This is a genomic window from Microbispora sp. NPDC049633 (genome assembly GCF_040675265.1).
GTDB classification, from domain to species: Bacteria; Actinomycetota; Actinomycetes; order Streptosporangiales; family Streptosporangiaceae; genus Microbispora; species Microbispora maris.
The window spans coordinates 1-54,896 of sequence record NZ_JBFAOO010000028.1 but is presented as its reverse complement, the minus strand read 5'-3'; the positions used below and the strand labels follow the sequence as shown (position 1 = coordinate 54,896).

The 54,896-nt window shown below is 72.6% G+C and carries 48 protein-coding genes and 3 pseudogenes; 24 read left to right on the top strand and 27 right to left on the bottom strand.

Annotation, left to right across the window (positions count from 1 at the left end; all coding sequences use genetic code 11):
• Positions 1-145: 145 nt before the first annotated feature.
• The 4 genes from AB0J39_RS10455 to AB0J39_RS10440 all read right to left on the bottom strand — a co-directional run bounded on the left by AB0J39_RS10455 (position 146) and on the right by AB0J39_RS10440 (position 5,126).
• Positions 146-1,642 carry a M28 family peptidase gene (locus AB0J39_RS10455; RefSeq protein ID WP_363463123.1) on the bottom strand — a complete coding sequence of 499 codons (1,497 nt, stop codon included), beginning with the start codon at positions 1,640-1,642 and terminating at the stop codon, positions 146-148.
• A gap of 339 nt (positions 1,643-1,981) precedes the next feature.
• Entirely contained in the window at positions 1,982-3,493 is a 1,512-nt protein-coding gene (locus AB0J39_RS10450) for a hypothetical protein (protein WP_363463122.1), read from the bottom strand.
• 347 nt (positions 3,494-3,840) lie between these two features.
• On the bottom strand, positions 3,841-4,713 hold the full coding sequence (locus AB0J39_RS10445) for a hypothetical protein (RefSeq protein WP_363463121.1): 873 nt from the start codon (positions 4,711-4,713) through the stop codon (positions 3,841-3,843).
• A complete protein-coding gene (locus tag AB0J39_RS10440) occupies positions 4,713-5,126 on the bottom strand; it encodes an RNA polymerase sigma factor (RefSeq protein WP_363463125.1) in 414 nt (137 codons plus the stop codon). The genes AB0J39_RS10445 and AB0J39_RS10440 overlap by 1 nt, the downstream gene beginning before the upstream one ends.
• 271 nt (positions 5,127-5,397) lie before the next feature.
• Here AB0J39_RS10440 and AB0J39_RS10435 point away from each other — a divergent pair, with 271 nt between their 5' ends.
• The gene (locus tag AB0J39_RS10435; protein ID WP_363463120.1) at positions 5,398-6,018 is read left to right on the top strand and encodes a methyltransferase; all 621 of its coding nucleotides are present in this window, start codon (positions 5,398-5,400) and stop codon (positions 6,016-6,018) included.
• A gap of 33 nt (positions 6,019-6,051) precedes the next feature.
• Entirely contained in the window at positions 6,052-6,603 is a 552-nt protein-coding gene (locus tag AB0J39_RS10430) for a TrmH family RNA methyltransferase (RefSeq protein ID WP_363463119.1), read from the top strand.
• A gap of 13 nt (positions 6,604-6,616) precedes the next feature.
• Here the strand turns inward: AB0J39_RS10430 and AB0J39_RS10425 are convergent, their stop codons facing one another.
• Positions 6,617-7,180, bottom strand: coding sequence for an EF-hand domain-containing protein (locus AB0J39_RS10425; RefSeq protein WP_363463118.1), 564 nt, complete (start codon positions 7,178-7,180; stop codon positions 6,617-6,619).
• A 74-nt stretch (positions 7,181-7,254) separates the two neighbouring features.
• Here AB0J39_RS10425 and AB0J39_RS10420 point away from each other — a divergent pair, with 74 nt between their 5' ends.
• From AB0J39_RS10420 to AB0J39_RS10395, 6 genes are all read left to right on the top strand, one after another.
• Complete coding sequence (locus AB0J39_RS10420; RefSeq protein WP_363463117.1) at positions 7,255-8,316, top strand: SDR family oxidoreductase; 1,062 nt, start codon at positions 7,255-7,257, stop codon at positions 8,314-8,316.
• Positions 8,313-9,986 carry a fatty acyl-AMP ligase gene (locus AB0J39_RS10415; RefSeq protein ID WP_363463116.1) on the top strand — a complete coding sequence of 558 codons (1,674 nt, stop codon included), beginning with the start codon at positions 8,313-8,315 and terminating at the stop codon, positions 9,984-9,986. Before AB0J39_RS10420 ends, AB0J39_RS10415 begins: the two co-directional genes overlap by 4 nt.
• The gene (locus AB0J39_RS10410) at positions 9,983-10,279 is read left to right on the top strand and encodes an acyl carrier protein (protein ID WP_363463115.1); all 297 of its coding nucleotides are present in this window, start codon (positions 9,983-9,985) and stop codon (positions 10,277-10,279) included. Before AB0J39_RS10415 ends, AB0J39_RS10410 begins: the two co-directional genes overlap by 4 nt.
• Before the next feature lie 114 nt (positions 10,280-10,393).
• The gene (locus AB0J39_RS10405) at positions 10,394-11,191 is read left to right on the top strand and encodes a glycerophosphodiester phosphodiesterase (RefSeq protein WP_363463114.1); all 798 of its coding nucleotides are present in this window, start codon (positions 10,394-10,396) and stop codon (positions 11,189-11,191) included.
• 137 nt (positions 11,192-11,328) lie between these two features.
• Positions 11,329-12,678: an MFS transporter gene (locus AB0J39_RS10400; RefSeq protein WP_363463113.1), complete on the top strand. Its 1,350-nt coding sequence runs from the start codon at positions 11,329-11,331 to the stop codon at positions 12,676-12,678.
• Positions 12,679-12,803: 125 nt separating this feature from the next.
• A complete protein-coding gene (locus AB0J39_RS10395; protein WP_030509898.1) occupies positions 12,804-13,148 on the top strand; it encodes an RNA polymerase-binding protein RbpA in 345 nt (114 codons plus the stop codon).
• Between the two features lie 73 nt (positions 13,149-13,221).
• Here AB0J39_RS10395 and AB0J39_RS10390 read toward each other — a convergent pair whose 3' ends face one another.
• The 3 genes from AB0J39_RS10390 to AB0J39_RS10380 all read right to left on the bottom strand — a co-directional run bounded on the left by AB0J39_RS10390 (position 13,222) and on the right by AB0J39_RS10380 (position 16,907).
• Positions 13,222-14,076: a universal stress protein gene (locus AB0J39_RS10390; protein WP_363463112.1), complete on the bottom strand. Its 855-nt coding sequence runs from the start codon at positions 14,074-14,076 to the stop codon at positions 13,222-13,224.
• 96 nt (positions 14,077-14,172) lie between these two features.
• Positions 14,173-16,335, bottom strand: a complete 2,163-nt coding sequence (locus AB0J39_RS10385; RefSeq protein ID WP_363463111.1) for an MMPL family transporter — start codon at positions 16,333-16,335, stop codon at positions 14,173-14,175.
• A gap of 23 nt (positions 16,336-16,358) precedes the next feature.
• Entirely contained in the window at positions 16,359-16,907 is a 549-nt protein-coding gene (locus AB0J39_RS10380) for a helix-turn-helix domain-containing protein (RefSeq protein WP_363463110.1), read from the bottom strand.
• Between the two features lie 169 nt (positions 16,908-17,076).
• Here AB0J39_RS10380 and AB0J39_RS10375 point away from each other — a divergent pair.
• From AB0J39_RS10375 to AB0J39_RS10320, 12 genes and pseudogenes are all read left to right on the top strand, one after another.
• Positions 17,077-17,399 (top strand): annotated as a pseudogene (locus AB0J39_RS10375) (hypothetical protein); the annotation flags it as partial.
• Between the two features lie 195 nt (positions 17,400-17,594).
• On the top strand, positions 17,595-18,848 hold the full coding sequence (locus AB0J39_RS10370; protein WP_363463109.1) for an ATP-grasp domain-containing protein: 1,254 nt from the start codon (positions 17,595-17,597) through the stop codon (positions 18,846-18,848).
• Positions 18,845-19,630 (top strand): DUF364 domain-containing protein, encoded by a 786-nt coding sequence (locus AB0J39_RS10365; protein ID WP_363463108.1) that lies wholly within the window; start codon positions 18,845-18,847, stop codon positions 19,628-19,630. The genes AB0J39_RS10370 and AB0J39_RS10365 overlap by 4 nt, the downstream gene beginning before the upstream one ends.
• Complete coding sequence (locus AB0J39_RS10360) at positions 19,627-20,670, top strand: PLP-dependent cysteine synthase family protein (RefSeq protein WP_363463107.1); 1,044 nt, start codon at positions 19,627-19,629, stop codon at positions 20,668-20,670. Before AB0J39_RS10365 ends, AB0J39_RS10360 begins: the two co-directional genes overlap by 4 nt.
• Positions 20,667-21,662, top strand: a complete 996-nt coding sequence (locus tag AB0J39_RS10355) for a dipeptide epimerase (RefSeq protein WP_363463106.1) — start codon at positions 20,667-20,669, stop codon at positions 21,660-21,662. Before AB0J39_RS10360 ends, AB0J39_RS10355 begins: the two co-directional genes overlap by 4 nt.
• Complete coding sequence (locus AB0J39_RS10350; RefSeq protein WP_363463105.1) at positions 21,659-22,801, top strand: MFS transporter; 1,143 nt, start codon at positions 21,659-21,661, stop codon at positions 22,799-22,801. Before AB0J39_RS10355 ends, AB0J39_RS10350 begins: the two co-directional genes overlap by 4 nt.
• Entirely contained in the window at positions 22,798-23,559 is a 762-nt protein-coding gene (locus AB0J39_RS10345) for a class I SAM-dependent methyltransferase (protein ID WP_363463104.1), read from the top strand. The genes AB0J39_RS10350 and AB0J39_RS10345 overlap by 4 nt, the downstream gene beginning before the upstream one ends.
• Positions 23,552-25,081 (top strand): ABC transporter substrate-binding protein, encoded by a 1,530-nt coding sequence (locus tag AB0J39_RS10340; RefSeq protein WP_363463103.1) that lies wholly within the window; start codon positions 23,552-23,554, stop codon positions 25,079-25,081. The genes AB0J39_RS10345 and AB0J39_RS10340 overlap by 8 nt, the downstream gene beginning before the upstream one ends.
• On the top strand, positions 25,078-25,989 hold the full coding sequence (locus tag AB0J39_RS10335; protein WP_363463102.1) for an ABC transporter permease: 912 nt from the start codon (positions 25,078-25,080) through the stop codon (positions 25,987-25,989). Before AB0J39_RS10340 ends, AB0J39_RS10335 begins: the two co-directional genes overlap by 4 nt.
• A complete protein-coding gene (locus tag AB0J39_RS10330; protein WP_363463101.1) occupies positions 25,986-26,732 on the top strand; it encodes an ABC transporter permease subunit in 747 nt (248 codons plus the stop codon). The genes AB0J39_RS10335 and AB0J39_RS10330 overlap by 4 nt, the downstream gene beginning before the upstream one ends.
• Complete coding sequence (locus tag AB0J39_RS10325) at positions 26,729-28,186, top strand: ATP-binding cassette domain-containing protein (RefSeq protein ID WP_363463100.1); 1,458 nt, start codon at positions 26,729-26,731, stop codon at positions 28,184-28,186. The genes AB0J39_RS10330 and AB0J39_RS10325 overlap by 4 nt, the downstream gene beginning before the upstream one ends.
• A 224-nt stretch (positions 28,187-28,410) precedes the next feature.
• A complete protein-coding gene (locus tag AB0J39_RS10320; RefSeq protein ID WP_363463124.1) occupies positions 28,411-28,593 on the top strand; it encodes a hypothetical protein in 183 nt (60 codons plus the stop codon).
• A gap of 22 nt (positions 28,594-28,615) precedes the next feature.
• On the opposite strand, the gene AB0J39_RS10315 is transcribed toward AB0J39_RS10320, so the two are convergent.
• The 3 genes from AB0J39_RS10315 to murQ form a co-directional block, all read right to left on the bottom strand.
• Positions 28,616-29,428, bottom strand: coding sequence for a DUF1206 domain-containing protein (locus AB0J39_RS10315; protein ID WP_363463099.1), 813 nt, complete (start codon positions 29,426-29,428; stop codon positions 28,616-28,618).
• Positions 29,429-29,506: 78 nt separating this feature from the next.
• Entirely contained in the window at positions 29,507-30,526 is a 1,020-nt protein-coding gene (locus AB0J39_RS10310; RefSeq protein WP_363463098.1) for a serine hydrolase domain-containing protein, read from the bottom strand.
• Positions 30,527-30,555: 29 nt separating this feature from the next.
• Positions 30,556-31,458: an N-acetylmuramic acid 6-phosphate etherase gene (gene murQ, locus AB0J39_RS10305; RefSeq protein ID WP_363463097.1), complete on the bottom strand. Its 903-nt coding sequence runs from the start codon at positions 31,456-31,458 to the stop codon at positions 30,556-30,558.
• 29 nt (positions 31,459-31,487) lie between these two features.
• On the opposite strand from murQ, the gene AB0J39_RS10300 reads away from it, so the two are divergent.
• Positions 31,488-32,594, top strand: coding sequence for a DUF1343 domain-containing protein (locus AB0J39_RS10300; protein ID WP_363463096.1), 1,107 nt, complete (start codon positions 31,488-31,490; stop codon positions 32,592-32,594).
• Positions 32,595-32,596: 2 nt separating this feature from the next.
• On the opposite strand, the gene AB0J39_RS10295 is transcribed toward AB0J39_RS10300, so the two are convergent.
• The 14 genes and pseudogenes from AB0J39_RS10295 to AB0J39_RS10230 form a co-directional block, all read right to left on the bottom strand.
• Positions 32,597-33,484 carry a GNAT family N-acetyltransferase gene (locus AB0J39_RS10295; RefSeq protein WP_363463095.1) on the bottom strand — a complete coding sequence of 296 codons (888 nt, stop codon included), beginning with the start codon at positions 33,482-33,484 and terminating at the stop codon, positions 32,597-32,599.
• Positions 33,481-34,500 carry an ABC transporter ATP-binding protein gene (locus AB0J39_RS10290; protein ID WP_363463094.1) on the bottom strand — a complete coding sequence of 340 codons (1,020 nt, stop codon included), beginning with the start codon at positions 34,498-34,500 and terminating at the stop codon, positions 33,481-33,483. Before AB0J39_RS10290 ends, AB0J39_RS10295 begins: the two co-directional genes overlap by 4 nt.
• A complete protein-coding gene (locus AB0J39_RS10285) occupies positions 34,497-35,525 on the bottom strand; it encodes an ABC transporter ATP-binding protein (RefSeq protein WP_363463093.1) in 1,029 nt (342 codons plus the stop codon). The genes AB0J39_RS10290 and AB0J39_RS10285 overlap by 4 nt, the downstream gene beginning before the upstream one ends.
• A 5-nt stretch (positions 35,526-35,530) precedes the next feature.
• Positions 35,531-36,463 (bottom strand): ABC transporter permease, encoded by a 933-nt coding sequence (locus AB0J39_RS10280; protein ID WP_363463092.1) that lies wholly within the window; start codon positions 36,461-36,463, stop codon positions 35,531-35,533.
• Positions 36,460-37,494: an ABC transporter permease gene (locus AB0J39_RS10275; RefSeq protein WP_169988355.1), complete on the bottom strand. Its 1,035-nt coding sequence runs from the start codon at positions 37,492-37,494 to the stop codon at positions 36,460-36,462. Before AB0J39_RS10275 ends, AB0J39_RS10280 begins: the two co-directional genes overlap by 4 nt.
• Complete coding sequence (locus AB0J39_RS10270) at positions 37,491-39,311, bottom strand: ABC transporter substrate-binding protein (protein ID WP_363463091.1); 1,821 nt, start codon at positions 39,309-39,311, stop codon at positions 37,491-37,493. Before AB0J39_RS10270 ends, AB0J39_RS10275 begins: the two co-directional genes overlap by 4 nt.
• Before the next feature lie 161 nt (positions 39,312-39,472).
• Positions 39,473-40,942 (bottom strand): glycoside hydrolase family 3 protein, encoded by a 1,470-nt coding sequence (locus AB0J39_RS10265; protein WP_363463090.1) that lies wholly within the window; start codon positions 40,940-40,942, stop codon positions 39,473-39,475.
• A 166-nt stretch (positions 40,943-41,108) separates the two neighbouring features.
• On the bottom strand, positions 41,109-42,113 hold the full coding sequence (locus AB0J39_RS10260) for a BadF/BadG/BcrA/BcrD ATPase family protein (protein ID WP_363463089.1): 1,005 nt from the start codon (positions 42,111-42,113) through the stop codon (positions 41,109-41,111).
• 85 nt (positions 42,114-42,198) lie between these two features.
• Positions 42,199-42,423, bottom strand: a complete 225-nt coding sequence (locus AB0J39_RS10255) for a hypothetical protein (RefSeq protein ID WP_363463088.1) — start codon at positions 42,421-42,423, stop codon at positions 42,199-42,201.
• Positions 42,424-42,644: 221 nt separating this feature from the next.
• Positions 42,645-42,917: a hypothetical protein gene (locus AB0J39_RS10250; RefSeq protein ID WP_363463126.1), complete on the bottom strand. Its 273-nt coding sequence runs from the start codon at positions 42,915-42,917 to the stop codon at positions 42,645-42,647.
• 202 nt (positions 42,918-43,119) lie between these two features.
• Positions 43,120-43,341 (bottom strand): annotated as a pseudogene (locus tag AB0J39_RS10245) (SDR family NAD(P)-dependent oxidoreductase); the annotation flags it as partial.
• Positions 43,342-43,571: 230 nt separating this feature from the next.
• Entirely contained in the window at positions 43,572-44,303 is a 732-nt protein-coding gene (locus AB0J39_RS10240; RefSeq protein WP_363463087.1) for a YcnI family protein, read from the bottom strand.
• 101 nt (positions 44,304-44,404) lie between these two features.
• Entirely contained in the window at positions 44,405-44,998 is a 594-nt protein-coding gene (locus AB0J39_RS10235; RefSeq protein WP_363463086.1) for an MFS transporter, read from the bottom strand.
• Between the two features lie 207 nt (positions 44,999-45,205).
• On the bottom strand, positions 45,206-46,969 hold the full coding sequence (locus AB0J39_RS10230; protein WP_363463085.1) for a lectin: 1,764 nt from the start codon (positions 46,967-46,969) through the stop codon (positions 45,206-45,208).
• Between the two features lie 1,000 nt (positions 46,970-47,969).
• On the opposite strand from AB0J39_RS10230, the gene AB0J39_RS10225 reads away from it, so the two are divergent.
• Positions 47,970-49,868 carry a cytochrome c oxidase assembly protein gene (locus AB0J39_RS10225; protein ID WP_363463084.1) on the top strand — a complete coding sequence of 633 codons (1,899 nt, stop codon included), beginning with the start codon at positions 47,970-47,972 and terminating at the stop codon, positions 49,866-49,868.
• Here the strand turns inward: AB0J39_RS10225 and AB0J39_RS10220 are convergent.
• On the bottom strand, positions 49,828-50,838 hold the full coding sequence (locus tag AB0J39_RS10220; protein WP_363463083.1) for a LacI family DNA-binding transcriptional regulator: 1,011 nt from the start codon (positions 50,836-50,838) through the stop codon (positions 49,828-49,830). The genes AB0J39_RS10225 and AB0J39_RS10220 overlap by 41 nt on opposite strands.
• A 212-nt stretch (positions 50,839-51,050) precedes the next feature.
• Between AB0J39_RS10220 and AB0J39_RS10215 the strand changes: the two genes are divergently transcribed.
• Entirely contained in the window at positions 51,051-52,694 is a 1,644-nt protein-coding gene (locus AB0J39_RS10215) for a beta-xylosidase (protein WP_363463082.1), read from the top strand.
• A 42-nt stretch (positions 52,695-52,736) separates the two neighbouring features.
• Here AB0J39_RS10215 and AB0J39_RS10210 read toward each other — a convergent pair whose 3' ends face one another.
• On the bottom strand, positions 52,737-54,452 hold the full coding sequence (locus tag AB0J39_RS10210) for a DEAD/DEAH box helicase (RefSeq protein WP_363463081.1): 1,716 nt from the start codon (positions 54,450-54,452) through the stop codon (positions 52,737-52,739).
• 245 nt (positions 54,453-54,697) lie between these two features.
• Between AB0J39_RS10210 and AB0J39_RS10205 the strand changes: the two are divergent.
• Positions 54,698-54,896: pseudogene (locus AB0J39_RS10205) on the top strand (hypothetical protein); the annotation flags it as partial.

Here is a 54,896-nt window from a genome sequence, read left to right as displayed (position 1 = left end):
ACCGCCTGGCCTCCGTTCTGCAGTGTATTACTGACGGGTCTAGTCCCTATGGCCCGCCAACCCCCGGCCCCCCCCCACCCCCCCCCCCGGCGGCGGGGGGCCCCGCCCCCCCGGCACGGGCCACGACCCCGGATGCGCCCGGTCGCTAACGAGTGATCCGTACGTCGTCCACACCGGCCTCGACCAGGCTGGCGGTCGACTCGTCCCCGGCTTCGATCACCACGCGCACGGTCTGCCCGGCGAAGGCGGAGATGTCGGCGGTGGCCGTGCTCCACGCGCCGTCGCGGTCGGACGCGGCGCCGAGCTGCTGGACCACGGTGGCGGTGGTGCCGCCGACGATCCGCACGCGGAAGAAGTCGGCGCTGCCGGCGTTGCTGCCGTGGGCGAGGTACCACGACAGCGACAGGGTCAGCGAGCCGGTCGGCAGGGTGATCGGCGGCGACTGGATGGAGGTGGTCCCGCCGTCGACGTCGTAGTCGCCGGCCGAGGAGCCGGCGAGTCTGCCCGTGACCAGGTCGTTGGTGCCGCTGACCGTGGTGCCGAGCTGCTTGGCGCCGCTGGACGACGTGGCCTCGGGGTCGCCGCGCTCCCAGGTGCCGACGGTCGCGGTGCCGGGGACGACGGTCCAGCCCTTGTCGGTCTCGAAGTCGTCTGACCAGACCGCGACGGGCGGGGTCGCGGTGGCGAGGGTCCACACGGCGTAGGCGATGGCGTCGGCGTTGCGGTCGAGCGCGGTGTCGTTGACATTGCTCGTCGTGTCGCAGGACCGGTGGTAGCAGGAGTCGAACGCCTGGCCCGCCGTGCCTCCCCACAGGGACGCCTGGGCGCTGGTCTTGACGCCCTCGGCGCCGGTGAAGGTGCCGCCGGCCGGGATGCCGCGCGAGATGAACGGCCCGTAGTCGGAGCGTCCGTCGAAGTCGGTGCCGCGGGTCTGCACGCCGATCGAGGTGAAGTAGTCCTGGAGGACCCGCTCCAGCTGGGCCGAGCCCGCGGGGCCGGGGCCCGAGCCGACGCCGTCGGAGTTGTCGCCGTCGTAGACGAAGTAGCCGGGGTTCGGCGAGCCGACCATGTCGAAGTTCAGGTACCCCTTGATCTTCGACCGGTCGGTGGTGGACAGGTTGGTCACGTAGTACGACGAGCCGCGCAGGCCGAGCTCCTCCGCGCCCCACCAGGCGAACCGCAGGTGCTTGGCGGGGGCCAGCCCCTGCCGGGACACCTCCAGGGCCGTCTCCAGGATGGCGGCGCTGCCGGAGCCGTTGTCGTTGATGCCGGGCCCGGCGGTCACGCTGTCGAGGTGGGCGCCGACCATGAGGACGTCGTCGGGGTCGCCGCCCGGCCAGTCGGCGATCACGTTGTAGCCCGTCGCGCCGTTGTAGCTGAACGACTGGAGGGTCGTGGTGAAGCCCGCCGCGTCGAGCCTGCCCTTGACGTAGTTGGCCGAGGCCAGGTAGCCGGGACGGCCGTGGGCCCGGTTGCCGCCGTTGGCGGTGGCGATGCTCTGCAGCTGAGACAGATGGGCCTTGACGTTCGCCAGCGAGATGTTCGGCGCGGCGAGCGCCGAGGGGCCGGAGGCGTGCGCCGGCGCGGCGGGCAGCAGGGCGGCCACCAGGATGGCGGCCAGCGTGAGCAGACGTGGTCTCATGCCGGTCCTCGGGGGGTGAGAGGGGGGTGGGCGGGCCGGGTCCGCCGGGGTGTGGCGTCGCCGGCCGGGGACGGGGGCGTCCACGGGGGGTGCGGCAAGGTGGGTGCGGCAGGGATGCGACAGGGGATGCGGCAGTGGGGGCCGCGGGGTAGGCCAGTGCCGGGTGGCGCCTCCGTCGGAAGTGGGGAGCAATTCTTGAATCGCTACCTTTGCGGAAGTTAACCCGTTCTGACTCGTTCGCCTAGACCCGATCTGACGGATTTTCGCGCGGAGGCCGCGATGGTGTCAGACAGGCCGCCCCACTTCCCATGATCACGTCTCCGGGCTCATGTCTCCGGGTCACGCGTCCGCGGTCGCCTCGCGGCGGGACGCCTCGCGCCAGCTACCCGGGTGCCCGCCGCGCGAGTGCCCGCCGTCACGGCCGATGCCCGCCGCGCCGCGCGGGGGCCGGGCGAACGCCAGCCCTGCCGCCAGGCACGCCACGGGCACGACGGGAAGCACGTAGCGGTGATCGAAGTCGAGCACCGCCACCGGCGCGACCAGCAGCGTCACGGCGACCGCCCACGGCAGCGCGGCCGTCCGCGGCCGCCGCACAGTGCCCGCCCTGCCCCTGCCCGCCCTGCCCCTGCCCGCCCTGCCTACCCTGCCCACAGCGCCGGCGGTGCCCAGCAGCAGGATGACGGCCAGCGACGGCCCGCGCAGGTAGGCCGGGTGCTGGTAGGCGATGAGCAGGTCGGCGTACGGCCGGACGGACCGCATGCCGGTGAGATCGGGGTCGTACTCCCGTCTGGCCTGCTCGACGAGCGGCTGACCGGCGGGGAGCGGCCAGGTTCCGTGCGCGAAGCCGAACGCGGGGACGGTGCGGGCCGGATGGGCGACGGGGGTCCAGGCGAACGCGAGCGCGGTGTCCGCCACCACGTCGCGCAGGTAGTCCAGGGGCTGGGCGGCGACGGCGCGCAGCGCGAAGGCGCGCGCCCGGTCGTTCAGCGCGATGTGTCCGCCGGGGAGCCGGTTGAGGGAGGACCCCTCGGCCCACACGTACTCCCCCGCTGCGTCGAGGACGGTCCCGTTCGGGCACAGCGGCGCGAAGTCCGGCGGAGGCTGGATGACCGTGCAGTCCGCGAAGGTCATCGAACGGGCCCACAACGCCACTCCGTCCGTGCCGCTGACGCCCAACCTGCCGTGGAGCCCGCCGTACCACGTCGCGTACGCGGCGACCGGCAGCAGACCGGCCAGGGCGAGCGCGGCCGTCCGGCGCCAGGGCACGCGGCGGACGGCGAGCATCACCAGGATCAGCAGGATCAGCGGCAGCGCGACCGTGCGGGTGAGGGTGGCGCCCGCGAGCAGCAGACCGGCGGTCGCGGCGGCGCGCACGGACGGCGCCGGCCGGCGGACCAGCACCGCCGTGGTGGCGACGACCAGCAGGATGAACAGCGAGTCGGACAGCACCGCGTGCTCGAGCCGGAGGAACGACGCGTCGAACAGCACCGGGACCGAGGCGGCCACGGCGCCCCAGGCGGGCAGTCCCCTGCCGCGCAGCGCGGCGTAGACGATGACGCCCGTCGCCAGTCCCATCGCGTGCTGCGGCGCGACGACCAGCTCGACGCTGTGGAAGGGCAGCAGGACGCGCAGCAGCAGGGGGTATCCCATCGGGTGGAACCCCTGCTCCGGCCGCAGATCTACGGCGTTGTGCAGGTAGCTGAACGAGTCGTACCAGTAGAGCCGGGCGGGCGGGTAGCCGAGCATCGTGACCACCCTGAGCACGGCCGCGGCGGTGAGCGCGATCGCGAAGAACCGGTGGCGCCTCATCCCGGCGAGCACGCGGAGCAGGGCACGAGCGTGTGCGGGCATGACGAATCCATTCGTGAAGGGAGCCCGGCCGGGCGGCGCACGCCCGCGGCAGCCGGGCATGACCGTGGGCATGCCGGTGTCAGCGCTGAACGGCCGGTCGGCGAGGGCAGGGTGAGGATCCGGGCGCCGCGTCGCCACAGCGTGGCGCGGAGGGGCGCCTTACGCGCTCCACGCCGCGAGCAGGTCGCGATCCGCGCCGCGAGCAGCGTGCGGTCCGCACCGAGAGTGGAGCGCGGTCCGCACCGCGAGCGGAGTGCGATCCGCACCGAGAGTAGGGCGCGGACCGCCTGGCCGTGCTCAGTGTCGCGGGGGTCTAGGGACGCAGGGCTCTCAGGGACGCAGGGCTCTCAGGGACGCGCGCAGAAGGCGTCCTTGGGACGCGGCTGGGGATTCGGGGTGGAGCTGACCAGCATCAGCGCCTGTCCGTCGGCGACCATCACCCCTTCGTAGACGTACCAGGAGGCCGGGGCGGACGGCCTGGCGCCCTTGGTGGCGTAGGAGGTGAACTCCGCCCGCACGCCGCGTTCCCGCAGCAGGGGCAGGACCTCGGCGACGGTCTTGTTGACGTAGTCCACGCAGTGGAAAGGCTGGCCCTCCATGTCGATGGCCTCCAGGATGCCGTAGCGCTCCCCCGGCCGTGCGGCACGGCCGAGGACCACGGTCGCGCGTCCGTGGAACCCCACGGGGACGCGGAAGCCGATCGCGCAGCCGCCGAAGCGCGTGCACGCGCCGGGTGCCTTGATCGCCGTGATCGCGCTGTAGTCCCGGGTGCCGTCAAAGTACATCACTTGTCCTACCGAGGCGGACGAGACCGGAACGATCCGCACGTCCACATTAAGGCCACGCTGGCGCAGTTCCCGCTGGTACATGTCGGAAGCGGCGAACAGGTCGCGGACCATGACGACGTAGTGGTCGCCCTCCCTCCTGATGTCGAGCGCGGCGGAGGCGGGTGCGGGGCCGAGGCCCGCCCCGGGCACGAGCCAGCCCACGGCGAGCAGGACGGCGGTGAGCGAGACGATCGCCGGCACCAGCCGGGGGCTGCGCAGGACGGTCCGGGCGGCCCCGGTGACCGCCTCCGTCACCCATCGGCGGCGGGTCGCCGGAGCCGGGCCGGAGATGATCCCCTCCAGCAGGTCCAGGGCGGCCGGCGTCATTCCCGGGCCCGGGTCCGGGGCGATCCGGGCGATGAGCCGGTGCAGGTCATCACGGTCGTGCGTCATCACGCCTCCCCTCCCGCCAGCGCAGGCATCCGCGCGCCGAACCGGGCCACGTCCACTCCCGCGGAGCTCAACTCGTTGGCGATGCGCTTGCGCGCCCGGTGCAGCCGCAGGCGGGCGGCTCCGCGCGAGCAGCCCATCACCATGGCGATCTCCGCCGACGCCAGCCCTTCCCAGCTCGCCAGCGCCAGCACCTCGCGGTCATCGGGGCCGAGACGCCGGAACGCCGCGCGTACGGTGTCGAGGTCCTCGTGGTCCGGCAGCCGATCGTGCTCCTCCCGTTGGGCGAGCTCCGCGCCGAGTCTCTCGACGAGCGCGCTCCTGCGGGTCTCGGCCCTGCGGCCGTTGGCCAGCACCCGCCGGGCCACGCCGTACAGCCATGATCGGGCGGACGACCCGGCCGGCACGTCGCCGATGCGCCGCCACGCCGTGGCGAAGGTCTCGGCGAGGGCGTCTGCGGCGTCCTCGGGGGTGCGTGCGGCGCCGCAGGTATCCGAGGAGATCCGCGTAGTGCGCCATGTAGATCTCCTCGAAGCGACGCCTCATGTCCGAGCCGGCCACGGATACTCCCCCTTCACCGTTTTATCCGCCATCTCGTACGTGTCCGGAACGCCGGAAGTGTTTCAGCCCTCCCGCTCCTCGCGGGCGCGGAGATCAGGGGTCCGCGACGTTGGTACGTTTGGGCACGTGGCCCATTACTTCGAGGAGAGCCCCCAGGCGGCGAGCCGGCCGGGCTCGGTCACCCTGGTCCTCCCCGACCTGCATCTGCGACTGGAGACCGACCGGGGGGTGTTCTCCCCCGAACGCGTCGACGCGGGGACCCGGGTGCTGCTGGAGACCGTCCCGCCGCCCCCGGCCGAGGGCGACCTGCTCGACCTGGGCTGCGGCTACGGGCCCATCGCGCTGACGATGGCGTCGCGGGCGCCCGGCGCGACGGTCTGGGCCGTCGACGTGAACCGGCGCTCGGTGGAGTTGTGCGAGCGGAACGCCAAGAGCGCCGGCCTTGACAAAGTAAGGTCGGTGCATGTCGACGAGGTGCCGGACGACGTCCGGTTCCGGGCCATCTGGTCGAACCCCGCCATCCGGATCGGCAAGGCCGCGCTCCACGAGATGCTCACCCGATGGCTCGACCGGCTCACCCCCGACGGCAGCGCCTATCTGGTCGTGCAGAAGCACCTCGGCTCCGACTCCCTGCAGCGCTGGCTGGGCGACCGGGGCTGGCCCACCTCACGGCTGGCCTCGCGGTCGGCCTACCGCGTCCTGCGGGTCGACGCCCGTCCCGCCGGCATCGAGACCCAGAAACGATGAGCAGGAACGATGAGCAGGAGCGATGAGCGCCCGATGAGCACTCCCAACCCGCGCAGGCAGCTCAAGCCGACCGACGTCAAGCGACTCAACCGCACCTGGCGCCGCAACACCGAGGGCCGTCTCGCGCTGATCCTCGAATCGGTGACCGGCCCCTTCAACATCGGATCGATCTTCCGCACGGCCGCCGCCTTCGGTGTGCAGACGATCTGGCTGGCCGGCAACGCCACCCCGCCCACCAACCCCAAGGCGCAGAAGACCGCGCTCGGCACCGACCGGCTGGTCGAGTGGCACGAGCCGGTCCCGGTGGCCGAAGCCGTGCGCGCCGCGAGGGAGGAGGGCTACCGGGTGATCGCGGTCGAGCTGACCGGCGACGCCGTGCCGCTGCACGAGGCCAAGCTCGACGGCGACGTCTGCCTGGTGCTCGGCAGCGAGGACCACGGCTGCTCCCCCGCCGGCCTGGAGGCGGCCGACTCGGTGGCCTACATCCCCCAGGTCGGCAGGGTCGGGTCGGTCAACGTGGCGGTCGCCGCGGCCATCGCGATGGCGGAGACCCGGCGGCAGGAATGGGCGCCGGCCGCCGGGTAGGCCGTACGGCGGTTCAGCCCCGCGCGGGAAGCGGGCCGAACAGCCAGTTGCCGTGGCACTCCGCGTCCGGGCTGCGGAAGAACTGCTCGTTGGCCACGTGCAACTCCTGCCGGCTCAGTGAGCCGTTGCCGTCGAGGTCGAGACGCTCGAACGCGGCGACGGCGTTCGCCTCCGACATACGGAAGGCGCTCGCGGCCATCCGCAGGTACTCGGTCCGGGTGATCCTGCCGTCTCCGTCGGTGTCCATCAGGTCGTAGAAGGCGTCGGCGACCGGCGCGATGTGGGTGTGGTAGCCCGCCTCGGGCTCGGTGACGAACCGATGGAACCCGGCCGTGAACTCCTTCAGCTCGACGCGCTCGTCCCCGTCGGCGTCCATGGGCAGGGTCACCTCGTCCCACAGTCTCGCGTACCGGTCCCGGACCCGCCGCGACTCCGGGGAGCCCGGCGCGAACCCGAACGCGTTCACCAGCCGGTCGGCCGAGGCGGTGTAGTCCATCTTGTCGACGGTCCCGTCGTCGTCCACGTCCAGGAGCGTGAACAGATGGGCCAGCTTGCGCTGCTGCAGGTCGTTGAGCATGCACCCTCCCGAGTTCGGTCACCGTGAGCGATCGCGACTTTACCTTCCGCTACCGATTGTGGGAAGGTGCGTTGGTGCGCGTCCACGTGATCGACGGGGCCAACGGCTTCGTGGCCTCTCATCTCATCGGCGCCCTGCTGGCCCGGGGCGAGGAGGTGATCGCCCTCGCCCGCGCGTCCGCGGAGGTGGTGCGCCGCCGGGTCGCGGACGCGCTGTGCTGCCTCGGCTTCGACGAGTCCCCGGCGAACCGCCTCCGGGTGCGCGGGCTGGCGCTGGACGAGCCGGACCTCGGCCTTCCGGTCGCCGAGGTCTTCACCGAGCCCTGCGTCTACTGGCACGTCGCCGCGCTCGTCACCTTCTTCCCACGCCGGGAGGAGGAGCTGCTGAACGTGAACGTGACGGGATCGGCCAACGTGCTGGCCGCCTACGAGCGGCACGCCCGGCCCGGCTCGCGTTACATCCTCGTCGGGACGGCCTACCAGTGCGGACTCGACACCGAGGGCCCCGTTCCCGAGGACTGGCCGTCGCACGCCCCGCCGGACCGGTTCCGGAACTTCTACGAATACTCCAAACGCCAAGCGGAGATCGCACTGGAACGGTCGCGGTCCGCCCGTGAGGGCTCCGCCCTGGTGGCCCGGCTGGGGGTGATGGTCGGGCACTCCCGCACCGGGCGGGCGCTGACCGACTACGGCCTGTACGACTTCCTCCGGGTGATCGCCTTCTTCGCCCGGCGCACGCCCGGTGAACGGGTTCGCCTCCTCTGCCATCCGGACGCCAACCTCCACCTGACCCCCGTCGACACCACGGTCTCCCGGTTGCTCGCGCTCGCCGCCGCCGACCGGGCGCGTCCGGTCTCCCATGTGGTGAACGGAGCCACCGTGCCGGTGCGCGACCTGTTCGGCGTGATCAACGCCCGGCTGCCGATCGAACTGGTTCCCGCCACCCCCGAAGAGATCCGCGACAGGCCGTTCGGCCGGTTCGAGGCGCTGGTCAACATGCGGGCCAAATACACCGCGACCTATTTCCGGCACCGCTACGACTTCGCGTGGCGGAACGCGGTGGCCCCGCCCGCCGTCACGCCCGCGACCCTCGACCGGCTCGTCTCCTGGTACGTACAGGAGGGGTTGCCCGAGTGACCGACTTCGTCACCCACGTACGGAGCCGCGTCAGCGACGATCGTGAGTTCGTCTTCGTGCGCGACGACGGCGGCGCGTCCCGGCTCACCTTCGCCGAACTGGACCGGCGGGCGCGCGCCACCGCCGTGTGGCTCGCCGGACTCGGCCTGACCGACCAGCCGGTGCTGCTGCTCTACCCGGCGGGGCTCGACTTCACCGTCGCGTTCCTCGGCTGTCTGTACGCCGGGGTGCCGGCGATCCCCGCTCCCCTGCCGGACGCGGGCACGCCGCACGCGAGCCGCGTACGGACTCTGATGCGGGACGCCGGCGCGCGGCTGGTCCTGACCGATTCCGCGCACGCGTCCGGGCTGTCCGGTCTTTCGGCCCGTGTGGCCGACGTCGCCACCGCCGATCCGGACGCCTGGACTCCACCGGCCCTGACCGGCGGCACCATCGCCTACCTGCAGTACACCTCCGGCTCCACCAGCGACCCGCGCGGAGTCGAGGTCTCCCACGGCAATCTGCTGCACAACCTGGGGCTGTTCGGCTCGCTGGCACGGGAGAGGCCGGTACGGCGACTGGCCGGGTGGCTGCCCCACTACCACGACATGGGCCTGGTCGGCCTCCAGTTGCAGGCGCTCCACGCGGGCGCCGACCTGGTGTTCATGTCACCCGCCGCGTTCGTCGCGCGGCCGGCCCGCTGGCTGGAGCTGATCAGCCGGTACGGCGCGGACTGGACCGTGTCCCCGGACTTCGGGTACGCCTGGTGCACGCACAGGATCACCGACGAGCAACTCGCCGGCCTGGACCTGTCCACGCTGACCATGGCCCTCAGCGGAGCCGAGCCGATCCGGGCCCGCACGCTCGCCGAGTTCGAACGACGGTTCGCTCCCGCGGGCTTCCGCCCGGCCACCTGGAATCCCGGTTACGGCCTGGCCGAGTGCACCCTGATGGTCACCTGCGTGCCACAGGGGCAGGGCGTGACCGTGCGCCGGTTCGACCCCTCCGGGCTGCAACGACATCGGGCGGTCCCGGCACCCGAGGGGACACCTCTGGTCGCCTGCGGGCCGGTCTCCGGGCTCGACCTGCGAATCGTCGATCCGGGCGGCTCCGGCCCCGTCGCCGACGGCGAGATCGGGGAGATCTGGGTGGCGGGCCCCAGCGTCGCCCTCGGCTACTGGGGCCGCCCGGCGGAGACCCGCGCCACCTTCCGGGCCCACGATCCGGCGCTGCACGGCCGCTGGCTGCGCACCGGGGACCTGGGGTTTCTGCTCGACGGCCAGCTCTACGTGACCGGACGGATCAAGGATGTGATCGTCGTCAACGGCCGCAACCTCTACCCGCAGGACCTGGAGGAGGCCGCGGCGCGGGCCAATCCGGCCGCGGGGCGCAGCGCCGCCTTCGGCGTCCGGCGCGACGACGGCGGGGAACACGTCGTCCTCGTCCAGGAGGTGCGCCGGGGAGCGTCGGGGGCCCTCGGCGAGACGGCCGACCGGGTCATGGATCAGGTGACGCGGGAGTTCGGCATCCCGCTGAGCCTGATGCTGGTGCCTCGTGGCGCGGTGCGGCAGACCACCAGCGGCAAGCTACGCCGCCGGCATATGCGGAACCTGTTCCTCAGCGGACGCCTCACCCCGCTGCACGCCGAACTCGAACCCGCGGTCAACGACCTGCTGGAGACCATCGCATGAACGCCTCCGACCCGATGTCCCCCGGCGACCTGCGCCGATGGCTCACCGAGCGGGTGGCCGCCTATCTCGGGCGGCCACCCGCGGAGATCGACCCGGCGGTGAAGCTCCGCACGTACGGCCTGGACTCGATCCATGCGCTCAGCCTGTGCGTGGACGTGGAGGAGGCCGTCGGCCTGCTGGTCGAGCCGACCCTGGCCTGGGATCACCCCACGATCGACGACATCGCCGCACACCTGACCGGCCTCCTGTCGAGGGACCGGCCCCGGCGAGAGCCGGCGGAGGGCCTGGAGTGAACCGCGGCACGCGGAAGCGCCCCATCGATCCCCGGGCATGACAAGGGACTCTTGTGACGCAAATGTTCACCTACGTGCGCTGACTGTACGGCCGGGACCCGGCATACTCCTTCCGTGCACCGCCGTTTCGCGTTCCTCGACCACCCCGGCCCGCTCGCCTTCGCGCACCGAGGCGGGGCGGCGGAAGCCCGCGAGAACACCATGGAGGCGTTCTCGCGCGCGGTCGAGCTCGGGTACACCTACCTGGAGACCGACGCGCACGCCACCGCCGACGGCGTCCTGCTCGCGTTCCACGACCACAGCCTCGACCGCGTCACCGACCGCACCGGCCGCATCTCTCGACTGCCCTACCGTGAGGTACGCGAGGCCAGGATCGGCGGCCGGCACGAGATCCCGCTGATGGAGGACCTGCTCGGCACCTGGCCGGACGTGCGGTTCAACATCGACGTCAAGGAGAGCGCCGCGATCGCGCCGCTCGCCCGGGCCATCCACCGCACCCGCGCCTACGACCGGGTGTGCCTGACCTCGTTCTCCGACGCACGGCTGGCCCGCGCCCGGCGCGCGATCGACCGGGAGGTCTGCTTCTCGCTCGGCCCGCGCGGCCTGGCCGCCCTGCGCACGGCCGCGGTGGGCGGCGGGTACGGCAGGCTGCTGGCCGGGCTGGCCCGCGCGGGGGTGCCGTGCGCGCAGGCGCCCATCGGGTTCCGCGGCCTGCGGGTGACCACCCGCGCTCTCGTGCGCACCGCGCACGCGATCGGCATGCAGGTGCACGTGTGGACGGTGAACGACCCGGTGACGATGGCCCACCTGCTCGATCTCGGCGTCGACGGGATCATGACGGACAACATCAGCGGCCTGCGCGACGTGCTCAAGTCACGCGGGCAGTGGCACCCCCGCCCGGCCGCGCCGTGACGGCCGCCAGCTGACTCCGCCCTCGAAGCCCTCGAACCCCTGCCCCGCCGAACCCCTGCCCGTCCACCCCCTGCCGCCCAGCCCCTGCCGTCCCCCGACCGATTCGTACGACCGCCCACCCCCGGCGAGGAGAGAACATGACCGCCCCCCAGGTCGTCCACGAGGAGCTTCCCGAGGCGCGGCGGCGCGAACAGCGCGGCTGGTACTGGTACGACTGGGCGAACTCCGCGTTCCAGACGACCGTCCTGACCGTCTTCCTCGGCCCGTATCTGACGTCGATCGCGACGACGGCGGCGGGCGGCGCGGACGGCTTCGTGTCGTTCCTCGGCCTGGACCTGCGGCCCAAGGCGTACTTCACCACCCTGGTGACGATCTCGGTGCTGCTGCAGATCGTGGTCATGCCGATCATCGGCGCCGTGGCGGACCACACCGGACGCAAGAAGCAGATCCTGGGGGTGCTCGCCTACCTGGGCGCGACGGCCACACTCGGCTTCTACCTCGTGTCCGGTGACGCCTACCTGCTCGGCGGCGCGCTGTTCCTGGTCGCCAACGTGACGTTCGGTGCGTCGATCGTGGTCTACGACTCCTTCCTGCCGCAGATCTCCGGCGCGGAGGAACGCGACGCGATCTCCAGCAGGGGGTGGGGCTTCGGCTACCTCGGCGGCGGCCTGCTGCTCGCGCTGAACCTGGTCGTCTACCTGTCCGGCGCGGTCGAGGAGGGCCTGGCGGTGCGGATCAGCCTGGCCTCGGCGGGCCTGTGGTGGGGCGCGTTCACGCTCATCCCGATGCTGCGCCTGCGCAACCGCCGGGTGCCCGTCCACGAGGCGACCGCGACCCGGGCCGTGACCGGCAGCGTCCGCCAGCTCGGCCGTACGATCGCCGACCTGCGGCGCTACCCTCGCACGCTGCTGTTCCTCGCGGCCTACCTGGTCTACAACGACGGCGTGCAGACGGTGATCGGCTTCTCCGCCACCTACGCCGACCAGGAGCTGGGGCTGAGCCAGACGCACCAGATCGGCGCGATCCTCATGGTGCAGTTCATCGCCGTCGGCGGCGCGCTCGGGCTCGCGCGGCTCGCGGCCAGGATCGGGACCAAGCGCACGGTCCTGGCCAGCCTGGTCGTGTGGACACTGGTGGTGGGAGTGGCCTATTTCCTGCAGAAGGGCGCGGCGATCCAGTTCTACGCGATCGCCTTCGCCATCGCGATCGTCATGGGCGGCACGCAGGCGCTGTCGCGCTCGTTGTACTCCCTGGTGATTCCGCCCGGCCGGGAGGCGGAGTACTTCAGCCTCTACCAGATCAGCGACAAGGGGTCGGCGTTCCTCGGCTCACTGGTGCTCACGCTGGCGCTCCAGCTCACCGACAGCTACCGCACCGCGATCGTCTCGCTGGTGGTGTTCTTCGTCATCGGATTCGTGCTGCTGACCCTTGTCAACCTGCCCCGGGCCATCCGTGAGGCGGGGAACGAGGTGCCCGAGCACATCTGAGACCACTGGGACGGAAAAAGCGCGATTGGATCAGGTCTCGGCTGGGAATCCACACACGGTATCAGGCGTTGTACGCGGTGGCGAACGAACCCCTCGAAGGCGGGGACCTCAGGAGGCTTAAAGACATGGGCGAGCGTGCACTTCGCGGTACCCGGCTCGGCGCGACCAGCTACGAGAACGACCGCAACACCGACCTGGCCCCGCGCCAGGAGGTGTCCTACACGTGCCCGAAGGGCCATCTCACCACCGTTCCGCTCGCCGTCGAGGCCGAGATTCCCACGACGTGGGAGTGCCGTCACTGCGGCAGCCCCGCGCTGCGGGTGGACGCGGAGCAGCCCCAGCAGAAGAAGGCGAAGCCCCCGCGGACCCACTGGGACATGCTGCTGGAGCGCCGCTCGATCGAGGACCTCGAAGAGGTGCTGAACGAGCGCCTCGCCATTCTGCGCGAGCAGCGGCGCAAGAGCGCGTAGGACGCCGACGACGCCCCCGGCGGCCCGGACCAACCGGGCCGGCGGGGGCGTTTCGCATATGTGATCAGGTCGGTCAGCCCGCCGGCGCGCGGACGACGACCATGGGGCACCTCGCGTAGTGCAGCATGGCCTGGCAGACCGAGCCGAGGACCAGGCCGGTGAACTGGCCGTGACCCCGGGAGCCGATGACGAGCAGGTCCGCGCCCACCGACGCGTGCCGCAGCACGTCCACGGGATGACCCCGGACGACCTCCTCGACGACCTTGACGCCAGGGTACTGCTCGCGGCGCCCGGCGAGAGCCTCCCTGACCATCCGCACCTCGGCCTTCTCGTCGTCGAAGTCGTCCGGCAGCGGCGCGAAGCCGCCGCCCGCCTCCAGCGGACTGTAGGCGTGCACCGCCCGCAGGCCCACACCGCGCAGCTCCGCCTCGGCGAAGGCGAAGTCGAGCACCTTCGCGCAGGCGGACGATCCGTCGACGCCCACCACGATCTCCGGGCGCGGCGCCGAGGGCACCTCCCGCACGACGACCACGTCGCACGGGGCGCGACCCGCCACGCCGTACGCGACCGAGCCGAGCAGCAGGCCGCGGAAGCCGCCGAGCCCGTGGTTGCCGAGCACCAGGAGATCGGCGTCCTCGGCGGCCTCGATGAGCGCCGGGCGCGGATCGCCGGCCAGGATCGCGGTGTCTACCGCCACCCCGGGCGCCTCCGCGTACGCCCGCCCCGTGGCGGCGCCGAGCACGTCGGCGGCGCCGTCGCGCATCCACGCGGCGACGCTCGTGTAGCGGCCCTGCAGGGCGGTCGAGCACGCCCAGGCGGGGATGGCGTTCGCGATCCGCAGGGGGACGCCGCGCAGTCCGGCCTCCCGGGCCGCCCAGGCCACCGCCGCCATGCCGGCGTGCGAACCGTCGACACCCACGACGATCATGAGGCCCTCCTTCTCCGGTCCTTCCATCGAACCGCGCACGCGCCGGAGGGTGCGAGCGCCGAAGGTCCCGCCGGGACGGGACCTCCGGCCCCCGGGTCACATGACGCCGGCCCGCTCCGGGGATGCGGCGGCGTCGGCGGTGAGGTGGTGGCGCAGGCGTTCGCCCTCGACGTCCAGATCGGGCAGCACCCGGTCCAGGGCGCGGGGCAGCCACCAGGCGGCGCGGCCGAGCATGGACATCACGGCGGGGACGAGCGTCATGCGGACGACGAAGGCGTCGATGAGCACGCCGACGGCCAGCGCGAAGCCCATCGACTTGATGATCGGGTCGTCCATGAACACGAACCCGCCGAAGACGGCCGTCATGATCAGCGCCGCGGCGGTGACGACCCGCGCGTTGTGTCCCATGCCGTTGATCGTGGCCTGGCGGGGGGTGTCGCCGTGCACGTAGTCCTCGCGCATCCGCGAGACCAGGAACACCTCGTAGTCCATGGCCAGGCCGAACAGGATGCCGATGAGCAGGATCGGCAGGAAGCTGACCAGCGGGCCCGGCACGTCCACGCCCAGCAGACCGGCCAGGTGGCCCTCCTGGAAGATCGCCACCGTGATCCCGAAGGTCGAGCCGACGGTGAGCAGGAAGCCCAGCGCGGCCTTGACCGGCACCAGGATCGAGCGGAAGACGAGCATGAGCAGGAGCACCGACAGGCCGACCACCAGCAGCAGGTACACCGGCATGGCGTCGGCGAGCTTGTCGGAGACGTCGATGCCCACGGCCGTCGCCCCGGTGACGGCGATCTCGGCGCCGCGGATGGAGGCGACCTTGGCGCGGATGGCGTGGACGGCGTCCTCGGTGGCCGCGTCGGTGGGCCCGGCCTTCGGGATGATGGTCAGCAGCGCGGTGGTGCCCGCGGCGTTGGGCTGCGGCGGGGCCACGGCCAGCACGCCGGGGGTCTGCTGGATCATCTTGGCGGCCTCGCCGGCGGCCGCGGTCGTGGCCGCCGGGTCCGCGGCGGAGACCACGGCGATCAGGCGGGCGTTGAAGCCCTCGCCGAAGCCCTCGCTGGTCAGGTCGTAGGCCTCGCGGGCCGGGGTGCCGGGGGCGGCGGTGCCGGCGTCGGGCAGGGCCAGGCGCAGGTCCTGAGCCGGCAGTGTGAGCGCGCCGAGGCCGATCACGCCGGCCAGCAGGATCGGCACGCGCAGCCGGGTGACGGCCCGTCCCCACGTGTAGCCGAAGCCCTCGGCGCCCGCGCCCGTGTTCTGACCGGTGCGCTGCTTGCGGGGCAGCACGCGGGCACCGGCGTACGACAGGAAGGCGGGCAGCAGCGTGAGGGCGACCAGGACGGCGACGGCCACGGTGCCGGCGGCGGCCAGGCCCATCACGCTCAGGAACGGGATGCCGACCACCGACAGGCCGGCGAGCGCGATGACCACGGTGGCCCCGGCGAACACGACCGCCGATCCGGCGGTGCCGACCGCGCGGCCCGCGGCCTCCTCCGGCGTCACGCCCTCGGCCAGGAACTGGCGGTAGCGGGAGGTGATGAACAGGGAGTAGTCGATGCCGACGGCCAGGCCCAGCATCAGCGCCAGCACCGGCGTGACGGAGGTCAGCTCGACGACGCCACTGAGCGCGAACAGGCCGCCCATGCCGGCCCCCACGCCGATCAGCGCGTTCAGCAGGGTCATGCCGGCGGCCACCAGCGAGCCGAAGGTGACGATCAGGACCACCGCGGCGATCAACACGCCGATCCCCTCCGACCCGCCGACCTCCGGCGCGCCGTTCAGGATCTCGCCGCCGTGCTCGACCCGCAGCCCCTGGGCCGAGGAGCCGGCCTTCAGGTACGCCGCGCGCTGCGCGGCGGTCACGTCCTGCGCCTCGCGGTCGAACTGCACCTGGATCAGGGCGTGGCGGCCGACGGGGGAGACGGCGCCGGTCTTGAACGGGTCGAGGGCGGCGACGACGCCGGGGACGGCGGCGGCCTCCTGGACCACCGGCGCGACCGCGGCGGGGTCGAGCTTGCCGCCCTGCGGGGCGGCCACGACGATGGTGCCGGTGGCCCCGCTGGCCTGCGGAAACTCCTTGGCCAGGGCGTCCAGCGCCCGCTGCGACTCGGTGCCGGGCATGGCGAACTTGTCGCCGGTCGGGCCGTGGAAGGCGGCCGCGGCCAGGCCCAGGACCACGAGCAGCAGCAGCCACACGGCGGCCACGCGCCCGCGCCTGCGGAAGGAGAACCGGCCCAGCCGGTACAGCAGGGTTGCCAAAACAGATCTCTTTCTTCTGAAGGTCAGTCGGCCTGCAGACCGAGCGTCCGCAACGCCCCGCGGGTCAGTTCCGCGCGCAGCGTCTCCTCCGGGATCGTGAGCTCGCCGGCGCTGGTCAAGATGATCCCCAGCATCGCCATCCAGGCCCAGACCCGGGCCTGGGGGGCGGCCGAACGGCCGGACAGGGCGTCCGTCAGCCGTTCGATGAAGCCGTCCACGTCCGGCAGTTCCGGCCGGTTGATCAGCGCGTCCACGTCCTGCAGGAGGATCTTCACCTGCAGCCGGAAGCGCAGGGACAGGTCGACGAGCGCGGCGACGGCGGCACGGGCGGCCGTCTCGCCGTCCAGCCCGGCGAGCCGCGCCTCGAGTTCGGCGACCTGCGACCCGACGGGCGCCAGCAGCTCGGTCAGGATCGCGTCCTTGTTCGTGAAGTGGTAGAGCAGGGACGCCTTGGAGCAGCCGGCGTCCGTGGCGATCTCTTGGAGGGAGGTGCCGCGGAAGCCGTGGGCGGCGAACAGCCGTACCGCCGAGTCGAGGATGTCCGCGCGCAGGGTGGTTACGGAACGCGCCATGGGAGACACCCTAGCTGACCGATCGGACAGGATCTGACCGATCGGCCAGTGACGGGCGCCCTCCTCTTTCAGGAAGTGCCGGGATGAGCGGACGTCGAGCAGCGCGTGCGCCTCTGTACGCTCGCCAGGGATCCGTCAGGCCGTCGGCGCGGAGCTCTTCCTGTAGTTGATCCACATCAGCGTGACGGGCGGGCAGCTAACGGCACGATGGCCACAGCCCGGCTGTCCCTTCGACCCGCCAAGGAGCTGATCCAGGCCCGCGAGCACGGCCCTATCAGCCGATTCCCCTTCCTTGGCGGGCACCGGGGCCGGCTGGTCGCCGGCTACGACCTGGTCCGGTCGGCCCTGGGATGCGCCACCACCCGCTGATCGACTACGGCGACTTGGACATTCCTCCAGCGCCGCCCGATGAGTTCCTCCTCACGGACGGGCCCCAGCACGGCCGCGACCCGCAAACCACCAGTGGGCAAGTTCACCGCCCGCCGGATGCGAGGGGACGGCGCCGATCCAGGCCGGATTCGACACCACCGCGAACACGCCGGCACTGGGCACCATCGCGCTGCCGCAGGACCCGGACCAGCTCGCCGCGCTGTGCACATAGCTCCGGAACGTTTCGTGATCTTTCCCGCCCCTGGTTGCATCCCAAGATAGAAAACGATAATCATTATCAAAACCAAAGGAGACGATATGGCACATCTGTTGGTGATCGAGAGCTGGGTAGGGGCGATGAGCACACTGCTGCCCCGCGCCATCCGCGACGCGGGGCACAGGTTCACGTTCCTCACCCGTGACCTGCACCACTATCTGCGTGCCGCGCCCAGCGCCCGATCGCATCCGCTACTGGCCGCCGACAACGTTCTGACCACCGAGACCAACGACCTCCCCGCGCTCCTGTCCCACGTGGAGCGATTACACGACGCGCTCGGCTTCGACGGAGTCCTGTCCTCATGCGACTACTACCTGCCGGCCGTGGCGGAAGTCGCAGCACACCTGGGCCTGCCCGGTCCGTCACCGGAGGCCGTACGGCGGGCCTGCCGCAAGGACCTCGCCCGCGCCGCCCTCGGGGACGCGGGGGTGCCGGGCCCGCGGTACGCGCTGGCCTCCTCCTGGGAACAAGCCGCAGAGGCCGCGAACGGTCTCGGTTACCCACTGGTGGTCAAGCCGGTCGACCTGTGTGCCGGCATGTACGTGCGGAAGGTGCGCGACCAGGCCGAGCTGCGCACGGCCTTCCTCGCTCTTGAGGAGTTCCCCGTGAACGCGCGAGGTCAGCGCCGGGTGCCGGTCGTGCTGCTGGAGGAGCTGCTCGCCGGGCCGGAGGTCAGTGTGGAGACGGTCAGCGTTGACGGTGACGTCCATGTGGTCGGGGTGACCGGCAAGAGCCTGACGGGGGAGCCGTGGTTCGTCGAGAGCGGCCACATGTTCCCCGCCGGTTTGGACGCCGACCTGGCAAGGCAGGCGGAGGAGGCCGCGGTCTCAGCGGTGCGGGCGCTGGGCCTGGACCGGGGCGTGGTCCATACGGAGCTGCGGCTCACCCCGGACGGCCCGGCGCTGATCGAGGTCAACCCGCGCCCCGCCGGCAACCAGATCACCGAGCTGGTCCGCCGGGTCACGGGCGTCGACCTGCCGATGGTTCACGCCCGCCTGGCCGCCGGCCAGCAACCCGACCTGACTTTCGCCGACACTGGGGTGCGCAGCGCCGCCATCGCCTTCCTGCTGCCCGGACACGCCGGCCGGATCACCGCCGTCCACGGCACCGACGTGCTCGCCGCCGCCGCCGACGTCGTCGACTGGTCCGTCAAGCCGGCCGGGCACCGGGCGGGTGAGCCCACGAGCAACAACCACTACCTCGGTCACGTCATGGTGACCGACACCCTCGGCAGCGGCGCAGGAGCGCGGGCGCAGGAGCTGGTCTCGGCTCTGAAGGTGGAGTACGAGCGATGAACCTGACATCGATCATCAAACGGGCACTCGCCGGCGAGCTGGGTCCCGATCCCGTGCAGGAGCGGGTCAGCACCGCCTTCACCACCCGGCAGGGCGTACGGCACGATTCCCGCAGGCGTGGCTATCGCAACCATGTGGTCAGCCTGCGGGTCGGCCGGGCCGTCGGCTCCTGCGCGGTCGAGCCCGGCGAGGTCGCGGACGAGATCGTCGAGGAGTGCGCCGGCGTCGCCGTCGCCGACCTGCTGCTCCACCCGGTGCCGGCGGTCCGGGTGGCCACGCTCGACGCCTACCTGATGTCGGCCCGCCCCCACTGGGGGAAGCGGGTCACCGTGGCGGCCGGGACATCGCTGGAGAAGTCCCTGGCCCGGGCGGCGGCCGTGGTGGACCTACTGCCTGCCGGGACGGAGCGGGTCCTCGTGGTGGGCGTGGTCAACTCGGTGCTGCATCGCTTGCGGGAACGGGGCGTCCGCTACGTTCCGTGCGATCTGAAGGGCGGCTCCACCGAGTGGGGTGAGCCGGTGACCGCCGATGCCGCCCGTGCACTCGGCGTCTGCGACGCCGTGCTCGCCTCGGGGATGACCCTCGGCAACGGGAGCTTCGAGACCCTGCTGGAGCACGCCCGCGCGCACCGCAAGCCGCTGGTGATGTTCGCCCAGACGGGCAGCGCGATCCTGCCGCACTTCCTGGGCTGGGGGGTGACGGCGGTGTCGGCGGAGCCCTACCCCTTCTTCTGGCTCGACGGCGGCGACACCGTCCTGTTCCGCTACCGGGAGCGGGCATGAACGAGCTGCTGTCCCTGGTCGGACGTACGCCCCTGGCCCGGATCACCGTCCCGCTCCCCCACCCGCACGGCGGGTTTTGGGCGAAGCTGGAAGGCTTCGGTGTCGGCGGGATGAAGGCCCGCGCCGCCGTCTCCATGCTCACCGCCGCCCGCGCCCGCGGCGAACTGCGCCCCGGCGCCCCCGTCGTGGAGTCCACCAGCGGGACCCTCGGGATCGGGTTGGCTTTGGCCGGACAGTGCCTCGGGCATCCGGTGATTCTGGTGGTCGACGCCGAGCTCGAACCGGTGATGCGCACCATGTTGCGCGCGTACGGCGTGCGTTTGGAAGTCGTGGACCGCCCGCACCCGCGAGGCGGTTGGCAGCAGGCCCGGCTGAACCGGCTGCGCGATCTGCTGGAGCGGCTTCCGGGCGCGTACTGGCCCGACCAGTACAACAACCCCGACAACCCTGCCGGGTACGCCTCGCTGGCACGGGAGCTGGCCGAGCGGCCGGGCCACGCCGACGTGCTGGTGTGCAGCGTGGGCACCGGCGGTCACAGCGCTGGGGTGTTCCGCGGCCTGCGCCGTTACTGGCCGGGCCTGCGCCTGGTCGGAGTGGACACGGTGGGCTCGGCCGTCTTCGGCCAGCCGGCACGTCCCAGGCTGATGCGCGGGCTGGGCAGCAGCATCCACCCGCGCAACGTGGCCTACGACCTGTTCGACGAGGTGCACTGGCTGGGGCCGGTCGAGGCCGTCGACGCCTGCCGCAGGCTGGCACGAGGGTCGTTCGTCACCGGAGGGTGGAGCACCGGCGCGGTCGCCCGGGTCGCCGCGTGGACGGCGCGTCGGGAGGCCGGGGCCGTAGTGGTCGCGATCTTCCCGGACGGGCCGGACCGTTACCTCGGATCGATCTTCGACGACGAGTACTGCCGGGCCCGCGGTCTGCTGGGGCGGTCCGAGGACGGGCCTGTGGAGATCGCGCACCCCGGCGCCGTCGAGGTGTCCGGCTGGGCCCGCTGCCGAACGGTGGCCGACCCCCTGCTCGCGGAGGTCCCGGCGTGAGGCTCACCTGGACCGTGACGCCGCTGGCACTGCGTGAACCCCTGCGGATCTCCCGCTCGGTGATGGCCGGCCGGGACGCTGTCCAGCTCACCGTGGCCCATGAAGGGCTGCGGGGTCACGGGGAGGCGGTGACCAGCGTCTACCACCGGCTCGACGTCGAGCGGATCACGGGCCTGCTCCGGCGGCTGCGCCCGGCACTGGAGGAGCTGCCCGGCCCCGAAGCGGCGCTGGCGGCCGTCCCCGACTCTGTGGCCGAAGCCCCCGGTGTGCTCGCCGCGGTGGACGCGGCCCTGCACGACTTGGTTGGGAAGCGGTGCGGGCTGCCGGTTCACGCGCTCTTCGGTCATGGGTGGTCCGACACCGCGACCGCCTTCACCGTGGGCATCGGCCAGGATCCCGCTCCGGTTCTCGGTCGCGGCTTCCGGCTGATCAAGATCAAGCTGGGCCGTGGGGACGACGTCGCGCGTGTCCGCGAGATCCGCCGTGCCGCGCCGGGAGCCCGACTGCTCTTAGACCCCAACGGGGCGTGGACGGCGCACGAGGCGGTGCGGATCCTCGATCGGGTCGCGCCGCTGGGGATCGAGGCCGTCGAACAGCCGGTCGCTCCCGGAGCCCCGGACGCCCTGGCCTGGGTGGCGGCGCGTTCGGCGATCCCCGTGATCGCCGACGAGGACGCGCGGACGCTGGAAGACGTGCGTAACCTGTCGGGCGCCGTGCACGGTGTCAACGTCAAGCTCGCCGAATGCGGTGGCCTGACGGCCGCGCGGCGGATCGTCGAGTTCGCCCGCGACCACGGTCTGCAGGTCATGCTGGGCTGCCAGGTGGCCAGCAGTCTGGGCATCGCGCCCGCCGTACACCTGGTGCCCTCGGCCCGCTGGGCCGACCTGGACGGGCACCTGCTACTCGCCGAGGACCCGTGGACCGGCATCGGCGGGCACGACGGCGTGCTGCGGCTGAGCGGTGAGCCCGGGCTGGGGGTGCGCCCGGCGTGAGAGAGCTCTCCTGGCCCGTGCGGCTGTTACTGGTCAACCAGTTCGGCGTCAACGTCGGCTTCTACCTGCTGGTTCCCTACTTGGCCGGTCACCTCACCGGAGACCTGGGCCTGTCCGCCGCGGTGACCGGCGTCATCCTCGGGGCGCGCAACCTCAGTCAGCAGGGCCTGTTCCTCATCGGCGGCTCAGCCGCCGACCGCCTCGGTGCGCGGCCGGTGATCATCTTGGGCTGCGCATTGCGCACCGCCGGGTTCGCCCTGTTCGCGTTCGGGGACGCGGTGCCGTTGCTACTGTCGGCCGCCGTGCTCAGCGGGCTGGCCGGCGCACTGTTCAACCCGGCCGTCCGGGCGTACGTCGCCGTGGCGGCGTCCGACAAGGTCAGGGCGTTCGCGCTGTTCAACGTGTTCGCCCAGGCGGGAGCGCTTTGCGGGCCGGTGCTGGGCGGCGCGCTGCTGCTGGTGGACTTCCGGGCCGCCGCGCTCGCCGCCGCGGCGGTCTTCGCGGTGCTGACCGTCGCGCAGGTACTCGCGCTGCCCGCGAGAGAGGTGCCGCGCAGCGGTTCCTCCGTGCTTCGCGACTGGCGGCGCTGCCTGAGCGACCGGCGTTTCCTCGCCTTCACCTTCGCCCTCAGCGGCATGTTCGCCTTGGAGAACCAGCTCTACCTGGTGCTTCCCCTGGCCGCGGAGGGGGCGACCGGCACGGCGGGCTCGGTGGCGCTGCTGTTCCTGGTCTCCACGGTGGTGAGCCTGCTCTTCCAGGTGCGGATCACCACGTGGCTGCGGGAGGCGACGAGCCGGGATCGGGCGATGGCGCTGGGCCTGGCCGTGATGGGAAGCGGGTTCCTCGCCCTCGCGCTGCTGCCCGGGATCGTCCCGGTCCTGGTGGCGGTGCTGGCGCTGGCCGTCGGCGTGATGATGGCGCAGCCGTTCGTGTACGAGCGAATCAGCCAATTCGGCGGCGAGTCCCTGTCCGGCACCTACTTCGGCGTGTTCTATCTCGCGTCCGGAGCGGTCGCCGCCGCGAGCACCGCGCTGGTCGGCTGGGCGGGCGCGGCCGGAGCCGCCGTGTGCGCGGTGATCGGCCTGGTCTGCGCGGCGGCCGTGCTCGTTCAGGAACGGCGGACGGCGGTGCCCACGTGAACTTCCTGACCGACAATCCCGCCCTGTACGAGGCGCAGTTTCCCGACCCGGACCACAGGGCGGCTCGTTTCGTGGACGACCAGGTGCGGCGCTTCGACGGCGGGCGGAACCTCCTCGACGTCGGCTGCGGCACGGGCCGCGACGCCGGCCGCCTGGCCGTCCTCGGCTACGACGTCACCGGCATCGACGTGTCCGAGGCGATGCTGGCCTACGCGCGCGAACGCCAATCGCGGGTGACCTTCGTCCACGCCGACATGCGCGACTTCGCGCTCGGCCGCCGCTTCGACGTGGTGACGTGTCTGGACAGCGCCATGCTGTACTGCCATACCAACGCCGACCTCGCCGCGTTTCTGCGTCGCTGCCGCGAGCATCTGCATCCCGGCGGTCTGCTGATCGCCGAGATGCGCGGCGCCGCCCACTTTCTTACCCACCCGGTTCCGGTTCCGTTCACCCGCACGGTGACCCACGCCGGCGTCACCTACACCTCCCGCACCGAGCTGTGGATCGACCACAGCGCCCAGCTGTTGCGGCGGCGCCGCACGTGGAGCTGGCCCGGCGGCGGCCCGCTGGAGCAGCACTCGGCGTGGCGGCTGCTCTTCTCGCAGGAGCTCACCTACTTCCTGGCCGTCGCCGGGTTCGAGGTTCTCGACCTGTTCGACCAGCCAGGGCCACGGGCGGAGCCGCACGACGGCCCGCCTCTGTCCGCCGACCGGCTCCATGTCGTCGCCCGACTCGCGAAGGACCCCCACCATGCGTGACCATCTCAGCCGACGCGGCTTCCTCGGCCTGACCGCCGGAGCCGCCCTGCTCGCCGGGTGCGGCACCGGCACGACCACCATCTCCTCCGGGGACGCCGGCGGCTCCGGCGGAAGACTGCGGGCCGTATTCGCCGGCGGCGGCGCCACCGAAGTGCTGGATCCGCACCTCGCCAACCTGTTCAACGAGGCCGCACGCGCCAAGGCCCTCTACGACAAACTCGCCGATCTCGGCCCGGACGTCTCCCCGCAGCCGCGCCTAGCCGAGACGTGGGAGCCGAACGCGGACTTCACCGTCTGGCGGATCACCCTGCGGCAGGCGCGCTTCCACGACGGGCGGCCGGTGCGCGCCCAGGACGTCCTGGCCAGTTACGCCCGGATCACCGACCCCGGCGAGACCTTCCGCGCCAAGTCCAGCCTGGCGCTCATCGATTTGCCGAACAGCCGGGCGGCCGGGGAAGGGGCGATCGAGTTCCGGCTCAAGCGGCCGTTCGCCGAGTTTCCCAACGTCCTGGCCGCCTTCGGCGCCTACATCGTGCCCGAGGGCACCAGGGACTTCGCCAGGCCGGTGGGCTCGGGCCCGTTCTCCTTCGTGTCCTGGAGGCCGGGCAGCTCCGTGCTGCTCAAGCGCAACCCGGACTACTGGGACGGCGCGCCGTCCATCGAGGAGCTGGAGTTCCTCATCGCCAATGAGGAGTCCGCGCGAATCAACGCGCTGCTGGGGGGGCAGGTCGAGTACGCGCACGACCTCAGCCCGGCCTCCGCGCGCCAATACGAGGGACGTGTCACGGTCGTCCGCGCCCCCAACAGCGCGATGCAGGCGTTCGCCATGAAGGTGGACCGCCCCCCGTTCGACGACCGAAACCTGCGGGAGGCGCTGTTCCTGCTCACCGACCGGCAGCAGTTGATCGACACCGTCCTGCCCGGTGCCGGACAGCTCGGCAACGATCTGTTCGGCAAGGGCTACCTGCACTACGCCGGCAGCATCCCCCAGCGCACCCCCGACCTCGACAGGGCCAAGGCGCTGATCAGGAAGGCCGGCGCGGAAGGGCTCACCGTCGAGCTGACCACTTCCGCCGCCGCGGCCGGCTTCGTCGAGGCGGCCACGGTCTTCGCCGGCCAGCTGCGCGCCGCCGGACTGAAGGCGGAGATCGTCAACGCGAGCAAGGACACCTACTGGTCGGACATCCTCACCAAGGGGTCCATCGTCAGCTTCCGTTCCGGGGCCATGCCGATCGAGACCCACATCGCGCAGCGGCTGCTGTCGACCTCGACGACCAACGCCACCAGATGGGCGCGGCCGGAGTTCGACGCGCTCTACGAGACGGCCGTCTCGGCGCGGAACCCCGCCGATCGGGAGGCCGCCTACCTGAAGATGCAGCAAACGCTCCACGCCGAGGGCGGCCTGCTGGTGTGGGGCTTCGCCGACTGGATCGTGGCGACCTCGCCTAAGGTCAGCGGAGTCCGGGCGGCGCCCGCCAACACTCTGGACTGGGCCCGGTTCGACAAGGTGAGCTTGGCGTGAACCTGACCCGCTATGTGGGGCGGCGGCTGGCCGTGGGCGTCCTGCAGGTCGCGGGAGTCGCCTGCCTGGTGTTCCTCATGGCGGGGGCGCTGCCGGGCGACGCCGCGGTGGTGCTGGCGGGCGACCAACCGGATCCGGCGCGGATCGAGCAGATCCGCGCCGGGCTCGGCCTGCACCGCCCTCTCACCGAACGCCTCGCCGCGTGGGCCGCCGCCGCCGTACGGGGCGATTTCGGCGCCTCACTCGTCTCCGGCCGACCGGTGAGCGAGATCATGCTGGACGCGCTCGGCCCCACCGCGGTGCTGGCCGGGATCACTCTGCTGCTCCTGGTCCCGCTGTCGATCCTGTTCGGGGTGGCCGCCGCGCTTCGCGAGGGGAGCTGGTCGGATCGGGCACTGACCGCGGCGAGCACGGCGCTCTACGCGGTCCCGGAGTTCGCGCTCGCCATCGTGCTGGTGGCGGTCTTCGGCGTCGCGCTGGCGTGGCTGCCGCCGACCGGGCTCGGCGGGCTCACCGCCACCGCCCTGGTGCTGCCGGTGACGGTGCTGCTGGTGCGGCCCGTCTGCTCCACCGGGCGGCTGGTCCGCTCCGCGATGCTCGAGGCGCTGGCCACGCCGTACGTCGGGCACGCACGGCGCCTCGGACTCAACCGGCTCGCGCACGCGCTGCCCAATGCGCTCATCCCCGCCGTACAGCACCTGGCCCGCACCATCGACTGGCTGCTCGGCGGCGTCATCGTCGTGGAGGCCGTCTTCGTGGTCCCGGGGCTGGGCACCGTTCTGGCCGACGCGGTCGGCCGGCGCGACCTTCCCGTGCTCCAGGGACTCGCGCTCCTGTTCGCCGCCACGACCGTATCGGTGAACCTGCTCGCCGACGTCGCGGCCTTCCGGCTGGCGCCCCGCGCATGAGATTCCTCCTGCTCGCCGTGCCCCTGGCCGTCGCCCTCGCGGGCCCGTGGTCGGCTCCGGACGCGACGGTGCACGGCGCCTCCTTTACGGACCTGGGGCTGCTCGGCACCGACTTCGCCGGACGCGACGTGTGGCACCAGGTACTCCTGGGCGGGCGATCCCTGGTGCTGACGGCCGGGTTCGCCACCGCCGGGGCCTACCTGCTGGGCACGGTGTGGGGTCTGACCGCGGCAAGAGCCCCCCGGATGGCCGACGAGATCCTGATGCGGCCGCTCGATGTGCTCCTGGCGGTGCCCTCCCTCCTGCTGCTCCTGGTGGTGGCGGCGCTGGCTCCCGACGGGGCGCTCGCCTGGATCGTCATGCTGGTCCACCTGCCCGACGTCGCCCGCCTGGTACGCGCCTGCGCACTGGAGATCAGCGCCAGGCCTGCCGTGGAGGCCTTGCGGCTGCAGGGCGAGAGCCGGTGGCGGATCAGCGCCGGGTTCGTCGTGCCCTCCATGGCCCGGGTGCTCGCCACCGACGCGGGCACCCGGCTGACCGGATCGCTGTACCTCGTCGCCGCCGCGAGCTTCCTCGGCGTGGGGGTGCCGCCGGACGCCGCCGACTGGGCGGTGATGGTCGACCGGAACCGGGGCGGGCTCTTCCTGAACCCGTGGGCGGTCCTCACCCCCGCACTACTGATCGTCATGCTCGCCGTCGGGCTGAACCTCACAGTGGACCGTGCTCGGAAGGCGGCATCGTGATCGAAGTGGACGGGCTGGTGGTCTCCGTCCGAGACCGGACCCTGGTGAACGGGGTCGGCTTCACCCTGCCCGCAGGGAAGACACTGGCCCTGGTCGGCGCGTCCGGCAGCGGCAAGACGACCACCGCACTCGCGCTGCTCGGGGAGCATCCCGCGGGTGCCCGTGTCACCGGCCGTATCACCGTCGCCGGGCATAAGGTCGCCCCGGGCAGGCCCCCGCCGCCCGGGACCGTCGCCTACATCCCCCAGCATCCCTCTGCGGTGCTCAACCCGGTGCTGCGCATCGGGACCGTGCTCCGGCAGATCGCGGCGCGGCACAGCGGCAGCGTCGGCGACGCCCTGCGCAGGGCACGGCTCCCCGGCGACCGCGACTTCCTGCGCCGTTTCCCTCATCAGTTGTCAGGGGGACAGCAGCAGCGGCTCGTCCTGGCACAGGCGCTGCTGGCCAACCCGTCCGTGATCGTCGCCGACGAACCCACCACCGGGCAGGACGCCATCGCCCGGGCCGAGGTCGCCGCCGAGCTGTCCAGTCTCGGCGTCGCCGTCGTCCTGCTCAGCCACGATCTCGACCTGGTGCGGGAGCTGGCCGACCAGGTCGTCGTGCTCCGGTACGGGCGGGTCGTGGAGTCCGGCCCCGCGGTGCTGGACGCCCCGCGCGACGCGTACGTCAGGGCACTGGTCACCGCGGAACCCCGCGCGGCGCGGACCCGCATGGAACCACTCCCGCTCCTGGAGATCGCGGGTCTGAGCACGGAGGTCCTGCGCGATGTGACCATCGAGGTCGCCCTCGGCGAGCGACTGGTCGTCGCCGGCCGCTCGGGCAGCGGGAAGACCACGCTCGCCCGCTGCGTCGCCGGTCTGCACCCGTGGATGTCCGGGAGCGTACGGCTGGCCGGCCGTCCGCTCCCGAGGTCCCCCCGCCGGCGCGGCCGCGCCGACTTCGCCCGCGTGCAGTACGTCTTTCAGGACGCCCGGGCCTCGTTCGTTCCCTGGCGTTCCGTCGTCGACCAAGTCGCCAGGACCGCGGTGCGGCTGCGCGACCTGGCCGCCCCCGCCGCGCGTGCGGAAGCCCTCGCGACCCTGGCCTCACTCGGGCTGGACCACGACACCGCGCGACGACGTCCCGGCGCGTTGTCCGGGGGCGAGCTCCAGCGCGCCGCCCTGGCCCGCGCCCTGCTCGCCCACCCCGACGTGCTGATCTGCGACGAGATCACCTCCAGCCTGGATCCCGTCACCCAGTCGGAGGTCCTCGACCTGCTCACCGGCCTCGACCTGACCCTGATTGTCATCAGCCACGACCTTCCCGTGGCCGCGCGGATCGCCGACCGGGTCGCGGTCGTCCACGAAGGGCGCCTCGTCGAGCACGGTCCGGCCGATCGGGTGCTCCACCACCCGTCCCACCCCGTCACCCGCGCCCTCACCGGCATGACCGGCGGCTCCTCCAATGCCCTATGACAGCACGGCGGTCGGCGCGTCCAAATCCGCCAGTGGGTGCGTCACCATCACCGACGCCGCTGCCGCTCGATGGTGGCGGCGTTCGCACTGGTGATGGCCGCCGTCTGCGCTCCCACCGTGGCCAGCAACGCCAACAGGGCACCCACCGCTACGGCAATCGCGAATCCGAGTCGCGACAACAACAGTGAACCCCCGATCGTCGTGAGGATGTCCTCGTAAATACGCTGCTCGGCGCGGGGGCCGAGGCCGGGACCCTCCGCGGGGACGTGACGGCGGAGGACCTGCTGGTGGGGATGAACGGCGTCTGCCTCGCCGCCGGGGAGCCCGCACAGCGCGAGCAGGCCGGGCGGCTGCTCGACCTGCTCATGGACGGCCTGCGACACGCGGAAGCCGGGGCGACGGCCTGAGACGTCGCCCCGGCGGATCCGGTCACACGCGGTGCCAGCGGGCCTCCGCGAAGCAGTAGACGGCGAACAGCACCAGGCCGATCGCGACCACGGCGAGCAGCCACGGACCGGCCGGGGTGTCGGCGAGCGCCTTGAGCGCGCCGTCGATGCCGGCCGCCTTGTCGGGGTCGTAGGTGAGTGCGGCCTTGCCGATCAGGGCGCCGGCGGCCAGCGCGATGACGCCGCGGGCGATGTAGCCGGCCTTGCCGAGCTTGACCACGACGCCACGGGCGCGGGGCTCGGTCACGTGCATGTCCTTCATGAACTTCTCGGTCCAGCCCTCGTAGATCCAGTACACGCCGAGGGCGATCACGCCGAGCGCCATCAGGCCGACCAGGAACTGGCCGCCCGGCAACTCGAACAGCGCCTTGGTGACGTCCTGCGACTGGCTGTCGGACGAGGAGGCGGCCTTGTTCCGGGTGAGCAGCGCCACCATCGAGAACACGAGGGCGGCGTAGACGACGGCCCTGGACACGGCCTCCACACGGTCCTTGGCCTCGGGACGGCCCCAGATGGCCTCGGAGACCTGCCAGATCGCCAGCGCGGCCAGGCCGACGGCCATGATCCACAGCAGCGTGTCGCCCAGGGGCGCGTCGCGGACGATCTGGATCGCGCTGCTCTTGTCGGCCTCCCCTCCCCCGCCGAAGGCGATGTGGAGGGCGACCAGGCCGATGATGGCGTACAGGACGCCCCGGGCGGCGAACCCGACCTTGGCGAGCTTCTCCAGGACAGGATGGTCGGCCGCTCTCCGGGCCGTGCCTTCCAGCCGCCGGCCCGCCTGATGCGCGGTCGTCATCACGGCTCCTCTCCTTGGGGGGACGGATCGGTCTGCCTGAACCGTCTCCCTACTGACCCGGACGAGGACGATCAAACATCAGCCGGCCAGGCGCAGCGCCTCCGCCGCGACGGCGTGCCGCAGGTCGCGGATGCCGGGCCGCCCCCGGAGGGGGTGCACGTTGTTGGTGAGCAGCACGACCGTCAGCCGGCGGGCGGGGTCGACGACCAGCGACGTGCCGGTGAAGCCCGAGTGGCCGAACGCGCCCGTGAGCGGCCCCACGATGGCGGGATCGTCGATCCGCACGCCGAGCCCCTGGCGGAAGGCGGCGCCCGGCACCCCCTGGTCGCGCAGCATCTCGGCGGTCCACCGGGGGGAAAGGACCGGGCCGCCGCCGGTGCGCAGCGCCTCGCCGAAGCGCACGAGGTCGGCGGCGGTGGAGAACAGCCCGGCGTGCCCGGCCACGCCGCCCAGCGCGTGGGCGGTCTCGTCGTGCACCTCTCCTCTGACGCACGTGCCGCGCTTGAACTCCGTGGCGACGGCGCGGCCCTGATCGACCGGCCCGTACGTCGTGGCGCCGAGCCCGAGCGGCCGGGTGATCCGCTCGCGCACGAGCACGTCCAGCGGCGCCCCGCCGGCGGCCTCCGCCACCCGCCCGGCCGTGATCATGCCGACGTCCGAGTACAGGTGCGTGCCCGGCGGCCCCTGAACCGGGGTGGACAGCACGAGGTCCCAGCGGGTCTCCTGCGGTTCCTTCTCCACCCGGCGGCTCGCGGGCAGGCCCGCCGAATGCGTCAGCAGGTGCCGGACGGTGATCCCGGGGCGGTGCCCGTAGAACCGGGGCAGCCGGGCGGCCACCGGCTCGCCGAGGTCGAGCGCGCCCTCCTGAGCCAGCGAGACCAGCACCGCGGCGGTGAACATCTTGGTCAGGGAGGCGATGTCGAACAGCGCGTCCATCGCCACGGGCGGCCGCTCCGGCAGCAGCCCCCCGGACGCGTCGGCGTACCGCACGGCCTCCCCGACTGCGGCCCCGGCGACCGTGCGCCCGTCGACGGCGATCATCGCGACCGCCGCCGAGGCGACCTCGGGCACCGCGGCCCGCAGAACGTCCTCCAGCATGTGCTCAGGCCCCGTCAGCCGCCACGTTGTCAAGCACCGTGCAGCGCCGGGCCGAGGCGGTTGCCGTGCGCGGCGAGCAGCGCCCGGGCGTCGTCGGCGCCCACGCCGCGCTCGATCATCACGACGGCCGTCTTCACGTCCCGCCCGGCGTTCTCCAGGACCTCCCGGGCGTCCGGCACCTGCGTGCCGGTGATGTCGGAGACGATGCGGGCGGCCCGGTCGACCAGCTTGGAGTTGCTGGCCACGACGTCGACCATGTAGTTCCCGTACGTCCGGCCCGACTTGATCATCGTGATCGTGGAGATCATGTTGAGGACCAGCTTCTGGGCCGTGCCGGCCTTCAGCCGCGTCGAGCCGGTGACCACCTCGGGTCCCACGATGACCTCGACGGCGTGGTCGGCGGCCCGCGCGAGCGGGGTGCCGGTGTTGCAGGCCAGGCCCACGGTCAGCGCGCCGAGCCGCCGGGCCTGCTCGACCGCCGCGACGACGTACGGCGCGCGTCCGCTGGCGGAGATGCCCACGACGGAGTCGAGCGGGCCGACGTGCTTGCCGCGGATCACGGCGGCGCCCGCCTCGGCGTCGTCCTCGGCGCCCTCGACGGACCGCACCAGCGCGGCCTCGCCGCCCGCGATGATGCCCTGGACGAGGTCGGGGTGCGTGCCGAAGGTCGGCGGGCACTCGGAGGCGTCGAGCACCGCGAGCCGCCCGGAGGTGCCCGCGCCCACGTAGAGGAGCCTGCCCCCGTCGGCCATCCGCGCCGCGATCGCGTCGACGGCCGCGGAGATCGCCGGGACGGCCCGGCCCACCGCGGCGGGGACGGCGGCGTCGGCGGCGTTCATGAGCCGCGCGATCTCCTCCGTCGGCAACGTGTCGATTTCGCTGAAGCGGGGATCGCTCTGTTCGGTGGCGAGAGCGGCGAGTGAATGCGTCATGGTCGTGGTTCCTCGGCTTCGGAGTGCTTATGGATCGCGTGCGTACAGGGCTTGAGCTGCTGGTGAGCGCGCCGAAGGCCGGCTGGGGACGGGTCGGGCTCGTCACCAACCCCACCGGAGTCCTGCCCGATCTGACCGCCGCCGCACCGGCCCTGCTGGCCGCCGGAGTGCGCGTGACCACGCTGTTCAGCCCCGAGCACGGCCTGCGCGGCACGGCCCAGGCGGGCGGCGGCGAGGGCGACACCGTCGACCCGGTCACCGGCCTGCCCGTGCTCGACACCTACCAGCGGTCGGGCGGCGACCTGGACGCCCTGGTCGCGTCGTCCGGGGTGGAGACGCTCGTCTTCGACGTGTGCGACGTGGGCACGCGTTTCTACACCTACGTCTGGACGATGTACGACCTGATGGGCTCGGCGGCCCGGCTCGGGCTGCGGTTCACCGTGCTGGACCGGCCCAACCCGATCGGCGGCGCGGTGGCCGAGGGCCCGGCGCTCGACCCGGCCTTCGCGAGCTTCGTCGGCCGCGCCGCCCTGCCCGTACGGCACGGCCTCACACCGGGCGAGATCGCGTCGACCGTCAACCGCGCGATCGGCGCCGAGCTGGAGGTCGTGCCGATGGAGGGCTGGCGGAGGGAGTGGCATTTCGACCGCACCGGGCTGCCCTGGGTGATGCCGTCGGCCAACATGCCGACCCTCGACACCGCCCTGGTCTATCCCGGCACCGGGCTGCTGGAGGGCGTGAACGCCGCCGAGGGCCGCGGCACGACCCGGCCGTTCGAGCTGGTCGGCGCGCCGTACGCGGACGGCCGGTTCGCCGCCGCGCTGAACGATCGCGGCCTGCCCGGCGTGCGCTTCCGCGACACGTGGTTCACCCCGACGTTCGGCAGGCACGCGGGCGTCGTGGTGCGCGGCGCGCAGCTGCACGTGACCGACCGGCAGGCCTTCCTGCCGGTGCTCACGGGCGTGTCCGTCCTGCACGCGCTGCGCACCCTCTATCCGGGCGAGTTCGGCTGCGAGCCGTTCCTCGACCTGCTGTGGGGCTCCGCGTCGCTGCGCGAGCACCTGGAGGCGGGCCGCGACCCCCGGGAGCTGTGCCCCCCGCCTGGCCCGCCCCGGGGCGAACTGCTGTACGGCTGACATCAGTCCAGCGGGCGGCGGTAGAGCCAGAAGACCCGCTCGGCGCGGGCGCCCACCGCCCGGGAGTAGAAGCGGAGCGGGCCGACCCAGCCGATCTGCGTGGACGTCTGCCCCGCGGCGGCCTGCTCGGCGAGGCAGCGGCGCAAAAGCACCCGGCCCACGCCGAGGCCGCGGGCGGCCTCGGCCGTGCCCATCGGCCCGAACCACAGCGGCCGGGCGCCCCAGGCGGCGAAGCCGAGGATCTCCCCGTCGCGCTCGGCCCCGTCGCGCGAGGCATAGTGCAGGCCGCTCGCCTGCTCGGCCTCCCAGGCCCACTTGTCGTTCCACTGCTCGCGCACGAACGCCACGATCCTCGCGCGGTCGGCGGCGGCCGCGACCGTGACCCCGGCGGCGGCAAGCTTCACCAGGTCGGCCTCGTGCTCGGCCTCGTCGTAGCGGGCCGGCAGGCCGGCCGTCATGTTCCAGGCGACGCGATACTGCTCGTACCCCAGGCGCTCGGCCAGGCAGGCCGCCGGGGTGTAGCGCACGTCGATGCCGGGCCAGGCGTAGCAGGGCGGGTTGCCGGCGAACCTCGACTCCGCGGCGCCGTGCGCCCGCATCCACTCCTCGGCCGCGCCGACCAGCGCCCGCCCGATCCCCCGGCCCTGCGCGGCGGGATCCACGGCGATCAGGTCGACGTGCCCCGTGACGTGGCCCGCGCCGTCCGCGCCGAGCGAGGCGAACACGACGCCCTCACGGCCGGGAGTGGACAGGACGGTCCACCGGCGCTCCGGCGGCGGGGCGGCCAGCCGCCGGACGACCAGCGGGGCGTCCGCGGCGTCCGCCCAGAGAGCGGCGGCCGCGACGTCCGCCACGCGGCCGTCGACGGCGACGGGGGCGATGTCCGTCACTCGCCCACCCCCACCGGGATCACGCTGCGCCGCCGGGGATGGAAGCAGGCGTGCTCCTGCTCGGTCTCCGTACCGGGCCCGCCGTCGCGGCCCAGCACGGGCATCTCGCTCTCGCAGCGTTCGGTGCTGAACGGGCAGCGCCGCGCGAACAGGCACCCGCCGTCGGACAGCCCCTCCCGCTGCATCTCCCGCGGCACGACCCGCTCGGCGCCCGGCCGTTCCAGACCGTGCAGCACCGGGATCGCCGACAGCAGCGACTGCGTGTACGGGTGGACCGGGTCGGCGATGATCTTCTCGGTGGCGCCCCGCTCGACGACCTGGCCGCGGTAGAGCACGTACAGCTCGCCGTCGTCGCCGATGTAGCGGGCGGTGGCGATGTCGTGGGTGATGAACAACACGCCCACGCCGAGCCGTTCGCGCAGGTCCTTCAGCAGCGCGAGGATGCCCAGGCGCAGCGACACGTCGATCATGGAGACGGCCTCGTCGGCGACGAGGACCTCGGGGTCCATGGTGAGCGCGCGGGCGATCACCACGCGCTGGCGCATGCCGCCCGACAGCTGGTGGGGGTAGCGCGGCAGCACGTAGCCGGGGTCGATGCCGACCATCGCCAGCAGTTCCTCGGCCCGCCCGTCGGCCCACGACGCCGGCCGGCCCGTCTGCTTGGCACGCAGCCGCAGCGGCGCCTCCAGCGTCTGGTGGATCGTCCGGGTGGGGTTGAGCGCCGAGTAGGGGTCCTGGTGGATGAGCTGGACCCGCCGGAAGTACGGCTGCCGCGCGCGGTGGCTCAGCGACGACATCGGCACGCCGTCGATGACGATCTCGCCGGCGTCGTGGGTCTCCAGCCCGGCGATGATCCGGCCGAGCGTGGTCTTGCCACTGCCCGACTCGCCGATGAACGAGACGGCGCCGCCCTTGGCGATGGCGAAGTCCACTCCGCGCAGCGCGGGCACCTCGCGGGCGCCGAGCACCCCGCCGCGCTGCTTGAAGATCTTGGTGATCCCGGTTCCCGTGATCACACGAACTCCTTCCGCTTGACCAGCGTGAGGTGGCGGTCGGTGGCGTGGCAGGCGACGGTGCGGCCGTCCCGGTTGACGGACATCGGCTCGTCGGTCTCGCACACCTCCATGCGCCGCTCGCAGCGCTCGCGGAACACGCAGCCCTGCTTGGGCAGCGTCCCGAGCGTCGGCGGGCGGCCGGGCAGCGCCCGGGCCAGCGACAGGTCGCCCGTCAGGCGCGGGATCGCCCTGATCAGCCCCTGCGTGTACGGGTGCCGGGCGTCGCCGAGCACCTCGGTCACCGGGCCGTGCTCGACCACGCGTCCGCCGTACATGACGGCGAGGCTGTCGGCGACCTCGGCGACGGCGCCCACGTCATGGGTGATCACCAGCGTGGTGAGCGCGCGCTCCTCGTGGACCTCGCGGATGATCCGCAGGATCGTGGCCTGCGTGATCATGTCGAGGGCGGTGGTCGGCTCGTCCAGAACGACGACTTTGGCGTTCAGGACGAGCGCGAGCATGATGCCGACCCGCTGGCGCATGCCGCCCGACAGCTCGTGCTGGTAGGAGTCGAGCACCCGGGCGCCGTCCATGCCCATGCGGGCGAGCAGGTCCTTGGCGTCGCGCACCAGCGCCCGCAGGTCCTCCACGTCGTGGGAGCGGCCGAGGTCGAGCAGCTGCTTGCCGATGGTCTTGAGCGGGTTCAGCGAGTTCTGCGCGGCCTGGAAGACGTACCCGACCTGGCGGCCGCGGGCGCGGCGCAGGTCCTCACCCCGCAGCGTCAGCACGTCGCCGAGGCCGTCGATCTCGACGCTGCCCGCCGCGATCCTGCCGGGCGGCTGAACGGCGTTGAGCAGGGAGAGGGCGAGCGTGGACTTGCCCGAGCCCGACTCGCCGACGACGCCGGTGATCGTGCCGGGGGCGAGGGCGAGGTCGACGCCGCGGACGGCGGGCAACTCGCCCGACGGCGTCTTGTAGACGACCGTGAGGTCCCGGATCCGGACCCCCGGTGCTGCTGGATGAGGGGCGGCCGTGTGAGCGGTCATAGGGGCTATTCCTCCCGCAGCCGGGGGTTGAAGATCTCGTCCATCGCGTCCACGATCAGCACGATGCCCAGGGTGAGCAGCAGGATCGCGATCAGCGGGGCCATCAGGTACGGCAGCGCGGCCGGGGTGGTGAGCGCCCCGCCGTTGAAGACCGCGAGGTTGAGCATCACGCCCCAGTTGTTCGACTCGAACGGCAACACGCCGAGGAAGAACAGGCCCACCTGGGCGTACACCGCGCCGGTGACGGCGATGAGCATGTTCATCGCGATGTACGGCGCCATGCTCGGCAGCAGTTCGCGGCCGATGATGTGCCGCGTCGGCAGGCCGAGGCCGCGGGCCGCCTCGATGAAGCCGCGCTCGCGCAGCGACAGCGTCTGCGAGCGCACGGCGCGGGCGATGCCGCCCCAGCCGAGCACCCCGAGCACCAGGCCCATCTCCAGCGGGCTCTCGAACTTCCACACCGTGGACAGCACGAGCAGCAGCGGCAGGCCGGGGATCGCGAGGTTCATGTCGGTCAGCCGCATGAGCAGCGTGTCCCACCGGCCGCGGTGGAAGCCCGCGACCAGCCCGATGAGCGTGCCGAGCGCGACCGTGATGACGGCCGTGGCCAGGCCGGTCAGCAGCACGTAGCGCGCGCCGGTGACGACCAGCGCGAGCACGTCGGTGCCCTCGAAGTCGGTGCCGAAGGGGTGGGCCAGGCTGGGCGGCGCGTACAGCGCGTCGTCGTCGCGCGGCAGCTGGGCGGGGTAGAGCAGCGGCCCGGCCACGCCCATGAGCGCGAACAGGGCGACGATGACCACACCCGCCATGCGGCTGGGCTTGCGCCGCAGCACGCGCCACACCCCGCGCCAGAAGTTGCGCCGCAGCGTGGCCCGCGTGGTCCCGGGGGGCGCGGCTCCGGGACTCATCGCCCCTTCGGGGCTGACGATGACGGTCATGCCGCGCCTCCGCTCCTGACCCGCGGGTCGATCACCGTGTACAGCAGGTCGGCGGCGATGTTGGCGACGACGATGCCCACCGTGATCACCAGGAACGTGCCGCCCATCAGGGCGTAGTCGCGGCTGCTGATGCTGTTGACGAGCAGCAGGCCGAGTCCCGGGTAGTTGAAGATCTGCTCGATGAAGATCGAGCCGCCGAACAGCATGCCGATCGACAGGGCGAGGATCGTGAACAGCGGCAGGATCGCGTTGCGCGCGAGGTACCGGAACACGAAGCCGCGCCGCAGGCCGCGCAGTTCGGCCGCGAGGATGAAGTCGTCGCCGAGCACGGCGACCACGTTGGACTTCATCGCGAGGATCCACCCGCCGTAGCTGGCCAGCGTGTACGTGACGACCGGCAGCACGGCGTGGTGGACCAGCGAGCCGATGTAGCCGGCGTTGAAGCCGGGGACGAACTCGACGTCCACCGGCCCGCCCGACGGCATGATCGGCCACAGCGTGGCGAAGATCGCGGTGAGCAGCAGGCCGATGACGTACACGGGCACGCCGTGCAGCAGCGAGCCGGACAGCGCGAGCATGTCGCCGAGCTTGCCGGACCGCTTGATCGCGGCGTAGACGCCCATGGTGACGCCGAGCAGGAAGCTCAGCAGCGTGCCGGCGAGGACCGGCAGCACGGTCCACCGCGCCGCGTGGCCGATGAGCGTGGTCACCTCCACGCCGGGCGTGCTGAGCGAACGCCCGAGGTCGAGGTGGAGCAGCGACCCCATGTAGCCGACGTACTGCTCCCACAGGTTGCCGGTGGGCAGGAAGCCGTACAGGACGGCGGTGGCCCGCTCGGCCTGCTCGGGCGACATGCCCTTCTGGATCAGGCTCTCGTACTGCCCCAGCACGGGGTTGCCGGGGATCTCCCGGATGATGACGAAGCTGATCGTGGCGACGACCCAGATCATCGCCAGGCCGCGGACCAGATGGCCGCCGACCTTCCTGGCGATGGCGCCCACCCGGGGACGCCCCGGGACCGCGTGCGTCATGCCTGCCCCTTCTCCGCTTTCCTGATCATCCCGAGCTGCATCCACACGCCGGACGACAGCCGCAGGGACTCGTCGTCGTCGGGCGGATACGCCGTGTACCGGGAGGTGTTCACGAACTGGGTGTTCACGTAGTCCCACAGCTGGACGACGGGAAGCTGCTCGTTGGCGACCTTGGCCAGGACGCCGACGATGCGCTTCTGCTCGTCCTGGGACGCGAAGTTCAGCCTGCTGGTCAGGTCGCCCGGGTCGACCGTGCCGGCGGCGCCGGCGTCGACCTTCTCCGGCCCGCCCATCCAGTTGCCCTCGGTGCCCGGCGCGACGTGCCGCAGCCGGCCGCCGAACATCTGCCAGCCGTTCGCCTGTCCGAACAGCCGCTGGAAGATGTTGTACGGCGAGGGGCCGAGGCCGATGAGCCAGAACCCGAGGTCGTACTTGCCTTCGGCCAGCTCTCCAAGATAGAGCGTGTAGTCGGCGGCGGTGACAACGGCCGCGTCGATCCCGTGGTCGCTGAGCTGGCTGCTGATCGACTTGCCCGCGGCGACCCAGTCGGAGAACGACGCGGGCACGTGGATGCGGACCTTCCACGGGCTGCCGTCCGGCATGGCCCACCGGCCGGCTCGCTTGGTCATGCCCGCCGCCTTGAGCTCGGCGTCGGCCTTGGCGGCGTCGACCCGGTACTGCTCCAGGGTGTCGAACGCGTCGCCGAGCCAGGCGCGGGCCGCCTTGGCGTGGATGCCCGAGGTGGTGGCGGCGGGAGTGCCGCCCTCCGGCGAGGCGATCTTCGTGACCTGGGCGCGGTCGATGAGGTAGGCCATCGCCCGCCGCACGTGCACGTTGTCGTACGGCTTGTGCGACTGGTTGAACGCGAGGGAGACCGCCACCGGCGAGTAGCCCTTGACCACCTTGCTGCCCCGCGCGTCGCGGATCCGGTCCATGACGGCGGTGGGCACGGAGGTGAAGGGGGCGTTGTCCAGCCGGCCGGCGATCAGATAGTTCCAGATCTGCTCGTTGCCGGTGTAGTTCAGGATCTTCACCTTGGCCGGCGCGATGTTCTGCCGGGCGTAGAAGTAGGGGTTGCGCTTGAGCAGCGCCGCGCCCGGGTTCACCCGCTCAAGCACGAACGGCCCGGCCGACACGTCGCGGCCGGGGTCGAAGGCGATGACCTTCTCCGCCAGGCCGGTGATCTGGTTCTTCGCCTTCTCGGCCGCCGCGCCCTGACCGTGCTGGGCGACCTTGAGCGTCTGCCAGAAATCGGCCGGCAGCAACTTCCCGAACACGTGCGCGGGCACGACCACGGTCGACAGCAGGTTGGCGAGGAACGTCGAGCTGCGGTTGGCGCCCTGGGTCACCCGGATCGTCTTGGGGTCGACGACCTGGATGTCGGCGGCGGCGCCCGCCGCCTTCGGGTCGAGCGCGTACGCCGTGCCGCCCTGGGTGTAGGCGAGACCGATCGAGACGCGCACGTCCTCGCTGGTCACCGGCTTGCCGTCGGACCACCTGGCGTCCGGCTGCAGGTGGATGACGACCTCCGACCGGTCCGGGGACATGCTCCAGCTCCTGGCGATGGCCGGGTAGAACTGGTTGGGATCGGTGGGGTCGTTCTTGGGCCACGCCAGCGCCATGCCGTTGTATCCCGAGAAGACCGATCCGACGGGGTTGAACGGGTTGATCGGCGCGCTGGCGTTGATCTGCTTGCTGCCGTCGATCGTCGTGTACACGCCGCCGCCCTGCTGGGCGGTGTCCGTCGTCCCGGTAGTGCCGCAGGCGGTCACGGTGACGATGGACGCCACCGCCATGATCGCTGCGAGTCGCTTCATGGGCTGCTCCTGGTTCCCGATTGCCTGGACAATACGGGCGCTCTCGCGACGCCGTCAATTTTTTCCACGGACAGACGCCTCGGTGGAGTTAATTTTTACCCAAGCCTGCTAACTGGGAATACTCCCCGTTCGATGAGGTTGGCAGGGGGTCGGCAGGCGGGTCAGACGGCTCCGGCGAGCCAGCGGGCCGCCGCCCGCGCGGAGGCCGTGGAGGCGCCGTGGGTGGTGAGGTACACCCGCCCGGCGGGCGGCCCCGGCACCCCGGTCTCCACGACGATCGCGTCCGGGCGGGCCCGCAGCGCCTCCTCCAGGAGCCGCCGCATCCAGGCATGCCGTACGGCGTCGTGGACGGCGATCACGAGAGGGCGCCCGGTGTCGCGCAGATCCGGCAGCCGCCCGTCGTCGTATATCTGAGTCGTCACCGTCCCGGGCAGGACCTCGCCGAGCGCCTCCCCCAGGGTGAGAGGGGTCGCGCGGCCGACGGCCTGGCTGGGGCGCGCCGCCATGTGCACCACCAGCGGCGCCCGCGTGAGCGGGCCCGGAGACTCCGCGGGGGTCGCGCGCAGCGCCGCCGTCGCCGCCGCGAGGCCGAGGCCCTCGTCGGCGTCGCGGGCCACCGCCTTCCTGGCCTCCGCCTGCGCGTCGTACCACGCGGCCAGGTCCCGCACCCGGCCCGCCGCCCCGGCCAGGCGCTCCTCCGCCAGCCGGCCCTCGCGGACCGCGCCGGTGATCGCGTCGCGCAGCGCGTACACGCTCTCCCCTCTGGCCGAGGACACCCCGACGCAGATCGCGTCGGCCCCGGCGGCCAGCGCGCGGACCGCGATCTCGCCGGGCGGGTGGAGAGCGGCGACCGCACGCATCTCGATCGCGTCGGTCACCACGAGCCCCTCGAACCCCAGTTCCTCCCGCAGCAGACCGGTCAGCACCGTCCGGCTCAGCGTCGCGGGGAGCGCGTCGACGGCGGGGACGAGCAGGTGCCCGCACATCACGGCGCGCACCCCCGCCGCGATGGCGGCCCGGAACGGCGGCAGGTCGCGCCGTTCTATCACCTCACGGGAGGCCCGTACGGCGGGCAGTGCCAGGTGGGAGTCGGTCACGGTGTCGCCGTGGCCGGGGAAGTGCTTGGCGCAGGCGGCCACCCCGGCACTCTGCAGTCCCTCGATCCAGGCGGCGCCGTGGCGGCCGACCTCCTCGGGATCGGAGCCGAAGGAACGCACGCCGATGACGGGGTTGCGGGGGTCGGCGTTGACGTCCACCACGGGGGCGTAGTCGAGGGTGGCGCCTGCGGCGGCGACCATCCGGCCGATCTGGCGCGCCACCCGGCGGGTCAGCTCCTCGTCGCCGGCGACGCCGAGCGCCATGTTGCCCGGCCACGAGCTGCCGCCGGCGGCCTCCAGCCGGGTGACGGAACCACCCTCCTCGTCCACGGCGACGATCACATCCGGTCGCTCCCGGCGCAGCTCCGCGGCCAGGGCGGCCGTCCCCTCCAGGCCGGCGACGTTGCGGGCGAACAGGACCACGCCGCCGAGGCCCTCCGCGAGCGCCCGCCGCAGCCACGCGGGCGGCTCCGTGCCCTCGAACCCGGGCTGGAGCACCGCCAGCGCCATCCGGTCCAGCTCGCCCTCACTCATGCCGCCTCCTCGCCCGAAGGCTCGGCGGCAGCTCGTGCCGGAGGCGCGGCGTCAAATCGTGCCGGAGGCGCGGCGGCAGCTCGTGCCGGAGGCGCGGCGTCAAATCGTGCCGGAGGCGCGCAGGATGGCACCTCCCGAATCGCACGGTGTTCGCTGATTCGCTCGCTCATGCACCCCCCTGCCCGATCAGCGCGCGGTGCGCCTCGGCGGCGCGGGGGTCGCCGGGCAGGGCCGCCCGCACCGCGAGCGCGGCGGCGCCCGCCGCGGCGTCCCGGGCGCGCACCAGCGTGGACCGCCTGCCCAGCTCGGCCCTGACCAGGTGGGCGAGCTCGGTCGGCTCGGTCAGCAGCGACCCCGCGAGCACCAGCGGCCCTTCGCCTCCCGCCGCCCGCGCTCCCCTGTCGTGGGCGGCCTCCCCGGTGACGACCCGGGCCGTACGGCACAGCCTGCGGGCCGCCTCGGCGACGACGCCGCGGGCCACCTCGTCGCCCTCGCGGGCCGCGGCGTCCACCACGGGCGCGAGCGTGCCGAGCCAGGCGGGACCCAGCTCGGCGACCCGCGCGTACACGGCCGCGACCAGGGCCTGGGCGAGCGCGGGCCCGTCGTCCTCGCCGGCCGTCCCGGCGCCCAGGACGGCCTCGGCCACCCGGGTGACCAGCACGGTGGGCGCGCCCCGGCCGTCGATCGCGTTCAGCGCCGCGGCGGCGGCACGGCGGCCCAGCCACACGCCCGAACCCTCGTCGCCCAAAAGCCAGCCGAGGCCGTCGGCCCGCCGCACGACCCGGCGGTCGCGGACCCGCGCGCCGATCGCGCCGGTGCCGGCCACCAGGACGGCGCCGTCCGGCTCGTCGGTGGCGCCGGTGAAGGCGACGAGCACGTCCGCGACCACCGCCGGCCGCCCGGCGAGACCGGCCTCCCGCCAGGCCCGCTCCGCCGGCTCCGCCGCGCGGGCCGCCCCGGCCAGGCCGAACACGCCGCCGGCGACCCGCGCGCGGTCCAGGCCCTCCAGTGCGCCGAGCAGCGCGGCGCGGAGATTGGCCGCCGGATCGGGGACCGAGATCGCGTTGGCGCCGCCGGCCCGTCCACGCCCGGCGATCTCGCCCGATTCCGTGACCACCACGCAGCGCGTACTGGTGCCTCCCCCGTCCACGCCGACGAACAGAGCCCCCACGGCCGCTCCCTTGTAGGCACTTTCCATCAACCTACAAGGCGATGGAAATCTTCTACAACGGCCGCCGGTAAGGCGGGAGGCCCGATTATTTCCGGCTGTCGGTGAGATCGACGAGCGCGGTCGCCGCCCGGAAGAACTTGTTGCGGCCGAGGTCTCCCACGGTCTTGATGTGGAAGGCCTTCTTCAGCAGCTCCGCGTCCTCCGCGCTCACCCCGGCCAGCGCCTCCACCGGCGCCTTGAGGAGTTCGTCCAGGGTCTTGTCCTCGTACTCACGGTCGAGCAGCTTCGCCAGGTCCGCCGATACAGCCATGGTTCCCCCCATCGAACACGCCCCCGATACCTCTTGAAGTGCCCAACCAGCCCAATTCCTATGCCGCTCGTGGATCTCCCACCGGACGGCCCTACTCCGCCGTGTGCTCCTTGAGCCAGTAGGCGAACCGCGTGGAGCCGAGTTCGGCGTCGCCCTCGGCACTCAGGACCGGGCGCGCCCCGCGTCTGTGACACCGATCGCCCGAAGGGCCGCCCGGCTCCTCAGCCGAGCGCGGCGCTTCCGTAGTCCCACAGGCGGTCCGCCGCGTCCCTGTCGAGCGCGTGGGCCGCCACTCCGCCGGCGATTCCAGGGGCGGCGGGCGGGGCCTCCTGGTTGTCCTCGAAATAGCGGCCGGTCACGCCTTCCACCACAGGCGAGGCCGCCGGCAGCACCGATGCCGCCGCGCCCTGGGCGACCGTCTTGAGGTAGGGCTGAGGGATGATCTCGCCGTTCTCGTCGATCGCGCCCATCTCGCGCATGGTCGCGTCGTCCATGTGACGCTGGAGGTTCGTCAATATCCAGCCGGGGTTGAGCGCGTTCGCCGTGATTCCGTCGGCCCGCCCACCGGCGCGCGCCCACCGCCAGCAGGACGTCCGCCGTCTTGGACTGCCCGTAGGCCGTCCAGGGGTGGTACGGCCGGTGCTCGAACTGCGGGTCGTCGAAGTCGAACGGCGTGCCGACATGGGCGCCGGAGCTGACGACGACGATCCGCGCCCGGCCCGCCGCCCGCAGATTGCCGTACAGGCCCACGGCGAGGGCGAAATGTCCGAGATAGTTCGTCGCGAGCTGCATCTCCCACCCCTGAGCGGTGACCTCCCGCGCCGGGAGCGCCATGACCCCGGCGTTGGCGACCAGCACGTCGAGCGGGCCTCGCCAGTCCCGTACGAACGCCGCGACCGACGACAGATCGGCCGCCACGCGGGGAGATGCATCAAAGCTGCACCACTGGCGGAACACCCGATTCGTCGAAGGTGCGACTCACCCCGGCATCGGCTGCCGCCGCGACGGGTTCACCCCGCCCGCCTGGAGAAAGAGAAACCCCTTCCGGGCGCGTGACCCGGAAGGGGCTCCCAAGGCACCCGAGCTGCTCAATCCCATCCAAGCCGCTCAGTCGCATCCGAGCCGCTCAGTGGTGCCCGAGCCGCCGCTCAGCCGCGCGAGCGGCGCAGGGCGGTAAGGCCGGCGCCTGCTCCGACCAGGCCGGCGACCAGGCCGATGCCGCCGAGCACCAGAGCCGGGGTGGTGTCCCCGCCCTCGTCGTCGTCATCGTCCGCGGCGGCCGCGACCGTGGGCGCGGCGGCAGGCGAGGCGGAGGCGGCGTCGTCATGGTCGTCCTCCCCCTCCTCGGCGGCGACGAGCTTGAGCACCGGCGCGGGGTGTTCGGGCTCGGAGCCGTCGGCCTTCGGCGCCTCCGCCCACTTGACCTCCTCACCACTGGAGTAGGTCTGCACCGTGGGGAAGGTGAGCGCGTCCACGTTCTTCGGCAGCGGCCCGACCGAGGCCTCGAACTCCTGGAACTGGCCGGACTCGATCTTCCCGCCGGACCAGGTGATCTTCAGTACCGACTCGGTGATCGTGTCGCCGGCGTCCGACACGACGGGCTTGGGGAGCTTGCCGCGGGTGAGCTTGACGTCCCATCCCGGAACCGGCCGGACCGAGACGAACGGCAGCGGGTGATCGGTGGGGAACTCGACCTCCACCTTGGTGGTCGAGGCGTTGTCACGCTCGTTGGGAACGCGGAATGCGATCTTGGTCCAGCCGCCCTGAACGGCGGTGCCAGGGTTGACGGTGACGTGGGCGAGGGCGGGAACGGCGAGGCCGAGGGTGAGCGCGAGGGCGCCGGCGGTGACGGCGGCCGCGCGACGGACGTACGAGGTCATGGGGGTTCTCCAGTCGTCTGCGATGGTACGGAGGCGCGCGAACGTGCCCCAGAGGGGGAGAGACCGATCCCTGGGAGATACGCGCCGCCCGCGCGTGATGCTCAGAAGACGAGAAGAACCGGGGGCCCGCGGCGGACGACCGCGTGCCGCAGCACGCCCGCGATGCGCGCGGGGTGGCCGGCACCGGGCGCCGGGCGCCGGGAGGGACGCCGGGCCGCCGCGAGATCCGTGCCCACCAGAGCCGACAGCGCGGTCACCAGTGCGGCCACCGTCCGCAGGCAGCGCGCCGCCTTTGCGCCGATCCCCCGCAACACGGACCACAGGGCTTCCTCGCCGCGCGCCAGCCACCATCCGGTGAGCAGCGCCGCGGTGAGGTGGGCGGTGAGCATTCCGGTCTGTGCGCTCAGGCCGCCGTGCCACGTGGGATGCCCCGCCTCGGTGGCGGAGGCCGTGATCTCGAGGAGGAAGTGCAGGAACGCCTGGGCGCCGAGCAGCAGGCCGACGATCGCCTGGGGTGACCGTTCCCGGCCCGCAGCGACGGCCGCGCCCGCCGTGACCACGAGCACGCCCGTGAGGAGCGCGGCCGGCGTCGGCCCGCCTCCGCCGGCGAACCGGTGCGCGCCGACGGCGAGGATCACGCAGACGGCCGAGAAGGCGGCCGACCGCGCGAGCCGGAAGGAGAGTGAGGCGCGCATGTCGCCGGGATTGTCTCACACACGGGCGACCTCGGCCGGTCCCATCTGCGATCTTCCGCACCCCGCGAGAAGCCCGCCGCGACGGCCACGCCCGCCGCGACCACGAGCACGACCACGAGCACGAGCACGACCACGACCACGCCCGTGAGGAGCGCGGCCTGCGCCGGAACGGACGACGCCGTCCCGGCGCAGGCGTGCGGCGAGAGGTCAGGGACGGGTCCAGCGCTGGTTGGCCTGGCCGTTGCAGGTCCAGACGACGAGCTTGGTGCCGTTGGCCGTCCCCTGGTTGTAGGCGTCCAGGCACTTGCCCGCGCCGACGGCGGTGATGGTGCCGTCCGCGGTGAACCGCCACTGCTGGTTGCTCTGGCCGTTGCAGTCCCAGATGACGACGTTGCTGCCGTCCGCGGTGCCCCGGTTGGACACGTCCAGGCACTTGTTGCCGTAGACCCGCAGCTCACCCGAGCCGGTCGGCGTCCACCGCTGGTTGGCCTGGCCGTTGCAGTCCCAGAGCTGCACCTGCGCGCCGTTGGCCTGCGAGACGCCCGCGACGTCCAGGCACCGGCCCGACCCCACCCCCTTGATCGCGCCCGTTCCGGTGGGAGTGGGCGACGGACTGGGAGTGGCGCCGCTTCCCGTGACGGTGAGGAGGACCGCTTCGCGAGCGGGCACGGTCGTGGTGTAGCCGCCGTCGAACGTCCCGGCGTCGGTCCCGGTCCACAGGTTCCGTACGGTCGCGGGTCCGCTGAGACCGAGGTCGGACCAGCGGGCGGTGATGGACGCGGAGGAGGTGGTCCGGTTGAGCAGGAGCACCGCCCTCCGGCCCGTCCCCGACAGCACCTTGCTGTACACCTGACGGCCGCTCTGGTCCTCGGCGACCTTCACCCCCTGCCGCCCGAGCGGGTCCTGGTCGACCGCGAGCACCTCCCGGTTGGTCAGGATCGCCCTGGTCTCGGCGCTCATCGTGGCGAGGTTGTTGCCTGCCAGCAGCGGCGCCCCCGAGATCGCCCACAGGCCCATGTGCGTACGGTTCTGCGCGGCCGAGAAGCCGTTCATGCCGACGATGAGCATGTCGGGGTCGTTGTAGTGGCCGGGGCTCTGCGCGTTCGGGTGCTGGGCGGAGTCGAAGTTGGCCAGCACCCGGTCCATCGACGCGGCCTGCCCCCAGTAGATGATGTCGCCGCTGGTGCGCCACATCGTGGAGATGCCCGGCGCCCAGTCCCACGGGTTCTGGGCGCCCCAGTTGCAGACCGACAGGACCATCGGCCGTCCCGTCTGCGCGGTGGCGCGGTCGATCGCGGCGCTGATCGCCTGGTAGGCGGTGCGGGCGTTGAGCCCTTCGGCCTGGCCGCCGCACCAGTCGACCTTCACGAAGTCGAAGCCCCACCGGGAGAACTGCAGGAAGTCCTGGTCGTAGTGGCCCTCGCTGCCGGTGTTCGGCGCGGCCGGGCGGCCGGTCGGGTAGTAGTAACCGCAGCCGTTGCGCCCGGCGTCGGTGTAGATGCCCGCCTTCAGCCCCTTGCTGTGGATGTAGTCGGCGATCGCCTTCATCCCGCCCGGCCATTCCGCCGTGTCGACCGTGATGTTGCCGGACGCGTCGCGGGTCCCCTGCCACCAGCCCTCGTCGATGTTGATGTACTCGTAGCCGGCGTCCTTCATCCCCGAGGACACCATGGCGTCCACCTGGGCTTTGATCACGTTGTAGTTGATCTGGGCCGCGAAGGTGTTCCACGACGCCCAGCCCATCGGCGGTGTCGTCACCGTCGCCACGGCCGCCACGGCCGCGGCGGCCCCGGCGGCCGTTCCCGTCGTGGTGGCCGCGGCGCCGTCCGCGGCCGCCCACCCCGCCGGCACCATCGTCGCGATCGCGAGGTGCACGGCGACGACCAGCCGCCGTAGCCGCCGGACGCGGGGGGGACGGCCATCCGGAGTGTGCCCGGAGGACCGTCGCCGGGCGGATCCGCGTAATCGCATGCGTTTCTCCTTCTGGTGGGGATGCTCGCTCTGGTGGGATGCCCGGCGCGGCCGGTCCTCGGGAAGCAGGCGGCGGAGAACCACCCGCCCGAGCCCGAACGCGACACAGGCCGACACAGGCCGACACAGGCCGACACAGGCCGACATGGCAGCCCGGCACGGCTGAACGACGAGGAGGAGACCGGAGGCACCCGGGAGATCCAGTGCGGCCGAACGCCTGACGGGACGGGCGTCGCCGCCGGCCCCTGCCGCTCACCACCGACCCCGGCAGGAGGAAGCCGAACGCGCACTCAGTGTGGAAACCTCCGCGAGCAGTGTCAAGACCATTGGCGAATCGATTCGCACAGACGCCCCCGTGTCGCGCGGCTCAGGGCCCCGGTGAATCGGGCCCTCACCCTCGCTCCGGCCGATGAAACTTTCAGCGGGCTCCACCGGCGACGAGGCGGGCGATCCCGCCCTGGTGGGAGCGGCTGAGCGCCCTGCGCGGCGGAAGCGCCCGCGCACCCCCGGGCGTGGCCCCTTGACGGCGCTCGCCGCGTCGTATTTGCTCCGCTGCACCAGCGCCTTCGGTCGCCGCAGGGAGAGGAGCACACCTCTGCAGTCGATTTGTTAACGCTAACAACCCGCTGCCAACCCAGCGGCGGACGTACGAGGAAGACCGGCCCTTTCCGATCAGCGCAGCGTCTCGCAGCCGACCCCGCGAGACCGCGCACATCACCCAGGCTTCTCGCCTACGGGCTCACACCGACGAGAGGAACGAGAGCATGCCCAGACGTCACCGCTGACGCGCCCCTACTCGACCGCCGGAACGCGTCGCCTCACGCCCGGCCTCCCCCGAGGGCGGGTGCGCCCTTCCCCATGCCGTCCGCACCGCTGTCCGCCGCCGCCGGGACCGCCGGACGTCGCCCGGACGCCGAAGCGGTACCCGGGCCTCCCGCACGGAGAGCCTTTGGGTCATACTCGCTACCGATCAACGGTGCCGAGCCGAGGAACGCCGACGATGAAATCTCCCCCGCGCCGTCGCGGTGTGGTCGTTCCCGCCGTCGCCGCGACGGCGTTCGCCGTGCTGGCGCTCGCCCTGTGGTTCGGCGGCGGCAGGCCACCGGCGATCCAGGGACTCCCCTCCCCCGGCGCCCTGACCACCTGGGGTCTGCCGGTCGTGCGCCTCGTGCACGACGTCTGTGCCGTCGCGACGGTCGGGGTCCTGCTGGCCGCCGTCGTCCTCGCCCCCGCGAGCGGCAGGGCCGTCGTGCGGACGGCCGGGGCCTGGGCGCTCGGCTGGGCGGCGAGCGCGGCGGTCACCGAGGTCCTGACGCTGTCGGACTTCCTCGGGCTGCCCCCGGGCGACGCGCTGCGCTCCGGCGCGCTGTCCGCCTTCCTCTTCCACGTCCCGCAGGGACAGGCGTTCCTGACGGTCACGGTCGCGGCCCTGGCGGTCGCCGCCGGGTCGCTCCTGCCACACGGCCCCCGGCACTGGTCCACGCTGCTGCGGCCCGTGCTGCTCGCGGTGGCGGTCCTCGCGGTGCTGCCCCCGGCGTACGTGGGCCACTCGGCCTCGGCCGCCGACCACAACCTCGCCGTCCTCAGCCTGATGGCGCACGTCGGGGCCGTCGCGCTGTGGATCGGCGGCCTGTACGCCCTCGTGGCCCACCTGCGTGCCGCGCCCGGGCTCACCGTCGCCGTGCGCCGCTTCAGCACGCTCGCGCTGGGCTGCTTCGCCGCCGTCGGGGCGTCCGGCGCGCTCAACGCCTGGGTCAGGCTCGGCTCGCTGCCCCTGCTCTGGCAGTCGAGGTACGGCCTGCTCGTGCTGGCCAAGGTCGCCGCGCTGGGCGTGCTCGGCTGGTTCGGGTGGCGGCACCGGCGCGCGACCATCGGGGCGATGGAGTCCGGCGGAGTCCGCGCGCCGTTCCTCCGTCTCGCCTGCGGCGAGATCGCGGTGATGGCCGGCACTCTGGGCCTGGCCGTGGCGCTGGGCCGCACGCCCCCGCCGCCCACGGAGACTGCCGCGCACCAGCACGACGCGCTGGGCTACGCCCTGCCCGCCCTCACCCCGGGCACGCTCGCCACCGAGGTGCGGCCCGACCCGATCGCGCTGCTCCTGCTGGCCGCGGCCCTTGCCGCGTACCTGTCCGGCGTGCGGCGATTGTCGCGCGCCGCGTCGCCGGGGAACGGCGAGAGGTGGCCGGCCGGACGCACCGCGTCCTGGGTCGCCGGCCTGGTGGTGCTCGGCTACGCCACGTCGGGAGGAGTGGCGGCCTACGCGCCCGCGGTCTTCTCCGCGCACGCGGCACAGTACGCGCTGCTCGGCGCGGTGGGGCCCGTCCTGCTCGTCTTCGGAGCCCCGGTGACCCTGTGGCGGCGGTCCCACCCGGGATCCGAGCCCTTCTCCGGCCCGGCGGGCCGCGCGCTGTCCCATCCGGGGACGGCCCTGGCCCTGTACGCGCTGCCGTACCCGGTGCTGTACCTGGCGGGCCTGTTCGAGGACGCCCAGCCGAGCCTCGCCCTGCGACTGGCCGCGCAGGCGGTGGTCACGGTCACCGCGGTGCTCTTCCTCGCGGTGGCGGCCGGGGTGGACCCGCTTCCGCGCGCGATCCGGCCGCAGGTCCGCCTCTGGATGCTCATGGGGGCGATCGCCGTACGCGCGTGGACGGGGCTGGCGGTGCTCGCGGGGCCGCCGCAGGCGCCGGAATGGTACGCGGCGCTGGAACTGCCGTGGGCGCCGGACCGGGCGGCCGACCAGCAACTGGGGGCGTTGCTCGGCACGGGCGCGACCGTCGCCGTCCTCGCGGGCCTGCTCGCGCTGCTGCTCGTCCGCGGGCGCGCGGCGCGGCACGACGCGGTGTCCGGGCCCGCGCGGATCAGGACGAAGGGGCAGGACCCGTCGAGTCGCGGACGCTGAGGGTCGTCGCCAGCTGGAGGTGCCGGGAGGCGGGCTGGACGCCGTCCGCCATGCCGATGACGGTCTCGACGGCCATCCGGCCCATGCCGACGAGCGGCTGCCGGACGGAGGTGAGCCGGGGCGTGGTCCACTCGGTCTGCGGGGTGTCGTCGAACCCGGTGACCGACAGCTCCCCCGGGACGGTGATGTGCAGTTCCTTGGCCGCGGCGAGGACGCCGACGGCGATCTCGTCGTTGCCCGCGACGATCGCCGTCGGCCGATCGTCGAGCGCGAGGATGTCACGGCCGTGCCGCAGGCCCGCCTCGACGGAGAACGCCTCGTGGCGGATCAGCGCGCGATCCGGCGTGAGGCCGGCCGAGTCGAGCGCGGCCTGGTACCCGTGGAAGCGTTCCACGGACGGAGCGGAGCCCGGCGGGCCGCCGATCCAGGCGATCCTGCGATGGCCGAGCTTGATCACGTGCTCGGTCGCCGAGCGACCGCCCGCCCAGTTGGTGGAGCCGATGCTGACGACACGTGATTCCGTCGTGTCGATCGGGTCGATCGCCACCACGGGCACCTCGAGATCCTCCGCGGCGAGGAGCACCGCGTCGGGCACGGCGACGGCGAGCGCGATGAGACCGGCGACGCCGGACTCCTTCTGCTCCTCGATCCAGGCATGGGCCGCCGCGGAGCTCGTGCTGATGGGCTCGCCGGGCGGCAGCCGGAGGAGGAGCTCGGCCTGAGCGGAGGTCGCGGCCACGAGTATCCCCTGGAGCACCATGCCGGCGTAACGGGACTCGACGAAGTCGAGCATGGTGACGAGGGCCCGGTCCCGTGCCCGCTCGTGACGCGCCGCCGTCGGCTTGTAGCCGATCTCCGCCATCACCGCGAGGACACGCTCACGCGTGCTCGGCCCGACATCGCTGCGCCCGTTGAGAACCTTCGACGCGGTCGTCGGCGAGACGCCGGCGAGTCGGGCGACATCCGCCAAGGTGGCTCGCTCGGAACGACCTCGCCGTACCATCAGGGCTCCTTCCGGGCTTCGAAATTGTTTCGAATTTACCATGGACGATTTTCGCCAGCCGCTTCGGTGCATTCGCCCATGCCCACCCGTTGACACTGTGCACGGACCCTCCTAATGTCCTGAGCGGGTCGAATATATTGCGAAACTATTTCGATATGCGTGAACCCGGAAGTGAGACCATGACGAACGACGGCGGGTCCGGCCACCGGTTGCGGATCGACGGAGAACCGTGCGACGAGAGTGCGTTCCCGCACGTCTGGGCCAGGTGCGTCGGCGCCGGACGGGCGAACGAGGCACTGCGGGCGGACTGGCGGCAGCAGTTCGCCGAGGCCGTCGCCGCGTGCGGGTTCCGGTACGTCCGCTTCCACGGCGTCTTTCATGACGACATGTTCGTGTACCGGGAGAGCTACGGCGGCGGTTTCGGCCCTGACGCACCCCTCGCCGCACCCGTGTACACGTTCAGCTACGTGGACAAGGTGTTCGACTTCATCGTCGACCACGGTGTCCGTCCGTTCGTCGAGCTGGGCTTCATGCCGCGCGAGCTCGCGACGGTGACGGACACGGTGTTCTGGTGGGGCGCCCACTGCAGCCCGCCCAAGGACGTGGCGCGCTGGGTCGAGCTGGTCACGCGGACGGTCGAGCACTGGATCGACCGGTACGGCCTCGACGAGGTGCGCCAGTGGCGGTTCGAGGTGTGGAACGAGCCGAACCTGGTTCCCCATTTCTGGACCGGGACGAAGACCGAGTACTTCGAGCTTTACGAGCAGACCGTGACGGCGATCAAGAGGATCGATCCCGCGTTGAAGGTGGGCGGGCCCGCGACGAGCGTCTTCGTGCCCGACGACCGCTACAGGGGCGAGGTCGAGGACCGCTCCGCGACCCACGCGACGGCCGCGGCGGCCGACGTGGACGCGCTCGACTGGCGCCCGGTGTGGATCGAGGACTTCCTCGCCTGGTGCGCCAAGCGCGACCTCCCGGTCGACTTCGTCTCGACCCACACCTACCCCACCGACTTCGCCTTCGCCGCCGACGGCGAGGCGGTGCAGATCACCCGGTACGCCGACGCGACGTTCGACGACCTAACCCTGCTCCGCGAGCTCGTCGGCAACAGCGCGTACCCCGACGCGGAGATCCACATCACGGAGTGGTCGACGTCGCCGTCATCGCGTGACTTCGTCCACGACACGCCGCTCGCGGCGACCTACATCACCCGGGCGTACCTGCGGTGCGCCACCCTCGCCGACTCCATCTCCTACTGGACCTTCACGGACGTGTTCGAGGAGGGAGGCGCCGGCATCGGACCGTTTCACGGCGGGTTCGGCCTGGTGAACGAGTGGGGCGTCCACAAGCCCGCCTTCCACGCGTTCACGATGCTCGCGCGGCTCGGCGACCGGCTGCTCCGCGCGACGCCCGACGGCGTTGTGACCCGTGACAGCCGGACCTCGGCCGTGTCGGCGGTGTTCTTCAACTACCCCGAGGACATGGCCCTGCGAGGCGTCCGGGCGCAGAGCTCGTACGAGGCCGCACGCGCGCTGGCCGAGGTGGGGCCGAGCCGCAGGATCCACCACTCGATCGCCGGCCTGAAGCCCGGCACCACGTTCCTCGCCGAGATCGTGGACTGGGAGCACGGGAACGCCGCCGAGGCCTGGTATCGGCTCGGGTCCCCCCTCAACCCGTCCCGGGCCGAGACCGAGCACCTGCGCGGGGTCGCCGACTCGCTCCTCAGGTTCACGCTGACCGTGCCCGGCACCGGTGTGCTCGACCTCGACGTCGAACTCGCGCCGTGGGCGGTGATGTCGCTGCGGCAGACGGCCGTCCGGTGAGGACGGCCGTCGCCCGGGTGAGGCGGCGCCCTTCGGAGAAGGTCAGCGACGGCCGCGCGGGGCGTCGTCGCGGTCCCTGCGCACGATCGGCTTCTTGCCCTTGATCGTGGTGCGGCGCAGCGCCGACACCACCTCGTCCACGGCGCCGTCCGGGATCTCGACCAGGGTGAAGCGGTCGGCGATCTCGATCGCCCCGATCTCACGCCCGCTGACCCGGGTCTCCCCGGTGATCGCGCCGACGATGTCCTGGGGGCGCACGCCCGCGCTGCGGCCCGCGCCGACGAAGACGCGGCTCATCGCGCCGCCGGCGCGCCGCCCGCGCCGGTCGTCGCGGCCGTGCCTGTCGTCGCGCGGCCCGCGCTCGGGCCGCTGGGTGCGCGGCGTGACCTCGGGGATCTCCTCCTCGTCGGCGGCGGCGCCGGTGGACTCGTGGGCGAGCTTGACCGCCGCGAGCGCGATGGCGACCAGGTCGAACTCGTCGGCGAGCGTCTCGACCACCACGCGGAAGCGGTCGAGGTCGCCATCCTCCATCAGGCTCTCCTGCAGCGCGGCCCGGGTCAGCTCCAGGCGCCGGGCGCGCAGGTCGGCGACCGTCGGCACCTTCTCGACCGCGATCCTGCTGCGGGTGACGCGCTCGATGGTCTTGAGCATGCGGTGCTCGCGCGGCTCGGCGAGCGTGATCGCGACGCCCTCGCGCCCGGCCCGGCCCACCCGGCCGATGCGGTGCACGTACGACTCGGGGGCGGACGGCACGTCGTAGTTGATGACGTGGGTGAGCTGCTCGATGTCGAGGCCGCGGGCGGCCACGTCGGTGGCGACGAGCAGGTCGGCGGTCCCGCTGCGCAGCCGGCTCATGACCCGGTCGCGCTGCTCCTGCCCCATGCCGCCGTGCAGGGCCTCGGCGCGGTAACCCCGGCCGTTCATGGTCTCGGTGAGCTGGTCGACCTCCTCACGGGTCCGGCAGAAGACGATCGCCGCGGTCGGGGCCTCCACGTCGAGCACCCGGCCCAGCGCCGCCGGCTTGTAGGCCCGGGACACGATGTAGGCGCTCTGCCGGATGAGCGGCGCCTCGCCGGCGGCGGGCGCCTCCCGCTCGATCCTGATCCGCACCGGCGTGCGCAGGTGGCGGCGGGCGATCCCGTCGATGCGCGGCGGCATGGTCGCGGAGAACAGGACGGTCTGCCGGTCCTCCGGGGTCTCCTGGAGGATCGCCTCGATGTCGTCGGCGAAGCCCATGTCGAGCATCTCGTCGGCCTCGTCGAGGACGATCATCCGCAGGCCCTTCAGCGGCAGGGTGCCCCTGCCGATGTGGTCGAGCGCCCGCCCCGGCGTGGCGACGACGACGTCCACGCCGCGCTCCAGCGCCCGCAGCTGCCGCCCGATCGGCTGGCCGCCGTAGATGGGCAGCACCCGCGTGCCGAGGTCGCGGCCGTAGCGGTGCATGGCCTCCGACACCTGGACGGCCAGCTCACGGGTCGGCACGAGCACGAGCCCGCCGGGCTCCCGGCCACCGTCCTCCACGCCCAGCGGGTGGGCGCCGTGCAGCCGCTGGAGCATGGGCAGGGCGAACGCGGCCGTCTTGCCCGTGCCGGTCGCGGCCTGGCCGAGCAGGTCGCGGCCCTCCAGCAACGGCGGGATCGCCTCACGCTGGATCGGTGTGGGCTCCTCGTAGCCGAGGCCGGACAGGGCCTTGAGGAGCTCGGGAATCAGTGCCAAATCGGCGAATCCGGGTCCCTCGTCGATCTCGTTCACGGCCATGTCCTGCTCCTGGTCCTGCTCCTGGTTTCGCTCCTGGCGGGGCGACTGTGCACTGGACGACCTTACGGTCTTTCCGCCCTTACCCCGAACGCCGCCTCCGGCACTCGGCGCGCTCCTCCCTCTGGCCCTTCCGGCGTACGTCCCTACTGCCGAGGTCGTAGGAGAGGTTTACATCCGAAGTCGGTCGACGTGACCGCCCCGGCAAGGAAGCCTGGAAGGGTCCCCCGACAGCCAGGAGGCGATCCATGCAAGGAAAGGCACGGTTCACACGGTGGGCGGGCGGCGCCGCGGTCGCGCTCGCCGCCGCCCTTCTCGTCGCGTCGTGCGGCGACACGGCGCCCGGGGGCGCTCCCGGCGCCTCCACCGCAGCCGCCGCGCACAGCGGCCACGCCGGTCACGGCACGGCCAAGCCGGCCGTCGCGGCGGCGCCGCTGCGGGCGGGCG

Bases quoted from the DNA above. Each gene is read 5' to 3' on its own strand.
- AB0J39_RS10360 (WP_363463107.1), top strand. From the start codon at position 19,627: ATGAACGAGCTGCTGTCCCTGGTCGGACGTACGCCCCTGGCCCGGATC.
- AB0J39_RS10230 (WP_363463085.1), bottom strand. From the start codon at position 46,969: ATGCGATTACGCGGATCCGCCCGGCGACGGTCCTCCGGGCACACTCCG.
- AB0J39_RS10270 (WP_363463091.1), bottom strand. From the start codon at position 39,311: ATGAAGCGACTCGCAGCGATCATGGCGGTGGCGTCCATCGTCACCGTG.
- AB0J39_RS10285 (WP_363463093.1), bottom strand. From the start codon at position 35,525: ATGACCGCTCACACGGCCGCCCCTCATCCAGCAGCACCGGGGGTCCGG.
- AB0J39_RS10225 (WP_363463084.1), top strand. From the start codon at position 47,970: ATGAAATCTCCCCCGCGCCGTCGCGGTGTGGTCGTTCCCGCCGTCGCC.
- AB0J39_RS10430 (WP_363463119.1), top strand. From the start codon at position 6,052: ATGAGCACTCCCAACCCGCGCAGGCAGCTCAAGCCGACCGACGTCAAG.
- AB0J39_RS10330 (WP_363463101.1), top strand. From the start codon at position 25,986: ATGAGATTCCTCCTGCTCGCCGTGCCCCTGGCCGTCGCCCTCGCGGGC.
- AB0J39_RS10390 (WP_363463112.1), bottom strand. From the start codon at position 14,076: ATGATCGTCGTGGGTGTCGACGGTTCGCACGCCGGCATGGCGGCGGTG.
- AB0J39_RS10265 (WP_363463090.1), bottom strand. From the start codon at position 40,942: ATGAGTGAGGGCGAGCTGGACCGGATGGCGCTGGCGGTGCTCCAGCCC.
- AB0J39_RS10310 (WP_363463098.1), bottom strand. From the start codon at position 30,526: ATGCTGGAGGACGTTCTGCGGGCCGCGGTGCCCGAGGTCGCCTCGGCG.
- AB0J39_RS10425 (WP_363463118.1), bottom strand. From the start codon at position 7,180: ATGCTCAACGACCTGCAGCAGCGCAAGCTGGCCCATCTGTTCACGCTC.
- AB0J39_RS10275 (WP_169988355.1), bottom strand. From the start codon at position 37,494: ATGACGCACGCGGTCCCGGGGCGTCCCCGGGTGGGCGCCATCGCCAGG.
- AB0J39_RS10300 (WP_363463096.1), top strand. From the start codon at position 31,488: ATGGATCGCGTGCGTACAGGGCTTGAGCTGCTGGTGAGCGCGCCGAAG.
- AB0J39_RS10450 (WP_363463122.1), bottom strand. From the start codon at position 3,493: ATGCCCGCACACGCTCGTGCCCTGCTCCGCGTGCTCGCCGGGATGAGG.
- AB0J39_RS10340 (WP_363463103.1), top strand. From the start codon at position 23,552: ATGCGTGACCATCTCAGCCGACGCGGCTTCCTCGGCCTGACCGCCGGA.
- AB0J39_RS10365 (WP_363463108.1), top strand. From the start codon at position 18,845: ATGAACCTGACATCGATCATCAAACGGGCACTCGCCGGCGAGCTGGGT.
- AB0J39_RS10370 (WP_363463109.1), top strand. From the start codon at position 17,595: ATGGCACATCTGTTGGTGATCGAGAGCTGGGTAGGGGCGATGAGCACA.
- AB0J39_RS10410 (WP_363463115.1), top strand. From the start codon at position 9,983: ATGAACGCCTCCGACCCGATGTCCCCCGGCGACCTGCGCCGATGGCTC.
- AB0J39_RS10400 (WP_363463113.1), top strand. From the start codon at position 11,329: ATGACCGCCCCCCAGGTCGTCCACGAGGAGCTTCCCGAGGCGCGGCGG.
- AB0J39_RS10280 (WP_363463092.1), bottom strand. From the start codon at position 36,463: ATGACCGTCATCGTCAGCCCCGAAGGGGCGATGAGTCCCGGAGCCGCG.
- AB0J39_RS10235 (WP_363463086.1), bottom strand. From the start codon at position 44,998: ATGCGCGCCTCACTCTCCTTCCGGCTCGCGCGGTCGGCCGCCTTCTCG.
- AB0J39_RS10445 (WP_363463121.1), bottom strand. From the start codon at position 4,713: ATGACGCACGACCGTGATGACCTGCACCGGCTCATCGCCCGGATCGCC.
- murQ (WP_363463097.1), bottom strand. From the start codon at position 31,458: ATGACGCATTCACTCGCCGCTCTCGCCACCGAACAGAGCGATCCCCGC.
- AB0J39_RS10255 (WP_363463088.1), bottom strand. From the start codon at position 42,423: ATGGCTGTATCGGCGGACCTGGCGAAGCTGCTCGACCGTGAGTACGAG.
- AB0J39_RS10455 (WP_363463123.1), bottom strand. From the start codon at position 1,642: ATGAGACCACGTCTGCTCACGCTGGCCGCCATCCTGGTGGCCGCCCTG.
- AB0J39_RS10215 (WP_363463082.1), top strand. From the start codon at position 51,051: ATGACGAACGACGGCGGGTCCGGCCACCGGTTGCGGATCGACGGAGAA.
- AB0J39_RS10210 (WP_363463081.1), bottom strand. From the start codon at position 54,452: ATGGCCGTGAACGAGATCGACGAGGGACCCGGATTCGCCGATTTGGCA.
- AB0J39_RS10380 (WP_363463110.1), bottom strand. From the start codon at position 16,907: ATGGCGCGTTCCGTAACCACCCTGCGCGCGGACATCCTCGACTCGGCG.
- AB0J39_RS10315 (WP_363463099.1), bottom strand. From the start codon at position 29,428: ATGACGACCGCGCATCAGGCGGGCCGGCGGCTGGAAGGCACGGCCCGG.
- AB0J39_RS10250 (WP_363463126.1), bottom strand. From the start codon at position 42,917: ATGGACGACGCGACCATGCGCGAGATGGGCGCGATCGACGAGAACGGC.
- AB0J39_RS10240 (WP_363463087.1), bottom strand. From the start codon at position 44,303: ATGACCTCGTACGTCCGTCGCGCGGCCGCCGTCACCGCCGGCGCCCTC.
- AB0J39_RS10395 (WP_030509898.1), top strand. From the start codon at position 12,804: ATGGGCGAGCGTGCACTTCGCGGTACCCGGCTCGGCGCGACCAGCTAC.